The following is a 57671-nucleotide window of genomic DNA, read 5'->3' on the forward strand; positions in this document are numbered from 1 at the left end:
AAAAGTATCGTAATTCAATATGAACCGCCGTATACCGAACGGTACGTACGGTGGTGTGAGAGGTCGGGGGTTAATCGCCCCCTCCTACTCGATTTAAAAACTCGAAGGATAATTACAAAGAGAAGCAACGGCGAGCTAAGAATCGTTTTCAGGAGATAATCGTAATTATATCATTGTCATTGTGATGGGAGGTTATTGCATAGCAGTAGCCTCCCTGTTTTATAATATAGACGAAGGTCAATAATGGTCAATGAAAAAGCCTAATAAAAAAGTTGCCACCGGTTAGCAATACAGAAAAAGAAAAGTTAAAGGAGATCAAGCCATGCGATATAAAGATTACTACGCTGTGCTGGGGGTATCTCGACAAGCTACGGATAAAGAGATTCGCAAAGCCTACCGAGGCTTGGCCCAGAAATTTCACCCCGATGTCAATCCTAGCCCCGATGCGGAGAAAAAATTCAAAGAGATCAATGAAGCGTACGAAGTGCTCAGTGATGAGCAAAAAAAGGCCCAGTATGATCAACTGGGCAGCGGTTGGAAGGATGGTCAAGAATTTCGCTCGCCCTATGGATGGCCCAATGGTGCCGGTGGTGCTTACACGACCATGGGCGACGGCGATTTCAGTGACTTTTTTCGGCAGATATTCATGTCCGGTAATTTTGGCGGTGTAGGAGGACCAGGGAGCCCCTTTGGTGGTGGCCAAGGAGGCACGATCAATCTTGACGATCTGCTCGCCGGAGGAAACAGTCGCAACAGCAGGCGGCGTCCCCGGGAGCACCGCCAAGCACGCCCTGCTATCGAGCAAGAATTGCCGATCACCGTTGAGCAAGCCTATGAAGGCGCCCAGATTGCCCTGCAGATTCAAGGCAAAGAATATCGAGTGCAAGTGCCGGCCGGTGTTATCGATGGGCAGAAGCTGCGCTTGAAAGGTTCAGGCTCACAAGATGATGTCTATGTTATCTTGCGCATCCAAGCCGACAACCGTTTTCGTGTGGACGGACGCGATGTGACCATGCCCCTTCCGTTGATGCCTTGGCAAGCCGTATTGGGTGATGAAGTCAAAGCGAAAACCCCGGTCGGTACGGTTTCCTTGCGGATCGCCCCCGGTTCCCAAGCCGGTCAGAAGCTACGCTTACGTGGGAAAGGTTTGACGAATCGGCAGGGTGAGTCGGGCGATTTGTATTTAGAGATCACCATTCAAACCCCGCCGGTTCGCTCCGCCAGAGAAAAAGAACTCTGGCAAGAGCTGGCCGCTCTCGGTGCTTCCTAAGCAACAAACCCACGATGACGCATAGTCGCGCAACAGTATCGGTTAATCACGATAAATCAAGATAAATCCATACAACCGCCCATCATCATCAAAATCCAAGATTGCATAATCGACGGCCCTTTAGGGTATAATGGAGCAAAGGTCAAGATAAGTCAAAGTCAAAAGGTCGATGATCGTCAATAAACGCAATCGATGGAGGGTTGCCAAATGGACATCAACAAATTTACACAAAAACATCAGGAAGCCGTCCAAGCGGCACAAAGCTTGGCAACAAAATTTCAACATGCGGAAATCGATGTAGAACATCTGTTGTTAGCCATGCTGGAACAGGCCGACGGGCTCATGGCACGGTTGTTGATCAAAATGGACGTGGCCATCGAAGGCTTCCGTGCAAAGCTGGAGCTGGAATTGCGGCGACGCCCGAAAGTCAGCGGCTCCGGCGTCGATCCCCGCAACATCTATATGACCCAACGGATGCAGCAACTGTTCCTGCGGGCCGAAGAAGCAGCCCGTCAACTCAAAGACGAATACATCGCTGTGGAGCATGCCTTGCTTGCCAGTCTGGATGAGACATCAACAACGGCCACCGGGCGAATCTGGCGCGAATTCAAGATTGACCGGCCAAAGATGATGCAAGCGCTCAGTACGATTCGTGGTCATCAGCGCGTCACCTCGCAGCATCCCGAAGCCACCTATGAAGTATTAGAGAAGTATGGTCGGGAACTAGTGCAAGAAGCACGGCAAGGAGCACTTGATCCGGTGATCGGCCGGGACGACGAAATCCGCCGCGTCATCCGGATTCTTTCCCGTAAAACCAAAAACAACCCCGTGCTGATCGGCGCCCCCGGTGTCGGCAAAACGGCCATCGTTGAAGGGCTGGCCCAACGGATCGTCCGTGGCGACGTACCGGAAGGCCTTAAAGACAAACTGGTCTTTGCTCTCGACATGGGCTCTCTGGTAGCCGGCGCTAAATATCGCGGTGAATTTGAAGAACGCTTAAAAGCGGTACTGCATGAGATCAAGAAAAGCGACGGCAAAATCCTGTTGTTCATCGATGAGTTGCACACGATTGTCGGTGCCGGCAAAGCGGAAGGCGCCATCGATGCCGGCAACATGCTCAAACCGATGTTGGCCCGCGGTGAGCTTCACTGCATCGGTGCCACGACACTCGACGAATATCGTAAATACATCGAAAAAGACGCCGCACTGGAGCGGCGGTTTCAGCAAGTGCTGGTGGAGCCGCCCGATGTGGAAAACACCATCTCCATTTTGCGTGGCCTGAAAGAACGCTTCCAGGTTCACCACGGCGTCAAGATTTTAGATAATGCCCTTGTGGCGGCAGCAACCCTTTCTCACCGCTACATCGCCGATCGCAACCTGCCTGATAAAGCGATTGACCTTGTCGACGAAGCCTGCGCCATGATCAAAACGGAAATCAATTCGCAGCCGTCCGAACTCGATACGGTGCAACGGCGCCGCATCCAACTGGAGATCGAAGAAAAAGCACTGGCCAAAGAAACGGACAAAGCCAGCCAGGACCGGCGTGTTCACTTACAAAAAGAATTGGCCGATCTCAATGAACAATACGCGTCCATGAAAGCCCAGTGGGAGCTAGAAAAGGGCGCCATCAAAAACGTGCAGGCGCTTCGCCAGGAGTTAGAAGCGCTCAAGCAAGCCTTGGAAGAAGCAGAGCGAGTCGATGTGTACGATCTGGGACGCGGTGCCGAACTGCGCTACGGCAAGATTCCCGAAGTGCAGCGCAAACTGGCCCAGGCGGAGCAAGACTTGCAGCAACGGCAGGGCAGCAGCAAACTGCTCCGGGAAGAAGTGACGGAAGAAGAGATTGCCGATATCGTCGCCCGCTGGACCGGGATTCCGGTGCAACGTTTAGTGGAAGGTGAACGGGAAAAGCTATTGCGGTTAGAGGAAATTTTACACCAACGGGTCGTCGGTCAAGATGAAGCGGTTTCCCTGGTAGCCGATGCTGTCTTGCGCGCCCGTTCGGGGATCAAAGATCCGCGGCGCCCCATTGGCTCCTTTATCTTCCTTGGCCCGACCGGTGTCGGTAAAACGGAATTAGCCAAAACCCTGGCCCGGGCCTTATTTGACAGTGAAGAAAACATGGTGCGGATCGATATGTCCGAATACATGGAAAAACACTCCGTCTCACGACTGATCGGTGCACCGCCGGGCTATGTGGGCTACGAGGAAGGTGGGCAACTGACCGAAGCCGTACGGCGCCGTCCCTATGCAGTCATCTTATTTGATGAAATCGAAAAAGCTCATCATGACGTGTTCCATGTACTACTGCAGATCCTCGATGACGGTCGGGCCACCGACAGTCAAGGCCGGACCGTCGACTTTAAAAATACCGTGATCATTATGACGTCCAATATCGGTTCGCAATATTTAATTGAAGGCCTCAATGATGCCGGACAAATTCGTGAGGATGCCCGTGAACGCGTCATGGATGCCTTGCGGATGCATTTCCGACCAGAGTTTCTCAACCGTGTCGATGATATGATCTTGTTTAAACCACTGACGCTCATGGAAATCAAAGCAATCATTGACATCCTTACCGCGGAACTCACCGAACGGTTAGCGGAGCGACAGATGCAGTTGAGCATCAGCGACAGAGCCAAAGAATTAATCGCCCGTGCCGGGTTTGACCCGGTGTATGGCGCACGCCCACTGAAGCGTTATTTGCAGCGCTACGTGGAAACACCGGTGGCCCGCGCGTTGATTGCCGGCCAGGTCGTTGATGGCGGTACGATTTACGTTGATGTGCAGGATGATCATCTGATTGTGCGCTGATGGGTACCGCTGATGAGGTACAACCGCAAGCAGGGGAGGGATGAACCGGTTATGAGCAATTTGGCCGATCGCATTGAACGTTATATCAAAGAACTTTTGATGCAAAGTGATGAGTGCAGCGTCGAGTTACAACGTCAGCAGATCGCCAGCCTTTTCGGATGTGTTCCATCCCAGATTAATTATGTACTGGCAACACGGTTTGCCTTGGAAAATGGTTATGTAGTGGAAAGCCGCCGTGGTGGCGGCGGCTACCTCCGCATCATGAAACTGACCTTAGATGATGATGCAGCCTTATGGGATTTTCTTTCCACCCATTTGGGCGAGGTGATCACGGAGGCGCAAGCCCGTGGAATGATTCAGCATCTCATGAACGAAGGATTGCTGAGTGTACGGGAAAGCATGTTGATGGCCGCAGCCATGCAGCGCGATGTATTGCAAGGCGGAACGGTACAACGGGATGCCTTGCGGGCGCGTCTCTTAAAAGCGATGTTGTTTACACTGTTTCGCCAGGACTGCTGTCCTAAGGCGCCGGAGGGCGAGCGAGGGCACGAATAAGCGTGCGCTCTTAAAGGGGGAACGATCATGTATTGTGATGAATGCAAAAAAAAGCCGGCTGCTGTTCATATTACCCAGATTATCAATGGCGAAAAGTCCGAGCGGAACCTTTGTGAGGATTGCGCACGTTTGACGCACAAAGAACTGAGCATGGCTTTTGACGACAATTTTCCGATCAACAAATTTTTAGCGGGATTATTAGGTTACGAAACGCCGACAGCCGACGCGGCGCTGAACCTGGCCTTCGGCGAACCAGAGAAATGTGAGAATTGCGGTGTCACTTATCAACAGATCAGCCAGATCGGCCGCCTGGGGTGCGATCAATGTTATGAGCATTTTCACGACAAAGTGGAACAACTGTTACGGCGAGTGCAAGGATCGGCCCGTCATACGGGAAAAGTTCCGCAGCGCACCGGTGGGGCCATTCGGCGGCAGCGTGAGATCCAAGGCTTGCGGGCGCAATTACAGCGGCTGGTGGCCAAAGAAGAATTTGAAGCGGCGGCCAAAGTGCGCGATCAAATTCGCGAACTGGAAAAAGTCGTAGAAATGCCGAGCGGTGAATAGGAGGAAAGGCTGATGACCGAAGCACTTTTTAACCAGGCAATAACCAAATGGATGGAAGGCACGGGACAGGAGTCTACCTATGTCATCAGTTCGCGTGTTCGCTTGGCCCGCAACTTGCAAGGTATGCCTTTCCCTCATGCGCTGTCGACACCGCTGGCCAACGATCTGGTCCAGCAGGTGAAAACGGCGGTAGTCGATGACAACGACACGACGACCGAACCGCTTTATTTTATCGATTTGAAAAAAATCGCCCCTCTCGATCGGGGGATTCTCGTCGATAAGCATTTGATTAGCCCCCAGCATGCCGAAGAAGCCGACGGGCGAGGACTGCTGATCAGTGCCGATGAGTCGATTGCCATCTTAATTAATGAAGAAGATCATTTGCGGGTGCAATCGCTGCTTCCGGGGCTCCAATTAGATGCAGCTTGGCAGCGGGCGAGCAGCGTCGATGATCGCTTAGAAGCGAAGCTCGATTTTGCCTTTAATGAGCGCCTAGGTTACTTAACGGCGTGCCCGACCAATGTGGGAACGGGACTGCGCGCATCGGTGATGATGCACCTCCCGGCGCTGGTCCTGACCAATCAAGCATCGCGGCAGTTAAATTCGCTGGCCCAACTGGGCATGACCGTACGGGGGCTCCATGGTGAAGGGAGCGAAGCCACAGGTCATCTTTTTCAGATCTCCAACCAAGTGACCTTAGGTCGCTCCGAAGAAGAAATCATCTCGAACCTGGCCGTTGTGACACGGCAGTTGATCGATCAAGAGCGGCTGGCTCGTCACATGCTGCAAAAAGAAACGCAGATGCAATTGGAGGACCGCATTTTCCGTGCTTACGGATTGCTGACGTCGGCGCGGATTCTCAGTTCGCAAGAAGCGATGAGTCAACTTTCCTATGTACGTATGGGTGTTGATCTGGGATTAATTCCCGATGTGGCGCCGGCAGTGCTCAACGAAATGCTTGTATTAACGCGTCCGGCCTTTTTGCAAAAGGCAGCTGGTCGGGAAATGAATCCCTTAGAGCGGGATATCCAACGGGCCACTTTAATGCGGGCGCGGCTTTTGCAAGGGAAGCATACCAACACGCACACCGGTGGTTGCTGCCACCATCATGAGGAATGAGAGAACTCCATCATAAAGAATGAATCAATTTTATGAGCAGGGCAGTTCAAGATTACGTGAAAAAACAGGAGTAACCATCAAAAGGAGGAACGACGGATGTTAGGCCGCTTTACCGAACGAGCTCAAAAAGTATTGCATTTCGCGAAAGAAGAAGCGCGGATGCAAAAGCAAGGGGCGGTGGGAACAGAGCACCTGCTACTGGGGTTGCTGCGGGAAGGCGAAGGGATTGCTGCCAAAGCGTTGATGAATCTGAACCTGGATCTGGCTCAACTGCGCCAGGCGGTCATTGCCTTCGTCGGTCTGGGCGATCAAGAAGTGCGCGAGGTCGGCTTTACACCACGGGCCAAACGGGCGGTGGCGCTGGCTAATGAAGAAAGCCGCCAGCAAGGTGTCAATTATGTGGGTACGGAACATCTCCTCTTGGGACTGATTCGCGAAGGGGAAGGGGTAGCCGCGCAGGTGCTGGCCGAGACCGGCGTATCGATTGATGCCGTGCGCAAGCAAGTGATGCAGCTCTTGGGTATGCCCATGCCCGGCAGCGGCGGAAATCCCCAGCAAGGCGGCAAAACCGGCGGTGCCGTCGATACATCGACGCCGCATCTCAATGAGTTTGGGCGTGATTTGACCCAGATGGCGAAGGCCGGCAAGCTTGATCCGGTCGTTGGCCGCAGTTCCGAAATTGAGCGGGTCGTACAGATCTTGTCACGGCGCACCAAAAACAATCCGGTGCTCATCGGCGAACCCGGTGTCGGGAAAACAGCCATCGCTGAAGGGCTGGCCCAGCGGATCATTGACAACAAAGTGCCGGAGACGCTGAGTGGCAAACGGGTGGTGACGCTGGACCTGTCGTCCGTCGTGGCCGGCTCCAAATACCGTGGTGAATTTGAAGAGCGCTTGAAAAAAGTGATGGAGGAGATCCGTAACTCCGGCAAGATCATTTTGTTTATCGACGAATTGCATACCTTGATCGGTGCCGGTGCGGCCGAAGGGGCGATCGATGCCGCCAATATCTTAAAGCCGGCCTTGGCCCGGGGCGAACTGCAATGCATCGGGGCGACCACGCTCGACGAGTATCGCAAATATATTGAACGGGACCCGGCGCTGGAGCGGCGCTTTCAACCGATCCAAGTGGGGCAGCCGACGCCGGAAGAAGCCATCGAAATTTTAAAAGGCCTCCGCGATCGCTATGAAGCGCATCATTGCGTCAAGATCACCGATGAAGCGATCGACGCGGCTGTCCGCCTGTCAGAGCGCTATATCGCTGATCGGTTCTTACCGGACAAGGCGATTGATTTGATCGACGAAGCGGCTTCGCGGGTGCGGCTGAAAGTCTTTACAGCACCGCCTGATATCAAGCAACTGGAACTGCGCCTGGAGGAATTGCGCAAAGAAAAAGAATCCAGCGTGCTGGCCCAGGAGTTTGAAAAAGCAGCGGCGCTACGTGATGAAGAGCAAAAGATCAAAGGTGAATTGGAACGCAGCAAACAGCAATGGGAACAAGGGCGCGGTGTGGCCCGCGAACTGGTTAACGAAGAGGATATCGCTCATATTGTCGCCAGTTGGACCGGAATCCCCGTGAAAAAACTGGCCGAAGAAGAAAGTGAGCGGCTTTTGAATCTGGAACAAACGCTCCATGGCCGGGTGATTGGCCAGGAAGAAGCGGTGCAAGCGGTGGCCCGGGCCGTGCGCCGGGCGCGAGCCGGACTGAAAGATCCCAAGCGCCCCATTGGCTCCTTTATCTTCCTGGGGCCGACCGGTGTCGGGAAAACCGAACTGGCCCGGGCGCTGGCGGAAGTGCTCTTTGGCCGTGACGATGCCATGGTGCGGATTGATATGTCCGAGTATATGGAAAAGCATACGGTATCGCGCCTGGTCGGAGCGCCGCCGGGATATATCGGTCACGATGAAGGCGGCCAATTGACAGAAGCTGTGCGGCGCAAGCCCTACTCGGTGGTGCTTTTGGATGAGATCGAAAAAGCGCACCCTGATGTGTTTAACGTCTTGCTGCAAGTGCTGGAAGACGGGCGGTTGACCGATACCAAAGGGCGGACTGTTGATTTTCGCAATACGGTGATCATTATGACTTCCAACGTCGGTGCCCAGGTGATCAAACGGGCTGGCGTAATGGGCTTCCAACGCATTGATCCCAACAGCGAAAAGGCACGCAGTGATGAGTACGAAGGCATGAAAAAACGCGTCATGGAAGAGATGCGCAAAGCCTTCCGTCCGGAATTTGTCAACCGCATCGACGAGACGATCGTCTTCCATCTGCTGACGGCGGAGCACATCGGGCAGATCGTGCGCTTGATGGTGGGGGAATTGCAGCGGCGTTTGGAAGATAGTCAGATCCGCTTGACCGTCACAGAAGCGGCCGAAGCGCAACTGGCCAAAGAAGGTTTTGATGAGACTTATGGTGCCCGGCCGCTGCGGCGGACGATTCAACGGCGCATTGAAGATGCCTTGGCCGATGGGTTGCTTCGCGGTGAATTCAAAGCAGGCGATACAGTTGTGGCTGATGCGGTCGATGGCAAGGTTGTCCTGGCGGTGAAATAGTTGTAGCTGTGGCAACTGGTTGCGGCTACAGTTGTGGGTGCGACTACGGCTATGTATGGCTATGGTCGTGGTTATGGCCGTAGTTGCGACTTCGGCCATGGCGTAGCTACGACTGTGTTTGTGAGGTGAAATCGATGGAGCAAATTGTACTGAATACGCCGGCAGAAGGGTTTATTGATATTACCGGACAAGTGCGTAAGATCGTGGAAGAGAGCAAGGTTCAGCACGGCTTATGCCAGATCTTTGTGCCCCATACCACAGCAGGCGTTACGATCAATGAAAACGCCGATCCTGATGTGATTTCCGATATGCTGATGGCCTTAAAGCAGATGGTGCCCGACCTGCCGTATCGTCATGGCGAAGGGAATTCACCGGCGCATGTAAGGAGCACCCTTGTAGGGTGCTCCATTACCGTACCGGTTACTGACCGAATGTTATGTCTGGGAACGTGGCAGGGGATTTACTTTTGTGAGTTTGACGGGCCAAGGAAACGGAAGGTTTGGGTTCAAGTAGTAGGCGGGTAATTGGAGTATCCCACTAAGAATTTAGATTGGTGTACCTGATTGCGATGAAGGGGAGCAGAGCGCATCATGGAAGCGCCTAAATAGAAAAATATCAAAAGAAGCAACAGCCCTGAATGGTTGTTGCTTCTTTATTATGGTGGGCCCCCATGGCGACAAGCTGAGCTAAGTTGTGAGTGTAGGTTATGCATAAAAAGGACATTCAAAAATACATCATATGGAAATTGCGCTTGTGGTATGCTACAATCAGAGCAAGCGATACTGTAAGGAGGGATGGTTTATCGAAAGTGATGTTCGCATTCCCCAGCAGCATAAAGATATTTCGCTTCGCTCTATGTCCATGACTTTTCGCGGGGAAATCCTCCCGTTTTTCGGGTTGACCCTGCCGAAAGTGGTGGATGCCGTTAGCACACAAGCGCCACTGATTGAAGTTAAGAATCGGGACATGGATGTGGTTTTGGCACTCGAAGATAATACGCTGCTCCACATGGAATTTGAGTCCGGTGAGCCAACCATGGATGACCAAATTCGCTATGCTTATTATGACTTGAAACTATTTGCTGATCGTAAACAATCGATTCATCGCATTGTCATTTATGCCGCCGGTGTCCAAAAATCTCCGGAACCGCTGCACATCGGTAGCCTTTCCACGCATCAACATGTCATTCACTTGAGCCGTCATTTTGAAGGAGAACGTGAATTGGAGCAGATGCTCGTGAAAATCCGGCGTCATCAACGCCTTGACGCGCAGGACAAGCTGCGTATCATGCTCCTGCCCATGATGTTTGAGCGGCCGAGCGATCGTTCGCGCGCGGCTTGGACCGTCACGGAAGCGCTGGATACGGAAAAAACGGATGATGCCATGTACCTTATCGGCACAATGCTGGCCGCCAACTATAGCAATATTTTAGCCCCGGAAAAAGACAAGATTTTGGAGGTGCTCAGAATGGCTCAAATATTCGAAGAACTCTATCGCCATTTTGAAGAAAAGGGCATGGCAAAGGGTATGGAAAAAGGCATGGAAAAAGGCATTGAGAAAACCGCCATTGCCGCCTTAAAAAAAGGGGCTACCGCCAGTTTTGTTTCGGAAATCACGGGCTTACCCATTGAAAAAGTTAAAGAGCTGGAAGAGCAAACAAAACAGCCCGTGGAAACGAATTTGTAAACATTGTTCAAATCCGTCCGGTTACACAAAAAACAACTCCTGGCCGATCGCGTATCGATTGGGCAGGAGTTGTTTTTTTGTTTCTTTTCCAGCCAATATTTGATCTTGCGTTTAAAATTGATTCGCGGCTGGTTAGCGGTACTTACTGCCTAACGTCTAACTCTTGCGGGACACTGTGATTGGACGTTAGTTAAACCATCAAAAAAGCTGATTATACAATCGCCTATCAATGAGATTAGAATCGATGGGACAGGTTTTCGCATCACGGCCGTACTGCCATGCCCAGATATTTTTTTGGCATTTCGGACTGTTCGGTGAGAAAGTGGGCGCATTTTTAGGTCCCGTCGTTTTTACTTCTGGTTGGGCACTCCATAAAACAGTCTCATTACCGATTTTGGCATCTTTTTTAACGGCCTGGCAGAAAGCCTTGCTGAAGGGCCCTCGGATAGGATCGTGATACATACCGGATTGATAATCGGAGCGACGTATGGTGTCCGCCCACCCGCGAATCCATGCTTCATTAATTTGAAAATAGTGTTCGATATTCGCAAATATAAATGTTTCTTTCGGAATCCTCAGCCGTACAGCTTGGGTAATCGCTCGTAGGGCTACATTCTTACCGTTTTCGTAACCTACGGCATTACGGAAATCATTATAGATAGGCAGGATTTTGATATTCTGGCGTTGTAAAAAAGTGATTTCTCCCGCAGTCAATCCACTGGCAATACGAGGAACCGTCGACAGATAGCGCCCCCAAACCATAGGTCTTCCAAAATTAGTGATTACACATTGAAGCAACTGCTGATCTACCGATGAGGCAGAGTCGACTCCCCATACAAAGGCCATAGAAAACACCCCCGATGATCCAGCATATGATGTTCGTTGTTGAATGAAATTGGAGAATGAAATTTGGGTGGGGGATTTTTATCCCGAAGATGAGACGTTAAAAGTAGTAGCCAAATTATGTAAGAGCGAATCGTTTTCATATGAGAAAAACTGAGTGAGGGTGGCCGGGCGTGCATCCCGACCACCCTCAGTATGTTCGCCCATCATGATGATGGGCTTTTTTATTGCGTAATGAAGTTTACGGATCGATGGAAGTAAGGGCAGTAGGTGAATGGCGGAAAAAAATAATCGAAAGGATATTAGCCAATGGCAGTAAGCGTAGCCGTCGCTTATGCCTGCCCCTTCCGATGGATCGCATAGCGGTTTCGAGCATCGCCGGCCAACCGATCGCTCACTTGCTTGAATTCAAATTCGTCATTGGCCCCGATCACATAGCCGGTCAACCAGCGCCCATACAGGTTAGCCATGATCTTGCTGTCCATCCCGGCCCGTTGCCAATTGGGTTCTTGCAACCACTGATCGCTTTCCCAGATCACACGGTCCCGCTCGGACACCACGACTTGATCGCACTGATCGCAGGGCATGCCGTTGAGAAAATCGTCATTTAACGCTTGATAGATGCCGGGCGCTGCTGTCAGATCAACCTTGTTCTGTTGTTTCGCTTTCTCGCCGGTTTGTTTGCCGTGGGCAAAAAACGCCTGATCAATGCCATCCATGGCCTTGTTGCCGCAGGCATCCCGCACTTCTTTGATGAACGCCGCCTCGCGGGTTTCGACCGTTTTAATCTGGCGCTGCAGCCAACCGTGGATATTGTCATGGTCGATCAACTCGGCCAGATCGATGTCCGGCAGGGGCGCCCCAAACATCTGGATCACCTGTTCCCGCAATTCTTCCGCTGTTGCGCCGCAGGTTTCACGGGCTTTTTGAGCGATCCATTCTTCCCGCTCACCGACAAGACGGATTTTCCGATAGAGCCAATAATGAATCGGACCGATGAACGCACTCATTTCTCATCACTCCGTAAAGTAACGTTATTTAAAGCTTCGATTAGGTCGTCCACGATAATTCCATGAATGGCGGCCGCTTGTTGTAGCGCTTCACCCGTCGATGAGGGACAGCCGAGACAGCCCATGCCAAAGGAGCGCAGTACGGGAACGGTTTGGGGATAGACGCGGATGATATCGGCGATCACACTGTCGGCCGTGATCGCATCGCCAAAGACCAGCGTGCCTTCCGTCAATCCGCCGGGTTTCGGTATCAGTTGCTCATCACCGGAATATTGCTTTGGTCGTGCCGCCGTGGCCTCCCCGTGATAAAACTCCGCTAGCACATCCTTCGAAAAGGTGTCGAACCCAATGCGTTCAATGAATTGTCCGATTCGCTCAATATCGGCATTTTTCTGGTAGTACCTGATGATGATGTCGATCATGCGTAAGGCATCGTCATAACTTAACCCGGTGATGAGCTTGTTCGCGATCCGGGGATGGGATCCGGCACTGCCGCCGACGTAAATGTCCCAGCCTTCATCAGTGCCAATGACACCGATGTCTTTGACCACCGATTCCCCGCAGGAATTGGGACAACCGGAAACGCCCAGCTTCATCCGGGAAGGCATTTCTTTTTTAATATATCGTCTGTCCAGTTCCAGGCCCAGCTTAATGCTGTTTTGTTTGCCCCGTTTGCAAAAAACGATTCCCGGGCAGATCTTGACACTGCGGACGCAGTTGGCAAATCCCAGGGCCGGTTCCATGCCCAGGTCGTTCCAGATCTGCTCGATGTCTTCCGCTTGCAACCCGGTGATCATGATGCGCTGCGCCGACGTTAATTTGAGTATCCCGTTGTATTTGCGGGCCACGTACGCAAATTTATCCAGCATATCGGGCTGAATAAAACCACCGGGGATGTGCGGTGTGATGGCATAGGTTTTCTTGCCATTATGTATTTTTTGTAAGTTAGCGCCTTTAGGCAACATTGAGTTTTCCTCCTGCTCTGGGTAGTACGTGCTTGCATCTAGATTACCCGGTTTTTTAACGGTCATACTCCCATGAGCCCATGAGCGATGGAGGAAATATCAATTTTATTTGATGACTATCTATAGCAAAATTTTTTGTTGACGAAATTCTTTGTTGAAACGTTGGTAAAACAAACACTATAATTGAATGATTAGTAAAACGATGCCAAGGGGGAACAACGGTGGCCAAAGAAAAAACTCGGTTTTTTTGCAAAGAATGTGGACAAGAATCACTGAAATGGATGGGACGCTGCCCCGGTTGTGACGCATGGAACTCGCTCGTCGAAGAAAAGGTCGCCAAAGCATCGCCGGCACCGCGCTACGGCATCCAGGGCCAGGGCGCACCGGGACGTTCCGCCCCTGTCCATATTGACGCAGCCGAAGCCGGTGAAAGCTTACGCTTCTCTACAGGCATTCAAGAGTTGGATCGTGTGCTCGGTGGCGGCATTGTTGAAGGTTCGCTGACGCTGCTCGCCGGTGATCCGGGCATCGGAAAGTCCACATTGTTGTTACAGGTAGCTGAAAAAATCGCGGCCCAAGGCCGAACGGTTTTATATATTTCCGGTGAAGAGTCGATTCAACAAGTGAAAATGCGGGCGCATCGTTTAGGTGTGCGCGACGTGCCGCTGTACTTGCTGGCCGAAACGGACATCGAAGCGATGAGCGAAGCCATTGTCAAGACAGGGCCAAAGTGGGTCGTTGTCGACTCGATCCAAACGGCCTACTGGGCGACACTGGGTTCGGCACCGGGCAACGTAGCGCAAGTGCGCGAATGTGCGGCGCATCTCTTGCGGATCGCCAAGGATCTTTCGATTGCCATTACGCTGGTCGGCCATGTGACCAAAGAGGGCTCCATTGCCGGACCTCGTGTGTTGGAACATATGGTTGACGCCGTACTTTATTTGGAAGGAGAGCGTAACTACCCTTACCGGGTTTTGCGCGGCGTGAAAAATCGCTTTGGCTCCACCAATGAGTTAGGGATTTTTGAAATGCGCGGCGAAGGGATGGCCGAAGTGGCCAATCCATCAGCCTTTTTTCTGGCCGAGCGCACGCAAGGGGTGGCCGGATCGGTGGTCGTACCTTGCCTGGAAGGCACCCGCACGGTGCTGGTCGAGATCCAAGCCCTCGTCACGCCGACGGCTTTCGGACAAGCGCGGCGCATGGCGACCGGGTTGGATTACAATCGCACGGTCTTGCTGGCGGCCGTGCTGGACAAGCGGGTCGGGTTGCATTTGGGCCAGCAAGATATTTATGTCAACGTGGCCGGGGGCCTCAAGATCATGGAGCCGGCGGCTGATCTGGGCGTCGTCGTGGCCATCGCTTCCGGCTGGCGCAATCGCTCGGCCGATCCGGAGTGTGTGGTTTTCGGGGAAGTGGGCCTGACTGGGGAAGTGCGCGCCGTTGCTCACCTGGAAAAACGGGTCAAGGAAGCGGCCAAATTAGGATTTAAGCGCTGTATCTGTCCGCAGCAAAACCGCAAGTATTGGAAAGATGCCATCGATACCGTCGACATGGAAGTGATCGGCGTGAATACGGTCGATGAGGCCTTAGTGGCTGCCTTGGGCAGTTAAGGCACCAAATCGGTAAGGACTGCCCGGCCCTTCCAGACTTTCGCTTCCGCGATGACGTTGCCGGTTTGGCGGATCCGTTCCTCATATTCGCCGCCGGTTCCTTCCGGAACATAGAAACTTTCCAAGCCATAGTTCACACGGATGAAGCGATGCAGCGGCACATCGGCTTCCGGTTTTTTCTCAAACGCCCAGGTTTCCGGGTTTTCCGGCGGGCCGGGAGGGCGTCGAAAGGCGTAGACGATTTTCCCGCGCAGCAGCACTTGATCGTCAGCGAGGGCCGGCGGATTGCGATAGATGCCAATGGCTTGATGCAGCCCGTTTTGCGGCGTCAAAAGCGCATAGACCGATGTGCCGCTGAGCGCTTCTGCTTCATCTTCGCTTGCTTCTTCGGTAATCAGGTCATTCGGCATTTCTTGCAGGTCCACTTCTGAAAAGGGATAGCCCAGCGCCACATAATCGCCCATGAAAAGATTACGAGGGTCAATGGGCAGTGTTTGCAGGCGGATCGTTGTGCCTTGATCGATGATCCAGTAATGGCTTCCGGCGAGAGCGAGGAGAACGAGGACTTGGAAGCCGAGCAAGAGAGCCCAATAGCGGCGTTTCATCACGGCACCTCCCGGGTTTCATCAATCCAGTGACGTCGTTTGGATTCCAGGTAAAAGCCCAATACAAACAGCACGAGGCCGCCGCCGATGAAGAACAGCGATTTGTCGAAAAGCCCCCAAGCGAAACGTCCATAGGCATAAAGCACGGAAATGAGGAAGAAGGCAATGCCGAGGTTGATGGATAGAGCCCGGCGAAGATAACTGCCGCTTTGAATCAGGATGATGCTGGCGATGGCCAGGAGGATAACGGAGATAATATCGGCCCATGCCAAGAGGCTTGCGAGTTCCGGCGGCATCATGGTCGCTGTCGCCGGATCCGGTGATAGCGCATGAATTACGCTGATCCAGAGCGTCGATGCAGGTAAGCAAAAGAGGCTATAGGCGGCGGTTTCCGTGAAGCGACGGCGATCACCCAGCCAGGCGGCTAAAGAAAGCAGCAGCCAGCTTAACGCCAGGACGGAAGTTGTCGTGAGTGAGAGCGACGACCAGGCGGGCATTTCGGATGCTTGCACCAGTTGAATGATAAAGGTAGCCACCAGCAAAAGCGGTGTCGAAAACAAAAAGGTTTGCTTACGCCGCGCAAACCACTGTTCGCCGATCAAGCCGGCCAGGGGCAACAATCCAAGCCAGTGGAGGCTCAATTTTTGCTCGTTGAACATGGCTACCAGGACAAGCAGGCCGCAGAGGGTCGTTACGAATCGGATCCCGTACTGGTTGTGCCGGTAGGTGTACAGCACCAGAGTCGCTAGATAAACGGGGAAAAAGGCAAAACCGGTGACGAAGGAAGCCGTATGCTCACCGATATCGCTGAGATTGGCAAAGGTCAGGAGCGCGGCGGCCAGAAAGAAAAAGGCATGGTTGCCCGTAAGATGAGCGAGACCGGCGGCGCCGAGAAACCAAAGTCCCAGTCCGGTTGCATCGTAGGAACTGAGGTTGTACATCTGGCCGATGAGCCAGATACCGCCGCCGTAAGAGAGGACGCCCACAAAGAGTAACCCTTGGCCGAGCAGCGGATAGGTACGTCGCCCATTGGTCAGGCGGTGACCATAGGCTAGGTCGTAACCGACGGCGTAGAAAAGCAGCATCCAGGCGATGATCAGGCCCAAACGTACCGGACGGGTTAAGTCATCCCAGTTGGACGCGATAAACAGAATCGTGCCAAGGCCGACGAGAAGACCGGCAAACAGGAGAATCACCTTGGTGGAAGACCAAGCCGGTCGTTGATAGCGCGCTTGCAACATTTCTTTTTGTTCCTTCGAGATGATGCCTTCATCAAACCAGTGCTGGATTTCGCGCAGTAACCAGGAGCGGTCGAACATCACCAACACTCCTTTATCAATGTGGTCACAGCCAGATAACCATGGTGCTAATGATATTTTACACGATTTATGCTAAAAAGTCCGCGTCTCCTCTCGAATTGAGAAGAACGCGGACTTTTTAGTGGACACTTGGCGATGACGGCGATACGGAAGAAGGAGATAAGCGCATAAAGTGAGCGCCCGCTTGGCGAACGGCAAAGGGATCAGCCGGTGGTTGACTGTACCAGCCCCGTTGCTGCAACAAGGTGCTCATCTCGTGTTGATGCAGATACACTTCTTGCAAGCAAGTAAGCAAGTCCTCATGCAAGCGGGAACTGCCCGATTGGAGAAGCGCTTGGTGCAGTTGATCGCTGAGCGAGCGTAAGCTCAGGAAGGCGTCGAAGAAAAGATCCCGATCGAGCAGTTGATCCGATGATGTGGCGGCAGTGTTGAATAGTGCCGGTTGTGCCCCCTGCAGGGGAGGCGGGTTAAGCTGCTGCTGATGCAGTTGAGGGAACGCCGGATAGGGTTGCCCTGCCGGCGACTGTTGAAGAAAAGCCTCGGAGGGCTGTTGTACGGGCGGCAGTTCGGTCGCCATTTCATAGGCCAACTGCGGAGCCAACGTGCCATAGCCTGATGGCTGAGGAGACTGGGGATAACAAGCCGATGAAAGCATTTGCTGAGGGGGTGTGGTGTAGGCGGGGTACGGTGGTTGCAGGGACCCGTTGTAGATGGTTGGCACAGAAGGTTGCTGAGCGGACATGGTGCCGGCGAACTGAACCGGTGTAGGTGCCATGGCATACGCGAAGGGCATCGGCGGTTGTTGTGGCGGCGTCAAGGTAACAGGAACAGGTGGTTGTGGTGAAAGGGACTGTCCCGATGACGGCTGCGACTGACCCCCTTGGCCCGATTGTCCTGAATTTTGTTGAGACTGAGCAGACTGGTCCCCGCTCGCCGACGGGGACTGCCCGGGCGATGATTGCTGGGACTCCTGTTGTGGTTTGGCTTTGCGCAGTCGATAACCTTCGGACATCGATCAACCCTCTTTTCGTTACTGGGAAGGGGTGGGGCTTCCCCAGCAGTGTTGCAGCAAGCGAGCATATTGGCGTTCACACAGTTGGATGCCGCGATTTAATGTGGTTTGCAGTTGCAGATCGGTGCACCGCTGGCGATCACGCTGGTATTTTTGGGAGACATGAAGCAGCAAGATGAACAAGTCGGTCAGTTGCGTAAGGTCGGTCACAGTTAAGTGGGTTGTCGCATTTTGCGGGGGAGTGAGTGTCCAAGGAGCTTCCGATGGGGACGGATTACCAAGCGCTGGAGAAGACGTTATTCCTGATAAACCGGCCATTGAGCTCGATGAACCGACCAGCGAGTTCAATGAGCCGGCCGTTGCCAAAAAACCGGGTGATGCCTGCGCTGGAATGCTTAGCGGCGTTGGTTGCGGTGCAGGCGGAGTGATCATGTACATCGGCATTTGCGCTTGCGGAATGAGAGATGTCAGGGGAAGAACCTCCTTCGCTGGGGAACTGAATGCGTTATGATCAGGACAACTTGATCGGGAATGTGCTTAGATTTTGCCGATAGAAGAGGAACTATTCAATTGATTGTGTTCAAATGAATGAAAAAGAAAAAACGCGACAGCCCGCAGGCGATCGCGTTATCTAAGGAGTCTTTGGTTACGTCATATTAAACATACGCAAAGTCGAAATCTTGTTTTGTTCTTTTTGGAGAACGTCAGCGAGATCCAGGTCTAAACTGTGGCAGAGGGCGGTCAGATAGAAGAGTGATTTTCCCAGTTCGCGTTCAATGATATCGCGGCAGTTGGTACACAAGGTACCGTTTAGGTGGCTTTCGCGTAATTGTTTGAGGTCCGATAAGGATGCATCGGGAGGAAGAGGTGACTTTTCCGCGTTGATACTGACGCAGCCACAATCTGTTACCGCTTTTACGACAGCCCGATTGACACGAGCATTCGCTTCCTGAGACTTGGACAGGATATCCAAGATACTCTGGTGTCGAATTAGGTAATCTGCCACAGTATCCTGAAATTGTTGGCATGCCAAGTCTTTCATGCGTTAATGCACCTGCCTCTTTTCGGATGTTTGAGCCTATTATATCGACCCTAACCAGGGATTGTCAATCAAGGATGGGTGGATAAGAAAGGAAGGGCAATTGGGGTCACGATTGAGCATAAGGGGATGATAGACATTTAATGGTGAAAAATGGATTGTCCTTGCCAGTTCATATTGTTTTCCCGTATAATGATAATGAAACCATCCGAGAATATTAAAAATAAGGAGGTGAGATAATGTTTCAGAGAATTATGCAATGGGTTATTACGTTAGGAGCAGCAGCGGTAGGGTTTAAGGTGGGTTACAATCTTATCGCAGGAGGAAACCCGGTATTTGATTTATCTGGATATCCTGCGAAGCACTCATTTTTAGCTATTATAACGGTGATTCCTGGTATCTTAGTGTATCTGATTTCTCCATTTTTTCTTAAACGTTTTGTTGGGTTGACCAATTGGATGGAGCATCGCCTCCAGCGAACGCCGATGAATGAACTGGTCGGCGGTGCGATTGGTGTCATCGTGGGCTTGTTAATTGCCAATCTGCTCGATTCTTCTGTATCTAATTTACCGGTGTTAGGTGGGTATCTTTCGGTTTTTGTTTCCTTGGTCCTTGGGTATTTAGGCATGCGTGTGGGGATCAAAAAGCGCGACGAAGTCCAACTGCTGCTGGACATTTTGCCGAAACTGGCGCCCAAAGATAAGGAAGGGCAAAAAGAAAAGGAAAAGGAAACGGAAACGGCAAAAGAATTACCGACTGACGAGCGAGCCAGTTTGCCTGCACCAGCAGAAAAACTGGTGTTTAGTTGTGCCATGAAGGTCTTGGATACAAGCGTAATCATTGATGGGCGTATTGCCGATATCTGCAAGAGCGGATTTATCGACGGTACCTTGGTTATTCCGACGTTTGTCCTGGAAGAACTGCAACATATCGCTGATTCGTCGGACCTTTTAAAGCGCAATCGTGGTCGTCGTGGTTTGGATATCCTTAACAAGATCCGCAAGGAATTGGACGTGAAAGTCAAGATCGATCCAACGGACTATGAGGATCTTGCGGAAGTTGACTCGAAATTAGTTCGCCTTTGTCAGGAAACAGGCAGTCATATCGTGACCAACGACTATAACCTTAATAAAGTCGCAGAACTGCAAGGTGTTAAGGTGCTCAATATCAATGAACTGGCGAACGCGGTGAAGCCGGTGGTATTGCCTGGCGAAGAAATGGTTGTTCAAGTTGTCAAAGACGGCAAAGAACTCGGGCAAGGGGTGGCCTATTTGGATGACGGTACGATGATCGTTGTCGATGGCGGCAAACGCTTCATGGGCCAAACGATTTCTGTGATCGTCACCTCGGTGCTGCAAACAGCAGCCGGCCGGATGATTTTTGCCAAACCCAAAGCCGATGCGAAAAAATTGCCTGCACCGGCCATGAATGAGGTGAACGCGATTGTCTAACCCATCTTGTGCGGCATTGATTGTGGCCGCCGGGCGGGGCAAGCGCATGGGAGCGCCGAAGAATAAGGTTCTTTTACCGCTGCAGGGGAAACCGGTAATCTGGTGGACCCTGCAGGGATTTTTGACGCATCCTGCTGCTTTTGCACCGATCGTACTTGTTGTTGCTGAAGATGAATTGGCCTATATGGAAGGCCTGATTGCCGGCTTTGGTTGGGCCGATCAGGTGCGCTTGGTAGCCGGTGGTGCTGAACGCAGTGATTCGGTCCGAGCCGGATTGGCCTTGTTGGCGATGGACAGTTGCGAATGGGTGGCTGTGCACGACGGGGCACGGCCGCTTTTTTCGTCTGCGATGCTGACGCGCTGCCTGGAAAGTGCCCGCCAGCGTGGCTCGGCCGTAGCTGCTGTTCCCGTCAAAGACACGATCAAAAAGGCCGCGCCATCGGGTGAGGTGATCGATACGCCGACGCGGGATCAACTGTTCGGTATTCAAACACCGCAGATTTTCCGTTATGGGGAACTGGTTCGTGCCTATGACCGGCTTGGGCAAGCGCCGGTTACCGATGATGCCATGGTGATGGAGCGCGCCGGCCACCCTGTGTACTTAGCAGAAGGTGAATATGAAAATGTGAAACTGACGACGCCGGAAGACTTGGTCATCGCCGAAGCGATACTCGCTAAGCGGACCGGGGAAAGCCACGGGGTCGTTATGTCCCGTCTAGCCCCTCCGACCCGTGAAGCCGGAACGGCTCCGGATGATCCGGTGCGGATGCCGCGCGTCGGGTTAGGTTATGATGTGCATCGCTTGGTCGAAGCGCGCCCGTTGATTTTGGGTGGAGTCACGATCCCCTATCATCTGGGGCTGTTGGGCCATTCCGATGCCGATGTGTTGCTCCATGCAATCAAAGATGCCATTCTGGGCGCTGCCGGCATGGGCGATATCGGTCGCCATTTTCCCGACAGTGACCCTACCTACAAAGGTGCTTCCAGCATGATGCTCCTATCGGTCGTTGTAGATAAGCTGCGTCAAGCCAATATGAGGGTACAGCAAGTGGATGCCACCATCGTGGCGCAGCGCCCGAAATTGGCGCCTTATATTCCGGAAATGGTCGCGGGCATCGCTGCGACAATCGGTGTTGAGCCCTCCCGCATCAATGTTAAAGCGACCACGACCGAAGGTCTGGGGTTCACCGGCACCGGAGAAGGTATCGCCGCTTATGCGGTGGCGACCGTGCGATCAATGTAACCGTGAGATCAATGTAGTTGAAGATAATAAAGAATGAGTTATCATAAGGGAGTTTGAACATGACAGAACAGGTTCGCGTTCGTTTTGCACCAAGCCCCACCGGCCCTTTGCATATTGGCGGGGCACGGTCGGCATTGTTTAACTATTTGCTGGCCCGCCGCACCGGAGGGCAGTTTATTGTCCGCATTGAAGATACCGATCTGGAGCGCTCGTCTCGGGAAAGTGAGGAAAACATTCTTGACTCCCTGGCCTGGCTGGGCATCACCTGGGATGAAGGCGTTCGTGTCGGCGGGCCTCATGCACCATATCGCCAAACCGAGCGACTGAACACCTATCGAGATGCGGCGGATAAGTTGATCGCTGCCGGCAAAGCCTATCGCTGCTACTGCTCGGAAGAAGAGCTGGAAGCGGAACGGCAAGCCTTCAGTGAAAAAGGGGAACTGCCTCGCTACAGCGGTAAATGCCGTTGCTTGACACCGGACGATGAACAACGGTACCAAGCGGAAGGCCGCCGGCCGGTCCTGCGCTTTCGTGTGCCCGATGAAGGGGCTGTGGTCATCGACGATCAGGTGCGGGGACAAGTGACGTTTGAATGCGAAGGCATCGGTGACTTTATCATCGTCAAATCCGACGGGATCCCGACATATAACTTTGCTGTCGTCATCGACGACGCGTTGATGGATATTACCCACGTCGTTCGTGGTGAGGAACATCTCTCCAACACGCCGCGGCAAGTGTTGATCTATGAGGCCTTAGGTCTCAAACAGCCGCGCTTTGCCCATGTATCGTTGATTCTAGGCAAAGATCGCTCGAAGATGAGCAAACGCCATGGCTCTACGTCGGTTGTGGCGTACCAGTCCCAAGGCTACCTGCCGGAAGCGCTGATCAATTTCCTCGTTTTGCTGGGCTGGTCGCCGGCCGGAGAAGAAGAGATTTTTTCGCTGGAAGCGCTTTGCGAGCAGTTCTCCTTGGAGCGCGTTGCGAAAAGCCCGGCTGTTTTCGATGCCGATAAGCTCAACTGGCTCAACGGGATGTATATCCGCCAGGCGGCACCGGAGCGCATCCGCGATCTGGCGTTGCCCTTCTTAATCGAAGCGGGCTATGTACCGGCCGAGCCCGATGAAGTGATGGTCCAAAAAGTCGGCTTGATGGTGCAAGCCATTCAAGAGAAGCTGGTCAATCTCGGTGAAGTAACCACCATGGCACCGCTCTTTTTCGGTGAAACTGTTCAGTTTGAAAGCGAAGAAGCCAAAGCGGTACTGGCGGAAGAACAAGTGCCGGTCGTTTTGCAAGCGTTCCTACAAAAACTCACCGATGGTCGGGCTTTGGAACCGGGAACGATCAAAGCGATTTTCAAAGAGATCGGCAAGGAAACCAAGCATACTGGCCGCAAGGTCTTTATGCCGGTTCGCGTGGCCTTAACCGGCCAGATGCACGGTCCGGAATTGCATTTCCTGATCCCGGCACTGGGCAGTCACGTGGCTGAGGTGCGGGTGCGTACGACTGCCGCTGAAGCCGGTCTGGCCCTTTGATTGACGAGATCGGGTATTGCCCGTATAATGACACTAGGTGATTCTGAGAATTGCTCATCCAATAACGCAAAGACAAAGAGCGGAAGGACTGTCGAAGGTTCCTGGCCAGAGAGGGCGGACGTGGCTGAAAGCCGCCTAAGGAAAGTTCGACAGGAGTGCGTCCGGGAGTTGTCAGACTGAAACGAAAAGTAGGTCTGGCCGTGTGAGCTACGTTATCAGCTGCAAGTGCCTGTCACTTGCCTAAGATGGCATCATCAAGCGATGCCAAGCAGAGTGGAACCGCGAGAACCTTGCCTCTGTCTTCGGACGAGGCGGGGTTTTTTGTCTTTAGACGGAATCAGCGTGAAGGAGGCATGCTTGTGTTAGCACGTATACGCAAGGACTTACAAGTGATCTTTGAACGGGATCCGGCAGCGCGGTCAGTCTGGGAGATTGTGCTCTGCTATCCGGGGTTTCACGCCATTTTACTCCACCGTGTAGCCCATTGGCTCTACAAGAAGAAGTGGGTCGTGCTGGCGCGCTTTATCTCTCAGGTCAGCCGTTTTTTAACGGGGATTGAGATCCATCCCGGGGCCGTGATCGGCGAAGGCTTGTTTATTGATCATGGCTCGGGCGTCGTTATCGGGGAGACGGCGGAAGTCGGTGATAATGTGACCATTTATCAAGGCGTGACCTTAGGCGGCACCGGCAAAGAACAAGGCAAACGGCATCCGACGATTGGCAATAATGTCGTCGTTTCTTCCGGTGCCCGCGTGCTTGGTTCCATCACGATCGGCGACAATGTAAAAATCGGTTCTGGTTCGGTCGTCTTGCGGCCGGTACCACCCAACTGTACTGTCGTCGGGGTACCCGGCAAAATTGTCGTGCGGGAAGGCGTGAAGGTTCGCGGTGTGCACGATCCGATCGACCTGAATCAAGATCTTGCCGATCCGATGGCCGAAATGATTTTTTGTTTACAGCGTAAAATCAATCAACTTGAAGATCGCATCGCTCAATTGGAGGGAACAGAACATGAGTCTCCGGATCTACAACACGCTCGGTCGCAAGAAAGAAACATTTGTTCCGCGTAATCCTGGCAAAGTAGGCATGTATGTCTGCGGACCGACGACCTATGATCTTATTCATCTAGGCAATGCCCGCCCGCTCGTTGTCTTTGATACGATGCGTCGCTATTTGGAGTCGATCGGATATCAAGTGACCTATGTGCAGAACTTTACCGACATTGATGACAAAATCATCAATCGAGCCCAGGAGCGTGGCGAAGATCCGCTGGCACTGGCGGAGCGATATATTGGCGAGTATTTTACCGATGCGGCAGCGCTGCGTGTGCGGCCGGCCACGATTCAGCCCAAAGTCAGCGGGCACCTGCAAGAAATCATCACCATGATTGAGCAGCTTGTCGAAAAAAATCATGCCTACGTCGTCGATGGTGATGTTTATTTTTCGATTCCCAGTTTCCCATCGTACGGCAAACTGTCGGGGCGGGCGATGGATGATATGATCGCCGGCGCCCGAGTCGATGTGGATGCCCGCAAAGGCCATCCCATGGATTTTGCCTTATGGAAGGCAGCCAAACCCGGTGAACCGGCCTGGCCCAGCCCCTGGGGGCCGGGGCGCCCCGGCTGGCATATTGAATGCTCGGCCATGTCGGAAAAATACCTCGGGCAACAGTTCGACATTCACGGCGGCGGTCAAGATTTGATTTTTCCCCACCATGAAAATGAGATCGCCCAGTCCGAAGCCTGTTCCGGTGCGGAAAATATGGCAAAGTACTGGCTGCATAACGGTTTTATTACGATCAATCAAGAAAAGATGTCCAAATCGCTGGGGAATTTCTTTACGCTTCGTCAGATCCTGGCCAAGTTTCCCGGCGATGTGGTGCGCTATTACTTGTTGGCGACCCATTATCGCAGTCCCCTGGACTTTGATGATACCAAGCTCGCCACGGCGCAACGGAGTTTGCAACGGTTGCGCACGAGCCGCCGCTTGTTGACGGAAGCGCTGGCGTCCGGTCAAGGTGCACCGGCCAAAGAGGAAGCCATTCAAGCATTACAGCAAAGCGTCGATCAAGCACAAGCCGGGTTCCAGGCGGCCATGGATGATGACTTTAATACGGCCCTGGCGATCTCGCATTTGTTTGATTTAGCCAAAGAGATCAATGTATTTACGCAGCAAAACCAGGGCGGTGGCGAGACCGTCCTTACCGCTGCCGCCGAAACCTTTGATCGCTTGATGCAGGTGCTGGGATTGGAGGAGGTTACTGTGGATAACGTAAAAGATGAGCAAGAGACGAAGCTGCTGGAGGGTGTGATGGCCTTGGTGCTGCGTTTACGGGCGGAAGCGCGGCAAAAGAAAGACTGGGCGACGGCCGATGCGATCCGTGACGGCTTAAAAGAAGTGGGCATCGTCATGGAAGATACACCGCAAGGCACCCGTTGGCTCAAAGCGTAGTCATGGAAAAAGCGGAAACGGTGAACCGGACGGCCCACAAGGCACCGGCGGATTTTCCTTCCCCGCTGGCTATGGCTTATTTGGGTGATGCCTATTACGAGGTATTTGTGCGCCGGTTTTTGATTGATGCGGGGCTAGTCAAGGTCAATGAACTGCATCGCCAGGCGGTTCGGTTGGTCTGTGCCAATGCCCAAGATCAACTGCTCCGCTGGCTGGAACCGCAACTCGATGAAACGGAAAAAGACTGGGTCCGTCGCGGGCGCAACGCCAATTCCGGCCGTTGCCCCGCCTCGACCGATATTGCTACGTACCGGCGCGCCACCGGTTTTGAATGCCTTGTGGGCTACTGGTCCTTGACATTGCCGGAGCGACTGGAATGCATTCGCCCCTATTTGGAGGAAATGGCGGGGGCGGCGGACCGAAAAGGAGAAATCCATGGACGTTAAACTGATTGCTCATACCACCATGCCGGAAAGCGTCGTTGCCGCAGCGGCCCGCCTTTGCTACTCCGCCGATGATCCACAAGATCTGCTGGCGGGGATGGACAGTGCCAAGACAGGCGCCCTTGTCGATAAGCTCGCTTCGATGGGGCACTTGTCGCCCTTTGAACATGCCAATTTTACTTTCGCCATCAGTGGCATCTCCCGGGCCACAAGCCACCAACTGGTACGCCATCGCATCGCCAGTTACAGCCAGCGATCGCAGCGTTATGTGCGCGAGACGGACTTTGACTATGTGGTGCCGCCGCGCATTGCCCAATCGCCTGAGGGGCAGGCGAAGTTTGTTCGCTTGATGGACGAGATTGCCCGGGCCTATGCAGAATTGGCCACCGTCGTGCCACCGGAAGACGCTCGCTATGTCCTGCCCAATGCCTGTACGACGGCCATTGTATGTTCCATGAATACACGCAGTTTACACAACTTTTTTGCCCACCGCCTCTGTCGGCGAGCGCAGTGGGAAATCCGGGAATTGGCCGAGAAGATGCTGGCCCAAGTGAAGGAAGTAGCCCCTGCCCTGTTTACCGGGGCCGGTGCACCCTGTGAGACCAGCGGGACGTGCCCGGAAGGGGCCATGACCTGCGGATATCTTGAGGCTAAGCGCATGAAAGAAAGGGCGCCAAAGTAAGATGAAAAGAGAACACAACAAAGCATTCGGTCAGGGCAAAAAATCCAGTTTTTCGAAGCCCGCAGGATCATTTCGGAGTGAAAAGCCTTACGGCGGGCGTAGTGAAAAACCGTACGGTGCCGGCAATGAAAAGCCCTATGGCAACCGGAGTGAAAAGCCTTACGGCGGGCGCAGCGAAAAGCCCTACGGTGCCAGCAATGAAAAGCCCTATGGCAACCGAAGTGAAAAGCCTTACGGCGGGCGTAGCGAAAAGCCCTACGGTGCGGGCAGCGAAAAACCCTACGGTAGTCGTGGCGAGAAGCCTTTTAACGCTCGCGGTGAAAAGCCCTTTGGTACCCGCGGTGATAAACCCTATGGCTCACGCAGCGAGGGCCCTGCTGAACGCTCCTGGGGCGAGCGGGACGAGCGGCGCGGACCGCGGTTCAAACCAACGGGAGCGCCGGAAGAACGGCGTCAAAGCAGTGGCCGTACTGACTTTGGCCGCGGCGAAAAACGCCCCTATAAAGGCACAGAAGAGCGTCGTGAGGGCGCGCCTTCACGGCGGATCATGCCCCGCGACGAGTTCGCTCGGGAAGAATCACGGGAAACCTTTGCGCCTCGGCGCACTACCCGGCCGGTCATCGATGGCTCGGGTGTTCCTGTGCGCCCTGCGGTGGAAACCAACGAAGAAGAACAACGGGAAGATCTGCTGGAAGGTCGTCATCCTGTTCTGGCTGCGCTCAAAGCAGGACGGCCGGTCAACCGGCTTTTTGTTGCCAAAGGCGTACAGGAAGGTTCAATGCGGGAAATTCTGGCCGTCGCCCGTGACAAAGGGATACCGATCACGGAAGTGGACCGCCGAGCACTAGATGCCCAAGCACCGTCACGGGGACACCAAGGCGTGATGGCGCAAGTTGCGCCTGTTCCTTATGTGGAAGTGGAAACCATCCTGGAGCGTGCCCAAAGCCGTGGCGAAGCACCCTTTGTCCTCATCCTGGACGGCATGGAAGATCCCCACAATGTAGGCGCCCTTTTACGCACCGCTGAATGCGCCGGTGTGCACGGTGTGATCTTACCGAAGCGTCGCGGCGTCGCCCTGACCAGCACCGTAGCCAAAGCAGCGGCCGGTGCGATTGAGCATATTCCGATTGCCCGAGTGACCAACTTAGTGCAAACCGTGGCCTATCTAAAAGAACAAGGTCTTTGGGTGATCGGCAGCGACAGTGAAGCGCCAGCGCCCTATCATGCCCAGGATTTCACCGGGCCCGTGGCCATCGTCGTTGGCGGCGAAGGCAAAGGCGTATCGCGGCTCCTGCAGGAGAAGTGTGATTTTCTCGTGGCCATACCCATGGCCGGGCAAGTCTCCTCGCTCAATGCGTCCGTCGCCGGTGCCCTGTTGATGTATGAACGGGCACGCCAGCAAAATCAAAAAGCGACCTCACCTGCATCAACGACCTGATGCGCCATGAAAGAATTGATACTGGTGGATGGCTACAATGCATTAAATGCGTGGCCATCCCTCCATTCCTTGCGCAAAACCAATTTTGAGCATGCCCGGGATAAGTTCCTTGAGATTCTGGAGGAATATGCAGCGCTCCGTTCGATCCAGATGATCGTGGTGTTTGATGCCCATTTGGTACGCGGGGGGCAAGAGCGCGTGGAGAAAAAAGCCCATCTCACCGTCGTCTTCACGCGCGAACACGAAACGGCCGATCGTTTTATTGAACGATGGTTAGGCCGTCGCCCCTTGCGAACCCATGTGTGGGTGGCGACCGGTGACGGCGTTGAACAAGCGATGGCCCTGGGCAAAGGCGCCTGCCGGATGCCGATTCGTGAGTTATATACACAAGTTCAATCCAGCATGGTGGAAAAAAAGCAACGACTACCACGGGATTTGCGTGACATCCGCTTAGACGGACGAATTGAAGACTCGGTTCGTCAAAAACTGGAAAAAATGCGACGTGGTGGCTAAACAACCGCTGAAAAGGGAATCAATGGACCACAGGAGTCCTTGACGCTCAAAAAGCCCTTCAGGTATAATAATATCGTTGCATGGGGACAAACCTGCCTGGACCCATCCAGGCGCTTAGATGAATATCGTGGGGACTGGCGTTTTGATGGGCTATTCAGATGGTGGGGGCGATTGGCGTGAGTATGTTGGCGCGAAAAGAAGTGGTGGAAGATCTGGAACAGCTCGTCGATGAGCGTATCGTAGAAATGGCCAAAGACGGTCGTGAAGAAGCGATAGAGTTCTTGATCAACAAGTATAAGAATTTTGTCCGTGCCAAAGCGCGGTCCTATTTTCTTATTGGTGCCGATCGGGAAGACATCATTCAAGAAGGCATGATCGGTCTATACAAAGCGATTCGCGATTTTCGATGCGACAAGCTTTCCTCGTTTCGCGCATTTGCAGAGCTATGCATTACGCGCCAAATTATCACAGCGATTAAGACTGCTACAAGACAAAAGCACATTCCGTTGAATTCCTACGTTTCATTGAACAAACCAATCTATGATGAAGATTCCGATCGCACACTGCTCGATGTGATCTCCGGTACGAAAATTACCGATCCGGAAGAACTGATCATCAGCCGAGAGGAATTCGACGACATCGAAGAAAAAATGGGTGAGATCCTTAGCTCCCTCGAGTGGAAAGTACTTATGTCCTATCTGGAGGGTAAATCCTATCAGGAGATCGCCATTGATCTGAAACGCCATGTGAAGTCGATCGACAATGCGTTGCAGCGGGTCAAACGAAAATTAGAAAAATACTTAGAAAATCGTGATGAAGAACGAGGACCCGGTGAAATCGGGGCCAGCAAAGAACGATGTGTCGAACGGGAAATGCGGCTTTTTTCCAAAGAAGCAATTGACCAATAAGCGAGCGATTCATCCACCCGGCGCCGGGTGGTTTTTGTTTTCTCACAAACCGCCCGGGTACGTTGTTGACAAGTGCATATAGCTATGATAGAATCGGCAAGGTAATGGGTAAAAATAGACCACTGTAACGGGTGGCTTTCCGAAAGCAACAGGGGAGGTGTCGAATATGCGCGTAGGGGTTACCCTGGCTTGCACCGAGTGCAAACGCCGAAACTATATGACCAACAAAAACAAGAAAAACGATCCAGATCGTCTGGAAGTGAAAAAGTACTGTAAGTGGTGCAAGACCCACACGGCTCACAAAGAGACGAAGTAGGGTCTTTTTTCGCACGGTTTTGCAGCGCTTCAATCAAAGGAAGGGATTCCTTGTGGGCGAACTCAAAAAACTAGATAGGCCGGAGCGGACCGAAAAAGGAGATTTGCAGGCGAAAGCTGTCTCCACCAAAGAAACGGTCAAGAAAGCAGAACCGGCGAAAGATGTCGCAAAAAAAACGGAATCGGCGAAAAAACCGGTGCCGGCTAGTAGCGACAAAGCAAAAAGCAAGAATTTCGCCAAAGGTGTAGTCAGCGAAGTAAAAAAAGTGCACTGGCCGACGAAGGACGAAGTCGTCACCTATACCGGTGTCGTACTGGCGTCTGTCGTGGTTGTGGCTGCCCTGATTTTTGTCATTGATTCAGCACTCGGTCTTGCTTTAAAGCAGGTAATTAAATAGATGGAAAAGCAATGGTACGTCATTCATACCTATTCTGGGTATGAAAACAAAGTCAAAGCGAACCTTGAGCGCCGTGTTGAATCCATGAACATGGAGGACAAGATCTTTCGGATCATGGTTCCCATGGAAGATGAAGTGGAACTCAAAAACGGTAAGCGTAAAGTTACGAAGCGCAAGGTGTTTCCAGGCTATGTGCTCGTCGAGATGATCATGACCGACGATTCCTGGTATGTGGTTCGCAACACACCAGGGGTGACCGGCTTTGTCGGCACCGGCACCAAACCAATCCCGTTGCAAGCGGGAGAGGTATCCTATATCCTCAAGACCATGGGTCTCGAGGAAGCGCGTACGAAGATAGAATTTGAATTAGGGCAAAACGTGCGTGTCAACAACGGCCCTTTTCAAAATTTTGTGGGTACCATTGAAGGTATTCAACCTGAAAAAGGCAAGCTGAAAGTACTTGTATCTATGTTCGGACGGGAAACACCGGTAGAGCTCGACTTTGCCCAAGTGGAGAAACTGTCCTAATCACGATAGATGCAGCTTTTTGCTCATAAAACCCTAACGAAGAAATGACCATACCAATCAAAGGAGGTGGCATTCCACCATGGCAAAAAAAGTAGTTGCAGTTGTGAAGTTACAGTGTCCAGCCGGTAAGGCGAACCCGGCACCTCCCGTAGGTCCGGCGCTCGGTCAACACGGCGTGAACATTATGGCTTTTTGTAAGCAATACAACGAGCAAACGGCAGCCCAAGCAGGACTGATCATCCCGGTTGAAATCACCGTCTATGAGGATCGCTCCTTTACCTTTATCACCAAAACGCCGCCCGCTGCTGTGTTGCTCAAAAAAGCAGCCGGTATCGAAACGGCTTCCGGCACCCCCAACAAGAAAAAAGTTGGCAAAGTCGGCCGTGCGAAAGTCAAAGAAATCGCGGAACTGAAAATGAAAGACCTCAATGCAGCCAGCATTGAAGCCGCGATGAGCATGATCGAAGGCACCGCTCGCAGCATGGGTATCGAAATCGAAGGCTAACCGCCAAACCAGATAAGCCGCCTTGGCGGCGATAAGTACGTGGGAGAAAGCAGCGCTTTCGCCAAAACCACAAGGAGGAAGACCCATGGCCAAACACGGCAAAAAGTACACTGACAGCCTGAAGCTGTATCAAATCGATGAAGTATATGAAGCGCCTGAGGCTGTTGGCCTTGTCAAACAAATGGCCAAAGCCAAATTTGACGAGACCGTCGAAGCCGCTTTCCGGCTTGGTGTCGATCCGCGCCATGCTGATCAAATGATCCGCGGCGCCGTTGTTCTCCCCCATGGCACCGGCAAGACCCAAAAAGTCGTTGTCTTTGCCAAAGGGGACAAAGCAAAAGAAGCAGAGGCAGCCGGTGCTGATGTTGTTGGCGCCGAAGACCTCATTGAAAAAATCCAGGGCGGCTGGTTCGACTTTGATGTCGCCGTTGCTACTCCGGATGTCATGGGCATGGTCGGTAAACTCGGTCGTCTTTTGGGACCCAAAGGCTTGATGCCGAACCCGAAAACCGGAACGGTCACTTTTGATGTCACTCGGGCATTGCAAGAGATCAAAGCCGGTAAGATCGAGTACCGTGTTGATAAAACCGGTATCATTCATGCACCGATCGGCAAAATCTCCTTTGATACGCAAAAGCTTCTGGAAAACTACCAGACGCTGCTGGACGTGCTGCTCAAAGCCAAACCGGCAGCAGCCAAAGGGCAATACGTGAAGAGCATCACTGTTTCTTCAACCATGAGCCCTGGCGTGCGTATCAATCCGCTCAAACCACATGCGGTGCAGGTACAACAGTAAGCCTTGACAAGATCGGGTGTTATGTACTATACTAGCATCCGTTACCAACGATATAGCAAGCCCCGCTGTAGACAGCAGGTGTCGTAGCAATACGACCGAAGGCCGAAGCGCCTGCCGAGGTGGATGATTGGGTAAATGAAAAGAAAAGTATTTTGCTTTTCTCTTGATATCCTTTTGTCTTCAAACCTCTGCTGTTTACAGCAGAGGTTTTTTGCTTACCCAACAAAGGGGGTGAAACTACCCACATGACGTATAAACCTGAAAAAGTTGCTGCCATAGCTGAGTTACAAGAGAAACTGCAAAAAGCACAATCTTGTGTCTTGGTCAACCTGAAAGGCATGACCGTTGCGGAAGCGACCCAACTGCGCTCCAAACTGCGTGCAGCCGGTGTTGAACTGAGCGTTTGCAAAAACACGTTGTTAGGGATTGCTGCCAAACAAGTCGGAATTGAGGGCCTGGATACCTATCTGGCCGGTCCGACGGCAATTGCGTTCAGCATGAACGATCCCGTGTCCGCAGCGAAAATCATCTCCGAGTTCTTGAAAAACATCAAGGGCAAAGAGTATGAGATCAAAGCCGGTATCATCGACGGTAAAGTGATTACGGCTGACGAGGTCAAAGTATTGGCCGACCTGCCGCCGCGCGAAGTCCTCTTGGCCCAAGTGCTGGCCGGTATCCAAGGTCCCTTGGTCGGTCTGGTCAACGTCCTGCAAGGTCCGATCCGCAAGTTTGCATACGCGCTGGAAGACCTCCGCAAACAACGCGAAAGCGCCTAAGCGCCGCTGCGTTACTGTACCTAAGTGCCTAACAATGTAGGCTAACTAATGAAAGAATAAAAATATGGAGGAATCGCTTACCATGAGTAAAATCGCTGAAATTATCGAAGCGGTGAAAGGCCTCACCGTTGTTGAACTGGCCGAACTGGTTAAAGCTTTCGAAGAAGAATTTGGCGTATCCGCCGCTGCTCCTGTCGCTGTCGCTGCTGCTGCTCCTGCTGCCGCTGCTGCAGTTGTTGAAGAGCAAACTGAATTCGACGTTATCCTCACCGCTGCTGGCGACAAAAAAGTCAACGTCATCAAAGTCGTTCGCGAAATCACCGGTCTCGGCCTGAAAGAAGCCAAAGACCTCGTCGATGGCGCACCGAAAGCCGTCAAAGAAAAAGTCAGCAAAGAAGACGCCGAAGCCGTCAAAGCCAAACTGGTCGAAGCTGGCGCTACTGTCGAAGTGAAGTAATTCACCCTGTCGACATGAAAAACAGGGCGGGCCTATCCCGTCCTGTTTTTTTATCATTAGACTCGCTTGCATCTATTGACAAAGTATAACTTCAGTGGTAACGTTATAAATTGCGATCGTGTCTCTTCAGGTATGAACCATCACCATCGAAGAAAACAAAAAATGGGATAGTTCGCCAAAAAGAGGTTAAACTGTTCGATATGAGGGTGAACCTGAGGGTATGATTGACAGGACTCGCCGGGGAGGGAGCTGTTTGCCACAGGTGAAGTAAAGAAACCCAGTGTATCGAGGGGGACCAAGAATAGCCCCCCGGCTGGCGTTTTTTTTGTTTTTCCCATCACGAATCAAGAGGTGAAGACGGATGGTATATCCTGTGCAATGCGGGCCCCGCGAACGCTGGTCATTTGCTCGCATCCAGGAAGTCATGGACATGCCCAACCTGATCGAGATCCAGCAAAACTCGTACCGCTGGTTTTTAGAAGAAGGCCTGCGTGAAATGTTTCGCGATATTTCACCGATCCAGGACTTCACTGGCAACCTGATCCTCGAGTTTATTGACTATACCCTAGGGGATCCGAAGTACGAAGTTGAGGAATGTAAAGAGCGGGACGTAACCTTTTCAGCACCGTTGCGGGTTAAAGTGCGCCTGATCAACAAAGAAACAGGCGAAGTCAAAGAGCAAGAAGTCTTCATGGGCGATTTCCCCTTGATGACCGACAAAGGTACTTTTATCATCAACGGCGCGGAGCGCGTTATCGTTTCCCAGCTTGTTCGTTCACCGGGCGTTTATTTCCACGAAAACATTGATCCGCCGAGTGGTAAGAAAATGTACGGTTCTACGGTGATTCCGAACCGTGGAGCTTGGTTGGAATTTGAAACTGACATCAATGATAACATTTTTGTTCGCATAGACCGAACTCGGAAATTACCGGGTACGGTGCTTTTTCGCGCACTAGGCTATTCAACCAATGCCCAGATCAATGAACTGTTCCAAGACTATGATCGTTTGAACAGCATCCCGGTCACCTTAGAACGTGACAATACGGAAAACACCGAAGAAGCTTTGGTAGAAATCTACAAGCGACTGCGTCCCGGCGAACCGCCGACGGTAGACAGCGCGCGGAGCTTGCTCGAAACCTTGTTTTTCGATCCCAAGCGGTATGATTTGGCCAAAGTCGGTCGTTATAAATTAAATAAACGCCTGCAAGTCGATGCAGACCCGAATTTGCGTCACCTGACCAAAGAAGACATGATCGCCACAGTACGTCAGATGCTGGTCCTGATGGACGGCAACGGTCATGCAGACGATATTGACCATTTGGGCAACCGCCGCCTGCGCTCTGTCGGGGAACTGTTACAGAACCAGTTCCGCATCGGCTTATCGCGGATGGAGCGGGTGGTACGGGAGCGGATGACGATTCAGGATGTGGAAGTGATCACACCGCAAGTGCTGATCAATATCCGTCCTGTTGTCGCCGCCATCAAAGAGTTTTTTGGCTCCTCTCAGTTGTCCCAGTTTATGGATCAGACCAACCCGCTGGCGGAACTGACCCATAAACGGCGCTTATCAGCCCTAGGACCGGGCGGTCTTTCCCGGGAACGTGCCGGCTTTGAAGTTCGCGACGTTCACCACTCTCACTATGGCCGCATGTGCCCGATTGAAACGCCGGAAGGTCCGAACATCGGTCTCATCGGTTCGCTTTCTACGTATGCGCGGATCAATGAATTTGGGTTCATCGAAACGCCGTACCGTAAAGTCGATAAAGAAAACGGCCAGGTAACCGCCCAAATCGATTACCTGACGGCGGACGAAGAAGATAAATACACCGTTGCCCAAGCGAACGCACCCTTAGACGGTGAAGGGCGATTCCTGGAATCGAAGGTTAATGCCCGCCATGGTCATGACATCCTCGTCGTCGATACGAAACATGTCGATTACATGGACGTATCACCGAAACAGGTCGTTTCCATCGCCACCGCCTTGATTCCCTTCCTTGAGCACGATGACGCCAACCGCGCCCTCATGGGTGCCAACATGCAGCGGCAAGCCGTGCCTCTGTTGCGTACCGATGCTCCCTATGTCGGAACCGGTATGGAGTATAAAGCAGCCACCGATTCCGGTGTTGTGGCGCTCAGCGGTAAAGACGGTTATATTGACCGCGTAACCGCCGATGAAATCATCGTCAAAGGCCACGACGGGACCACCGAAAAACACAAGCTGCTCAAGTTTACCCGTTCCAACCAAGGAACCTGCATCAACCAAAAACCGATCTGCTATAAAGGCCAACCGGTCACGGTAGGCCAAACCATTGCCGACGGTCCTTCGACGGACCAAGGCGAACTGGCCTTGGGGCGCAACGTTCTCGTTGCCTTTATGACCTGGGAAGGTTATAACTACGAAGACGCGATCCTGGTCAATGAGAAGCTGGTCAAGGAAGATTACTTCACTTCGATTCACATTGAAGAGTATGAATGTGACTCCCGCGACACCAAGCTCGGTCCCGAAGAGATCACCCGCGACATTCCGAATGTCAGCGAAGATGTGCTTAAAGACCTGGACGACCGCGGCATTATCCGCGTCGGTGCGCAAGTGCGTCCCGGCGACATTCTCGTCGGTAAAGTAACCCCCAAAGGGGAAACGGAACTGACGGCCGAAGAGCGACTGCTGCGAGCCATCTTTGGTGAAAAAGCACGGGAAGTACGGGACACATCGCTCCGCGTACCTCACGGCGAAGCCGGTAAAATTGTCGACGTCAAAGTGTTTACACGGGAAAACGGCGACGAACTGGCGCCCGGCGTCAACCAACTCGTCCGTGTTTATATTGCCCAAAAGCGCAAAATCTCGCAGGGCGATAAAATGGCCGGACGCCACGGGAACAAAGGGGTTATTTCCCGCATCATGCCGGAAGAAGATATGCCCTTCCTTCCCGATGGCACACCCGTTGAGATCGTCCTGAATCCGCTGGGTGTTCCCTCACGGATGAACATCGGGCAGGTCCTGGAGTGTCACCTCGGTTGGGCGGCCAGCCACATGGATCGCGGCGTGCTTGCCGACGGCGCCCCCAGCGGTGATAAAGGTGTGCGCATTGCCACACCGGTCTTTGACGGTGCCACCGAAGAAGACATTTATGATTTTCTGCGTAGAGCCAAGCTGCCCGAGTTTACCGGTGTGGCGTTGGAAGACAGCCGCACCAAGTCGATGCGGGAAGTGCTTCCTAACGGCGTACTGCCTTTGGGCAAAACGGTGCTTTACGACGGACGTACCGGGGAACCTTTCGACAACCCGATCACCGTGGGCTATATGTACGTACTTAAACTGGCCCACCTGGTTGATGATAAAATTCACGCTCGTTCTACCGGACCCTACTCCTTGGTTACCCAGCAGCCCCTTGGCGGGAAAGCCCAGTTTGGCGGGCAGCGTTTTGGTGAGATGGAAGTATGGGCGCTGGAAGCGTACGGTGCTGCCTATACGCTCCAAGAAATTCTCACCGTTAAATCGGACGACGTCGTGGGCCGCGTAAAGACCTATGAAGCCATCGTCAAAGGTGAAAATATCCCTGAGCCGGGTGTGCCGGAGTCGTTCAAAGTCTTAATTAAAGAGTTGCAAAGCCTCTGTCTTGATGTGAAGATCCTTTCGGAAGATGAAAGAGAAATCGAAATCAAAGAAGTTGAGGAAGACGTAGCCGAAACCGCCAAAGAACTGGGTATTGACATCCAGGGCACTGAAAAAGTAGAAGCTGAACCGGCGGCACCACCGATGCCGGGTGAGCCCGTTGAAGAAGTGGAAGATGACTACGATGCCAGTTATCTCGACGATGCATTAGAAGAGCTGGAAGACCTATAAGTCGCTGGCAACCCAAGGACGACCCGGAAGGGAGAGAAGCAGTTGCTCGACGTCAATAATTTTGACCGTATGCGCATTGGTCTGGCTTCGCCAGATCTGATTATGAAATGGTCAAGCGGAGAAGTTAAAAAACCGGAAACGATCAATTATCGAACCTTAAAACCGGAACGGGATGGACTTTTTTGTGAACGAATCTTTGGACCGACACGCGACTGGGAGTGCCATTGCGGCAAGTACAAGCGGATTCGTTATAAAGGTATCGTCTGTGACCGTTGCGGCGTCGAAGTGACTCGTTCCAAGGTGCGCCGTGAGCGGCTGGGACATATTAAACTAGCCGCGCCGGTTTCCCATATCTGGTATTTCAAAGGGATTCCCAGCCGAATGGGCTTGCTCTTGGACATGTCACCTCGTTCACTGGAGAAAGTGCTTTATTTTGTCTCCTACATCGTCATCGAGCCCGGTGAAACGTCGTTGATGAAAAAACAACTGCTGACCGAGGCGGAATACCGGGAGTATCGCGAAAAATTCGGTGCTGAGTTCCGCGCTGGCATGGGAGCCGAAGCGATCAAAGAACTCCTGGTGGAGATGGATCTGGAGCAACTCTGTAATGAGCTGCGCAAAGAATTGCGTGAAGTGACGGGGCAGCGTAAAGTGCGCGCCATCCGCCGCTTAGAAGTTGTCGAAGCCTTTAAACACTCGGGCAACCGCCCCGACTGGATGATCATGGACGTTGTCCCAGTCATCCCGCCGGAACTGCGCCCGATGGTGCAATTGGACGGCGGACGCTTTGCCACATCGGACCTGAACGATCTCTATCGCCGGGTCATCAACCGGAACAACCGCTTGAAACGCCTCCTTGATCTGGGTGCACCGGACATCATCGTGCGTAATGAAAAGCGCATGCTCCAAGAAGCGGTGGATGCGCTCATCGACAACGGGCGCCGCGGTCGTCCCGTGACCGGCCCCGGCAACCGCCCCTTAAAATCGCTTTCCGATATGCTCAAAGGAAAACAAGGCCGTTTCCGTCAGAACTTATTAGGAAAACGGGTTGACTACTCCGGCCGTTCCGTTATCGTTGTCGGCCCGGAAATGCAACTTCACCAGTGTGGCCTGCCGAAAGAAATGGCGCTGGAACTGTTCAAACCGTTTGTCATGAAAAAGCTCGTCGAAGACGGTCATGCCCATAACATCAAAAGCGCCAAGCGCATGGTGGAACGGGTGAAAAACGAAGTCTGGGACGTGCTGGAAGGCGTCATCGCTGAACATCCCGTCCTCCTTAACCGTGCACCGACGCTGCACCGCCTGGGCATTCAAGCCTTTGAGCCGATCCTTGTCGAAGGCAGGGCGCTGCAGATTCACCCCTTGGTGTGTACGGCCTACAACGCGGACTTTGACGGTGACCAGATGGCTGTTCACGTGCCGCTGTCGGCGGAAGCCCAAGCAGAAGCACGGAACCTGATGCTTTCGGCCCACAACATTCTTAACCCCAAAGACGGACGCCCGGTGGCCGTGCCTACCCAGGACATGGTTATTGGCTCCTTCTACTTGACTTGTGACCGGAAAAACGCCAAAGGCGAAGGCATGATCTTCGCCAATATCGATGAAGTGCTCATGGCCTACGAATGCGGCGTCATCCACTTGCAAGCCGAAATTGAAGTGCTCATGGATGATGCGCTGCGCGAAGCCGTTTCCTATGCCCATCCCAGCTCGCAGATCTTTGATGCCAGCGGCAAACGGTTGATCACGACCTGTGGCCGGTTGATCTTCAACCAGGAGATTCCTGCCAAGGTCGGTTATGTCAACGAAGTGGTGGGCAAAAAGCAATTGGGCAACATCGTGGCCCGATGCTATGAAAAGCTCGGTATCGGCGTAGCCGCCAAAATGCTCGACGGCATCAAACGGCAAGGGTTTAAATACTCGACTCGGGCCGGTGTCACTGTCGGGATTACCGATATTGACGTTCCCGAGGAAAAAGTGACCTTGCTGGCTGAAGCCGACAGAGAAGTTGAAATGATCGAGCGGAACTACCGTAAAGGTTTGATCACTGCTGATGAACGCTATGATCAAGTGATCAAAGTGTGGAGCCGCACGACCGAAGACGTCAAAGATGCACTGCTGAAAACACTGGATAAATTCAACCCGGTGTACATGATGGCCACCTCCGGTGCCCGCGGTAACATCCAGCAGATCCGGCAGTTGGCCGGGATGCGCGGTTTGATGGCTGATCCGTCGGGCCGCATCATCGACTTGCCGATCAAAGCCAACTTCCGTGAAGGCCTGACGGTGTTGGAGTACTTTATCTCCACCCACGGTGCCCGGAAAGGGTTGGCCGATACAGCACTGCGTACCGCCGACTCCGGGTACTTGACACGGCGCCTTGTCGACGTATCGCAAGACGTGATCGTTCGCGAAATCGATTGCTATTCCAACTCTGGAATGAGCGTACAATCGATTTACAGTGATAAACAACTGGTAGAGCGGATCAAAGACCGCTTGGCCGGACGATATCCCCTGGAAGAACTGGTCGATTGGCACGCTCTTGATCAAGCATTAACCAACGGTAGCGCCGTTGACACCACCAATCCCGAGTGGCAGCAAGACTTCCGGTTAACCACGCTCGATGAAGAGATCAGCAATGATCTGGCCGAGCGCGTTGATAACCTGATCTATCATAACTATGTGAACCGCAATCAACCGTCAGAGTTGTTCATCCGCCGGGCGACGCAGCAGGTTGTCGATCCCGAGACCGGCGAAGTACTTGTTTCCATCGGCGACGTGCTTACGCTGGATCAGTTCCTGCAAGCGCGCGCCTTCGCAGGCGATACCCCGTGGTATCAAGATGAAGAGCGCAACCATGTGCATATCCGCACCACCCTGACCTGCCGCACTCGCCACGGTGTGTGCCGCAAATGTTATGGCCGCAACTTGGCGACGGGACAATCGGTGGAAATCGGTGAAGCCGTCGGGATCATTGCCGCTCAATCGATCGGTGAACCGGGAACGCAGCTCACCATGCGTACGTTCCACACCGGTGGCGTTGCCGGCGATGACATTACTCAAGGTTTGCCGCGGGTTGAAGAGCTTTTTGAGGCCTGTAAGCCCAAAGGCTTGGCGATCATCGCCGAACATGACGGCATCATTCACTTTATCGAGACCAAAGGCCGCCGCGAAATCGAAATCATCGATGACGAAGGCGAACGCCATCATTATCCCATTCCCTATAACTATCGCTTTAAAAAGGAGATCGTTGAAGGCAAGCGGGTGCAAGCAGGCGATGAAATGACTGAAGGCTCCGTTAACCCCCACGATTTGCTGCGTGTCAAAGGCATGATTGGCGTCCAGAACTACCTTTTGGCGCAAGTGCAAGGCGTGTACCGCCTGCAAGGTGTGGATATCAATGATAAACACATCGAAGTCATGGTCCGCCAGATGATGCGTAAAGTAAAAGTCGAAGAGTCCGGTGACACCGCCCTGTTACCCGGCGGTCTGATCGATATTGCCGATTTTGAAGCGGAGAACCTGCGGGCCATCGAAGAAGGCGGCGAGCCGGCGACGGCACGACCGATCCTGCTGGGGATTACCAAAGCATCCTTGGCGACGGATTCCTTCTTATCGGCAGCGTCCTTCCAAGAAACGACGCGCGTGTTGACCGAAGCCGCCATCAAAGGCAAGGTCGATCCGCTGTTAGGCTTGAAGGAAAACGTCATTATCGGTAAGCTGATTCCGGCCGGTACCGGCATGACCCGTTATCGCAACATCCGCTTAGTGCAAACAGATCAACTGGCGCAAGAACAAGAAGAAGCTGGTATTGACATCGAAGCCTAAGCAAAAGCCAACAAAATCGAAGGAAATGGGGACGAATTTCGTCCCCATCGCCGATTTTGCGTTGACACTGAGTTGGAAAAGTGCTAAGATGCTATAGTGTGTGATTCGTTAAAGGAGGATAACAATGCCTTTAGAACGCTTGCAAGCAGCCCGACAGAAAACGGTAGGCACCAAGCAAACCCTGAAGGCGGTGGAAAAGGGGCAAGCGAAACTCGTTTTTATCGCGCAAGATGCCGATCCCCAAGTCGTTGATCCTTTAATGAAAATGTGTGAGCAAAAGGCGGTACCCGTGATCACCGTCGAATCAATGCAAATGCTCGGCTTGGCCTGCAATATTAAAGTAGGGTCAGCATCCGCTGGCATTGTCAATGAGACGTAAGGACGCCTAAATCACGATACGCATGGGTGAGTTGTAAGAAAAGAATCATCCCATGATTATGGGAAGGAGGTGGATGTTCATGCCAACGATCAGTCAGTTAGTCCGTAAGGGAAGAGAAGTCCTCGCCGAGAAATCGACGGCTCCCGCTCTCCGGTCGTGCCCGCAAAAACGCGGCGTATGCACTCGTGTGTACACCACGACACCGAAAAAACCGAACTCCGCTCTGCGGAAGGTTGCGCGGGTACGTTTGACCAATGGCGTTGAGGTTACCGCATACATTCCTGGTATCGGGCACAACCTCCAAGAGCACTCCGTGGTGCTGGTACGTGGTGGCCGGGTGAAAGACCTGCCGGGCGTGCGTTATCACATTGTTCGAGGTGCCCTGGATACAGCCGGTACCCAAAACCGTAACCAAGCTCGTTCGAAATATGGCACCAAACGGCCGAAAAAAGGCGCCGCTACGGCAGCCAAAGGTAAGAAGTAAGGAGGGAAGTTAAATGCCGCGTCGAGGTTCTGTACCCAAGCGCGATGTCCTTCCCGATCCGATCTACAAATCAAAAGTAGTGACCAAGATAATCAACCAGATTATGTTGGACGGAAAAAGAAGCATCGCTGAAAACGTTTTCTATGCCGCTTGCGATTCGATTGAAGCAAAAGCCGGCAAAAACCCGCTCGAAGTGCTGGAAGCAGCCATGAAGAACATCATGCCCGTACTTGAAGTCAAAGCCCGTCGCGTTGGTGGTGCTAACTATCAAGTGCCCATCGAAGTTCGTCCCGAACGTCGTCAAACGCTCGGCATTCGCTGGCTCATCAAGTACGCACGGGAACGCGCAGGCAAGACCATGGTGGATAAACTCGCCGCTGAAATTATGGATGCAGCGAACAACACCGGTGGCGCTTGCAAAAAGCGTGAAGATACTCATAAAATGGCCGAAGCCAACAAAGCCTTTGCTCATTACCGCTGGTAATTATCCATGATCGGAAGCGTGGCTATCTTGGCTACTAAAAATCTGCAAAGAAAGGGGGAACGAACGTGCCAAGGCAAATTCCGTTAGACAAAACGAGAAACATCGGCATCATGGCCCACATTGATGCCGGTAAAACAACTACGACCGAGCGTATCCTTTTTTATACGGGTCGAGTTCATAAGATCGGCGAAGTCCATGACGGTGCAGCCACCATGGACTGGATGGTCCAAGAACAAGAGCGCGGCATCACGATTACGTCTGCAGCGACAACGTGTCAATGGCGTGGACACCGGATCAACATTATCGATACGCCCGGCCACGTGGACTTTACTGTAGAAGTCGAACGTTCCCTGCGCGTATTAGACGGAGCTGTAGCTGTCTTTTGTTCGGTCGGTGGTGTTGAGCCGCAATCCGAAACCGTTTGGCGTCAAGCTGACAAATACGGGGTTCCTCGTATCGCGTACATCAACAAGATGGACCGCGTCGGCGCTGATTTCTTCCGAGGCGTTTCGATGATTAAAGACCGGCTCGGTGCGAATCCAGTGCCGCTTCAAATTCCGATCGGTTCGGAAGACCAATTCAAAGGCATCATTGACCTGATCACCATGAAAGCCATGGTCTACGTTGATGATCTGGGTAAAACCAGTGAAGCCACGGAAATCCCGGAAGACGTGCTGGGAGTCGCCCAGGAATACCGGGAAAAATTGCTCGAAGCTGTCGCCGAAACCGATGAAGAATTGATGATGCGTTACCTGGAAGGTGACGAGATCACCGAGGAAGAGATTCGGGCAGGCGTACGTGCAGGAACATTGGCCGTGAAGATGATCCCTGTGCTCTGCGGATCGTCCTTCAAAAACAAAGGCGTACAGCCGCTCCTGGATGCTGTCGTCGATTACATGCCGGCACCGACGGATATTCCCGCCATCAACGGGATTAACCCGGATACGGAAGAAGAAGATAAGCGTGAGGTCTCCGATGACGAGCCCTTCTCCGCATTGGCCTTTAAGATTATGGCCGACCCCTTTGTTGGCAAACTGGCCTTCTTCCGCGTGTACTCCGGCAGCCTGAGCTCGGGTTCCTATGTGTTCAACTCGACCAAAGGCAAAAAAGAGCGGATTGGCCGTATCCTCCAGATGCACGCCAACCACCGCGAAGAAATCAGCCAAGTCTACACCGGGGATATCGCTGCTGCCGTTGGTCTGAAAGACACGACGACGGGCGACACGCTTTGTGATGAAAAAGCACCGATCATTCTGGAATCGATGCAATTCCCCGAACCGGTTATTGACGTAGCCATCGAGCCGAAGACCAAAGCTGACCAGGACAAAATGGGCATTGCGCTGCAACGTCTGTCCGAAGAAGATCCGACTTTCCGGATGTTCACCGACACAGAAACCGGCCAAACGATCATCCAAGGGATGGGCGAGCTCCACCTGGAGATCATCGTTGACCGGATGATGCGCGAGTTCAAAGTTCAAGCTAACGTCGGACGCCCGCAAGTTGCGTATAAGGAAACGATTCGCAGCAAAGCTAAAGTGGAAGGCAAGTTCGTTCGCCAGTCCGGTGGCCGTGGTCAATACGGTCATTGCGTCATCGAAATCGAACCGCTGGAAGCCGGTGCTGGCTACGAATTCGTCAACAAGATCGTCGGCGGTGTTGTTCCCCGTGAATACATTGCGCCAATTGATAATGGTATCAAAGAAGCCATGCAAACCGGTGTTCTCGCCGGTTATCAAACGATTGACCTGCGCGTGACCTTGGTTGACGGTTCGTACCACGACGTGGACTCCTCGGAAATGGCCTTTAAGATTGCCGGCTCGATGGCGTTCAAAGAAGGTGCGAAAAAAGCATCGCCTGTTCTCCTCGAACCGGTGATGCGCGTCGAAGTCGTTGTTCCCGAAGACTACATGGGTGACGTCATCGGTGACATCAACTCGCGCCGTGGACGCATTGAAGGCATGGAATCCCGGGCCGGTGCACAAGTGATTCGCTCGTTCGTACCGCTTGCTGAAATGTTCGGCTACGCCACCGACCTGCGTTCGCGCACCCAAGGTCGTGGCCAGTACGTCATGCAGTTTGATCATTATGAAGAAGTGCCCCGGAACATTGCTGAAGGCATCATGGCAAAACGGCAAGGATAAGCTGAATAGCGAAACCGAAGCTGTTGCGATGTTCGCCGCATAGATGTAAGCCAAGCTACTAAAATTAAAAGAAAAGAAGGGATGATTGACAAATGGCAAAAGCCAAATTTGAGCGTACCAAGCCTCACGTTAACATTGGTACCATCGGACACGTTGACCACGGTAAAACCACGACGACGGCAGCCATTACCCTGGTTCTTTCTAAGCACGGCGGTGCTTCCTTCAAAAAATATGACGAAATCGACGCTGCTCCGGAAGAGCGTGAACGCGGTATTACCATCAACACCGCCCACGTAGAATACGAAACAGCTACTCGTCACTATGCACACGTGGACTGCCCTGGCCACGCTGACTACATCAAAAACATGATCACCGGTGCTGCTCAGATGGACGGTGCGATCCTCGTCGTTTCCGCTGCTGACGGCCCCATGCCCCAAACCCGTGAACACATCCTCCTGGCTCGTCAGGTTGGCGTTCCTTACATCGTTGTTTGGCTCAACAAAGCCGACATGGTCGATGACGCTGAACTGATGGAACTGGTCGAAATGGAAGTTCGCGAACTGCTTTCTTCCTATGAATTCCCTGGCGACGATATTCCCATCGTTTCCGGTTCCGGCCTGAAAGCCCTGGAATGTGGTTGCGGCACCCGTGAATGCGAATGGTGCGGTCAAGTTTGGAAACTGATGGACGCTGTTGATGCATACGTTCCCACGCCGGAGCGCGCTGTTGACAAGCCCTTCCTGATGCCTGTTGAAGACGTTTTCACGATCACCGGTCGTGGTACTGTTGCAACCGGTCGGGTTGAGCGTGGTCAAATCAAAGTTGGCGAAGAAGTTGAACTGGTTGGTCTGGCTGAAGCTACCCGGAAAACGGTTGTTACCGGCGTAGAAATGTTCCGCAAACTGCTCGACTTCGCACAAGCTGGTGATAACATCGGCGCACTGCTCCGCGGTGTTGACCGTAAAGACATCGAGCGTGGCCAAGTTCTGGCGAAACCCGGCTCGATCAAACCCCACACCAAATTCAGCGCCGAAGTTTACGTTCTGTCCAAAGAAGAAGGCGGACGTCACACCCCGTTCTTTAACGGCTATCGTCCCCAATTTTACTTCCGCACGACCGACGTTACCGGTGTGATCGAACTCCCCGAAGGCGTTGAAATGTGCATGCCTGGCGACAACATCAAGATGGAGATCGAACTGCACAAGACGATCGCTATCGAAGAAGGTCTCCGTTTCGCTATCCGCGAAGGCGGCCGTACCGTTGGCGCTGGTGTTGTAACTGCCATCACCGAATAATTCTTACCGGCGACTGCTGGATAAGATTCAAAAGACCGGATTACGTAGAGATACGTGATCCGGTCTTTTCGATGATTTTTTCTGCCATTGATCGCTACCGAAAAAAAATTTGTACCAAATCAATAATAATCTTGCCAACTGCTATTTACGGTGATATAATTCTGTATTGTGGGTTGGCTTGCGATGAAGCGAAAGGTTGCCCAACCACTGAGGGTCCGGTTGGCTATTTTTTTCAAGCTAACTGCGACACACCCGAGGGCGTTGTTGGGGGAATTTTCGCGGAGAAGGTCCGTAATCAATCGGGCGACCAAAGGAGGGACTTACCTAGTTATGGGTAAACAAAAAATTCGTATCCGCTTGAAAGCATACGATCATCGGATTCTCGACCAGTCTTCCGAGAAGATCGTAGAAACTGCCAAGCGTACTGGGGCGGGCGTATCGGGCCCGATTCCTTTGCCGACGGAGAAGAGCATTTACACCATTTTACGCTCTCCCCACGTTAACAAAGACTCGCGCGAACAGTTCGAGATGCGCACCCACAAGCGCCTCATCGACATCCTCGACCCCAACCCGAAGACTGTCGATGCGCTGATGCGCTTGGATCTGCCGGCGGGTGTGGACATCGAGATTAAACTGTAAGTGCACTTTGAAGATGGGAGGTGTCATTGGTGCCTAAAAAAGGACTTCTTGGTCGTAAAATTGGTATGACTCAAATCTTTGCCGACAACGGGCACGCCGTTCCGGTTACTGTTGTAGAAGCCGGTCCTTGCGTTGTTGTCCAGAAGAAAACCGTAGCTAACGATGGCTATGAAGCTGTGCAACTCGGTTTTGGCGCAGTACGCGAAAAGCTGCTGAACCAACCGAAAAAAGGCCACCTGAAGAAAGCCGGGGTTAAACTGGTTCGTCATCTGCGCGAATTCAAAGTTGACAACCTCGACGAGTACACAGTAGGTCAAGAGATCAAAGCCGACCTTTTCACCGTTGGTGAATATGTCGATGTCGTAGGTACATCCAAAGGTAAAGGCTTCGCTGGCGGCATCAAACGCCATAACTTTGGTCGCGGACCGATGAAGCATGGTTCCAAATACCATCGCCGTCCTGGTTCTGCCGGAGCCAAAGGACCGGCACGGATTTTCAAAGGACGCAAAATGCCCGGTCAACTCGGCAATGCCCGCGTCACTGTGCAAAACCTGCAAGTGGTTCGCGTGGATACCGAACGGAATGTGCTCCTGATCAAAGGTGCAATTCCTGGCCCGAACAAAGGCTTAGTGCTGATTAAAAGTACTGTCAAAGCCAAGTAACCACCCCTGGAGAAAGGAGGAAGTCCCATGCCTAAAGTAGCGGTATACAACGTGGAAGGCAGCCAAGTCGGCGAACTCGAACTGAATGAAGAAATCTTCGGCATCGAGCCCAATGAAGCTGTTGTACACCAAACAGTCGTGGCCCTGCAAGCTGCCAAGCGCCGGGGTACGCATAAAGTCAAATCGCGCGGGGAAGTCTCCGGGGGCGGTAAGAAACCGTGGAGACAAAAAGGTACCGGTCGCGCTCGTGCCGGCACCAGCCGTTCGCCCATCTGGCGCGGTGGTGCAATCACTTTCGGACCGCAGCCCCGCGATTACAGCATCAAAGTGCCGAAGAAAGTTCGCCGTCTCGCACTGAAAAGCGTTCTTTCGGCCAAAGTTGCTGCCGGTGAGCTGATTGTCCTTGACACCCTGTCGATGGATGCACCCAAGACCAAGGCCATGGCCGGCGTCCTGGAAAAGCTCAATGTCGATCGTAAAGCCCTCGTGGTCACCGCCGGTGTCGATGAAAACGTCTTCCTGTCGGCGCGTAACATTCCCGGGATTACTCCCGTCGAAGCTGTCGGAATCAACGTCTACGACATCCTGCATCACGACAAAATGGTCATCACCAAAGATGCGGTGGCCAAAGTCGAGGAGGTGTTCGCGTAATGCGCAGCCCCTACGATGTGGTCAAGAAACCCTTGATCAGTGAAAAAGCAATGGATCTGGTGGCCGAGAACAAATACACCTTTGTTGTTGACCCCAAGGCCAACAAGATCGAAATCAAATATGCCATTGAGCAACTGTTCAATGTCAAAGTCCTCGATGTGCGCACCCTGAACGTCAAAGGCAAGTTCAAGCGCATGGGCAAAACATCCGGGTACCGTTCGGACCGGAAAAAAGCGATTATCACCCTGGCAGAAGGCGACAAAATCGAAGTCTTCGAAGGTGTCTAAACCTGGCCGGACCTGAAGGAGGGAAAACCAGTGGGTGTGAAAAAGTTTAAGCCCACCTCGCCTGGCGTCCGCCAGATGACCGTGGCCGACTTCGCCGAGATCACCAAAACGACACCGGAAAAGTCGCTGCTTCGGCCGCTCAAAAAACAGGCTGGACGCAATAACCAAGGCAAGCTGACTGTTCGCCACAAAGGCGGCGGTCATAAGCGGATGTACCGTATCATCGACTTCAAGCGGATCAAAGACAACGTACCGGCAAAAGTGGCTTCGATCGAATACGATCCGAACCGCAGCGCCTACATTGCGCTTCTCCACTATCTCGATGGCGAAAAACGTTACATCCTTGCTCCCAACGGGCTGAAAGTGGGCGACCAAGTCGTCTCCGGTCCCGAAGCCGACATCAAAGTCGGTAATGCCTTACCGCTGAAAAACATCCCCGTTGGTACCCTGGTACACAACATCGAGATGCGCCCCGGCAAAGGCGGACAACTGTGCCGTTCGGCCGGAGCTTCGGCCCAATTGATGGCCAAAGAAGGCGAATACGCCACACTGCGTCTGCCTTCCGGTGAAATGCGCATGGTGCTGGCCACCTGCCGCGCCACCGTCGGTCAAATCGGCCGTCTCGACTATGAAAACATCACCATCGGTAAAGCCGGCCGTAAGCGCTGGATGGGCATTCGCCCGACCGTTCGCGGTGTCGTTATGAACCCGAACGATCACCCCCATGGTGGTGGCGAAGGCCGCTCACCGATTGGACGCAAAGCGCCCGTTACTCCTTGGGGTAAAGTGGCGATTGGCGGCAAAACCCGTAAAAACAAAAAAGCTTCAGATAAGCTGATTGTCAAGCGCCGCACGAAGTAAGGCGCAGGCAGGACGATAGAAGGGAGGATCGTGCATGGGCCGTTCACTCAAAAAAGGACCTTTTTGCGAACCTAGCCTCCTGGCCAAGGTCGAACAGATGAACGAAAAGAACGAGAAGCGCGTCATCAAAACCTGGTCGCGCCGCTCGACTATCTTTCCCCAGTTCGTCGGGCACACATTTGCAGTGCATGACGGGCGTAAGCACATTCCTGTATACGTATCCGAAGACATGGTCGGACACAAACTCGGCGAGTTTGCTTTGACCCGCACCTTCAAAGGTCATGCTGGATCAGAGAAATCCAGCCGGTTGCGCTAGCCGGAACGCGCAAGAGGAGGAAGACGATGGAAGCCAAGACCGTAAAAGCGGTGGCCAAATATGTTCGCACCTCTCCCCGTAAGGCCCGGCACGTAGTCGACCTGATCCGGGGCAAGAAGGTAGCCGACGCATTTGCCATCTTAAAATTCACACCTGTGAAAACTGCTGACGACGTGGCGAAAGTGCTGAAATCAGCCGTTGCCAACGCCGAGCACAATAATGAAATGAACGTTGCCGACCTCTATGTGCACGCATGCTATGTCGATCAAGGACCAAGCATGAAGCGGATTCGCGCACGGGCACAAGGCCGCGCCGACGTCATCAAAAAGCGCATGAGCCACATCACCGTCATTGTCGCTGAAAAGCCTGCCAAGCCTGTTCAAGGCAAGAAGGCCAACGCCGAGACGAAGGAGGGATAACCTGTGGGTCAGAAGGTTAACCCAAAAGGGTTACGGATCGGCGTAATTCGTGACTGGGATGCCAAATGGTATGCCGGCAAAAACTATGCCGACCTGCTGCATGAAGACATCAAGATTCGTAAATACATCAAGAAAAAACTTTTCGCAGCCGGTATCTCCCGCGTTGAAATCGAGCGGGCCGCCAACCGCGTAAAAGTGACCATCTACACTGCAAAACCCGGTATCGTCATCGGTCGAGGCGGCGCAGAAGTAGAAAACCTGCGTAAAGAGATTGAAAAAATGTCCGGACGCAGTGCCAACATCAACATCGCTGAAATCAAAAAGCCCGAACTGGATGCGCAACTGGTTGCTGAAAACGTAGCCGCGCAACTGGAAAAACGGACTTCGTTCCGCCGGGCCATGAAACAAGCTGTTGGCCGGACCATGCGCCTCGGTGCCGAAGGCATCAAGATCATGGTATCGGGACGCTTGGGCGGTGCTGAAATCGCACGGACCGAATGGTACAACGAAGGCAAAGTGCCTCTCCATACCCTGCGGGCCGACATCGATTATGCATTGGCTGAAGCACACACCACCTACGGCATCATCGGCGTCAAAGTCTGGATCTATCACGGTGAAGTGATCGGTAAAGGCCTGCGCGTCGAGCCGAAAGAAACGAACGAACGCAGCGAACGCCCTGAGCGTCGTGAGCGCCGTGACCGTGGCGACCGCGGTGGCCGTGGCGAGCGTCGTGCACCGGCTGCAGCGGAAGGAGGAAAATAACCATGCTCTTACCCAAACGAGTGAAATGGCGCCGCGTTAGCCGGGGCCGTCTCAAAGGGAAGTCCAAAGGCGGCACACAAATCGCCTTCGGCGAGTATGGTTTACAAGCCCTCGAGTCTGCTTGGATTACCTCTCGCCAAATCGAAGCCGCTCGTATCGCGATGACCCGTTATATCAAACGGGGCGGTAAAGTTTGGATTAAAATTTTCCCTGATAAGCCCATCACCGCCAAGCCCGCCGAAACCCGCATGGGTTCCGGTAAAGGTTCGCCGGAATACTGGGTAGCAGTCGTCAAACCGGGCCGCATTCTCTTTGAACTGGCTGGCGTACCGGAAGAAATCGCACGGGAAGCTATGCGCTTGGCCATGCACAAACTGCCGATCAAGTGCAAATTCCTAAAACGCGAAGAAGCGGGTGGTGAAGCCAATGAAAGCTAGCGAGCTCCAAGACCTCACAAAGGAAGAGTTACAACAACAGCTCCATGATTACAAAGACGAACTCTTCCGCCTCCGCTTTCAACTGGCTACGCAACAGTTAGAGAACCCGATGCGTATCCGGGAAGTGCGCAAAAACATTGCCCGGACCCAGACGGTGATTCGTCAACGGGAACTCGAAGCCGCGAAAGCGTAGTCGGCACGATAAGGAGGGAGAAACGTGGTCTCCGAACAAAAAGAACGCAAGACGCTGATCGGCAAAGTCGTCAGTGACAAAATGCAAAAAACCATCGTTGTCGCTGTAGAAGAGCGGATTCAGCACCCTTTATATGGCCGAACGGTGAAAAAGACGAAACGCTTCAAGGCTCATGATGAAGAAAACGTCTGCAAAATCGGCGATACAGTAAAAATCGTCGAAACCCGGCCGCTTTCCAAGGAAAAACGCTGGCAGCTTGTTGAAGTTATCGAAAAAGCAGTTATCATCTAATTGCGGATAACCTGAAAACAACCGCTTAGCATGCGTAAGAAAGGCAGGTAAGCCTCGTGATCCAGCAAGAAACACGGCTTCGCGTCGGTGACAACACCGGGGCCAAGGAACTGCTGTGCATCCGGGTGTTGGGTGGGTCTTACCGGAGATACGCGACTGTCGGCGACATCATCGTCGCGTCCGTTAAAGAAGCCACGCCCGGGGGCGTTGTAAAGAAAGGCGACGTTGTCAAAGCCGTTGTCGTTCGTACCCGCAAAGCCATCAAACGCCCCGACGGATCGTACATCCGTTTCAGCGAAAACGCTGCTGTTATTATTAACGAACAAAAGAACCCCAAAGGCACCCGGATCTTCGGACCCGTTGCCCGGGAACTCCGCGAACGCGATTTCATGAAAATCGTATCGCTGGCACCGGAAGTGCTTTAGGCTGGAGGTGAATTTCCCATGGCGAATGCCAAAGTTAAAGTTCACGTCAAAAAAGGCGACCTGGTGCAAGTGATTACCGGTAAGGACGCTGGCAAAAAAGGCAAAGTCATCGAAGTCATCCCGGCTAAAAACCGTGTTGTCGTCGAGAAAGTCAACATTGTCAAAAAGCACTCCAAGCCGTCCCAAGCACTGCCGCAAGGGGGGATTCAGGAGAAAGAAGCTCCCATCGATGCTTCGAACGTCCTGATCTTCTGTGCCACATGCGACCGTCCGGTGCGCATCGGTCACAAATTCCTTGAAGACGGAAAGAAAGTCCGCGTTTGCAAAAAATGCGGTCAAATCCTTGACTAAGAGAACAAACCCTCGAAGAGAGGAGGTTAACCAATGAGTCGGCTCAAAGAACGTTATCAGCAAGAAGTTACCGCAGCCATGATGCAAAAGTTCGGCTATACGAACATCATGCAGGTACCGAAGCTTGAAAAAGTCGTGATCAACATGGGTATGGGCGAAGCGATTCAAAACCCCAAAGCCCTTGACGCGGCAGTTAGTGACCTTGTGAAAATCATTGGTCAAAAACCAGTGATCACCACGGCGAAAAAGTCCATCGCAGGTTTCAAACTGCGGGAGGGCATGAAAATCGGCTGCAAAGCCACGCTGCGTGGTGAGCGCATGTATGATTTTGTTGACAAACTCGTCTCGGTGGCTCTGCCCCGGGTACGCGATTTCCGCGGGATTTCGCCCAAATCCTTTGACGGTCGTGGCAACTACACCCTCGGCCTCAAAGAACAACTGATTTTCCCCGAAATCGAATATGACAAAATCGACCGCCTGCGCGGTATGGATGTAACCTTCGTGACGACGGCCAAAACTGACGAGGAAGCCCGTGAATTGCTGCGCCAACTCGGAATGCCGTTCCGCTCCGATAACGCCTAACAGGAGGGAAACCAAGTGGCCAAAACGTCCATGATCGTTCGACGCACACCGAAATTCAGCGTTCGGACGCACAATCGCTGCAAAATCTGCGGACGCCCACACGCCTACATGCGCAAATTCGGCATGTGCCGGATTTGCTTTCGCAACCTGGCCTATAAAGGGGAAATACCCGGCGTGACCAAGGCCAGCTGGTAAGATACAGGGAAGGGGGTATTACCCAATGGTCATGACCGATCCAATCGCGGATTTTCTCACGCGAATCCGTAATGCAAATATGGTCCACCATGAGAAACTGGAAGTTCCGGCTTCCAAAACGAAACGGGCCATCGCTGAGATCTTCAAAGCCGAAGGCTTTATCAAAGACGTCGAGTTTATTGCCGACGACAAACAAGGTCTCCTCCGTCTGTATCTCAAATACGGACCCCAGCGAGACAAAGTCATCACCGGCATCAAGCGCATCTCCAAACCGGGCCTGCGCGTCTATGCCAAAAAAGAAGAGATTCCGAAAGTGCTTGGCGGCTTAGGTGTTGCCATCATTTCGACGCCGCAAGGCATTATGACCGACAAGGCTGCGCGTAAAGCCGGTCTTGGCGGAGAAGTCATCTGCTACATTTGGTAGCATCCACCTTGAAGTCGCAGTACAGCCTGCACGCCGCAGGCGTACGAACGACATCGAAGTAAAGGCAGGTGTAAATCGTGTCGCGTATCGGCAAAAAACCGATCCCCGTACCGGCGGGCGTACAAGTTGCCATCGAAGGCAATTTGGTTACCGTCCAAGGGCCGAAAGGCAAACTCAGCCGGGAATTGCATAAAGACATCACCGTCACTGTCGAAGACAACACGGTGCTTGTGACTCGCCCCAGTGACGAGAAAAACCACCGGGCGCTGCACGGCCTCACCCGTACCCTCGTAGCCAACATGGTTGAGGGTGTTACGCAAGGTTTCAGCAAAAAGCTTGAACTGGTCGGCGTCGGTTACCGGGCCGCCAAACAAGGCAAGAAACTGGTCCTGACCGTCGGGTACAGCCATCCCGTAGAATTTGAACTTGAAGAAGGCCTGGACTTTGAAGTTCCGGCGCCGACCAAGATCACCATCCTCGGCATCGACAAAGAAAAAGTCGGCGCCCTGGCTGCGAACATTCGCAAAGTCCGCGAGCCCGAGCCCTATAAAGGCAAAGGCATTAAGTATGAAAACGAAGTCATCCGCCGTAAGGTGGGTAAAACGGGCGGCAAAAAAGGCGGCAAGAAGTAGCGCCTAACTCTCGCTCGAAGGGAGTGAACCCAACGTGATCAAAAAACAAGATCGCAACCAATTGCGTTCGAAAAAACACCTGCGCGTCCGTAAGCGGGTGAACGGGACCAATGAGCGTCCCCGTCTTTGTGTGTATCGCAGCCTCAATCACATCTATGCACAAGTGATCAACGACATCACCGGCCAAACGCTTGTTGCAGCATCCAGCTTGGAAGCAGCATTCAAAGAAGCCGAGCTCTCCGGTGGCAACCTGGAAGGCGCGAAAAAAGTCGGTGAACTGGTCGCGAAAAAAGCCTTGGAAAAAGGCATCGACAAAGTTGTTTTTGACCGCGGCGGTTACGTCTACCACGGTCGGATCGAAGCTGTCGCTACCGGCGCCCGTGAAGCGGGTCTGCAGTTTTAAGACCTTCATTGTTCTAGTAGAATCCTTTCTTAAGGAGGGAAAAGAATGGCAAGAATCGACGCGAGTGGCATGGAACTGACCGAGAAGGTTGTATATATCAACCGGGTCGCCAAAGTAGTAAAAGGCGGTCGCCGTTTTTCCTTCAGTGCTCTGGTTGTCGTCGGTGACGGCAAGGGTCACGTCGGATTCGGTCTCGGCAAAGCGGCTGAAGTTCCCGAAGCCATCCGCAAAGGCGTGGAGGACGCGAAAAAGAACCTGATCAAGGTTCCTATGTCCGGCACGACCATCACCCACCCCATCACCGGAACCTTTGGCGCAGGCAAAGTTCTCCTGAAACCAGCATCGAAAGGTACCGGCGTTATCGCCGGTGGCCCTGTCCGTGCGGTTTTGGAACTGGCCGGCATTCATGATATCCTCACCAAGTCCCTGGGATCCAACAACGCCAACAACATGGTCCGCGCGACCATGGCAGGCCTTAGCAGCCTGAAGCGTGTGGAAGACGTAGCTCGTCTGCGCGGCAAAACGGTCGAAGAGATCATCGGTTAGGAGGGAATACCATGGCCAAGAAATTGAAAATCACCTGGGTGAAAAGCGCCATCGGTTTTCCCAAAAACCAAAAACTGACCGTGGCCACCCTGGGTCTCCGTAAGCTCCATCAAACGGTCATCCATGATGACAATCCCGCCATCCGTGGCATGGCGCGCACAGTGTGCCACCTTGTCACCATGGAAGAAATTGAAGCGTAACCGCTAAGGAGGTGTACCCTATGCGACTCCACGATCTGCAACCCGCACCCGGATCGCGCAAAAAACCTACCCGTAAGGGTCAAGGTATTGGCTCGGGTCTGGGCAAGACCGCCGGAAAAGGGCATAAGGGTCAAAAGGCTCGCTCGGGCGGCGGCGTACGCCCTGGCTTTGAAGGTGGCCAACAACCCCTCCAACGCCGGATGCCCAAACGCGGCTTTTCCAATTATCCCTTCAAAAAAGAATATGCAGTTGTGAACATCTGCGATTTGAACCGCTTTGAAGCCGGTACCGTTGTTACCCCCGAACTCTTGCTTGAAGCCAATGTGATCAAGAAAGTACTGGACGGGGTTAAACTTCTGGCCAACGGCGAAATCGATAAAGCGCTTACTGTTAAACTTCATGGGGTGAGTGAGGCAGCCGCTGCGAAGATTCAAGCAGCCGGCGGCCAAATTGAGGTGATGTAACGATGTCCGCATTGGTGGGCACCTTGCAGAACGCATGGAAAATGTCGGACTTGCGAACGAAGATCATCTATACACTGATGATGTTTCTCGTATTCCGCATCGGCGCACACATTCCTGTACCTGGCATCAACCGTGATGCCATTGCCCAACTGATCAACTCCGGGGCGCTTTTTGGTTTCTTTGATGTGATCTCTGGCGGTTCTTTCCGGAATTTCTCCGTCTTCGCTATGAGTATCACACCCTACATCAACGCCTCGATTATTCTTCAGTTGCTGACCGTCGTGGTCCCGCGGCTGGAGCAGTTGGCCAAAGAAGGAAACGAAGGTCGCAAAAAGATCACGGAGTACACTCGCTACTTTACGATCATCCTCGCGTTTATCCAAGCCATCGGACTGTCGTACGGGTTGTCTGCTTCCGGAGTGATTCAAAACCCCTCCTGGGGCAATTACCTGCTCATCGCCACAACGCTTACCGCTGGAACCGCATTTCTGATGTGGATTGGTGAGCGTATTACCGAAAATGGTATCGGCAACGGCATCTCTTTGATCATCTTTGCCGGTATCGTTTCCCGGTTACCCCAAGGAATCAACACGCTTTACCAGTATATGATCAACGGAACTGTCAACGTCCTTGGAGCATTGGCCTTCATCATCATCGCAGGTATTTCGATTGCCGGCATCATTTACATCAATGAAGGACAACGACGCATCCCTGTTCAGTATGCCAAACGTGTGGTTGGACGACGCGTTTACGGCGGACAGAATACCCATATCCCCTTACGGGTCAATATGGCAGGCGTCATTCCGGTCATCTTTGCATCATCGCTGCTGGCCTTTCCCTCGACGATTGCCCAGTTCTTCCCCAATTCCGGTATCGCTTCGTTCTTCAACCAGTACTTCCAGTTTGGTTCCTTTTTACACAGCACCTTCTATGCAGTACTGATCCTCTTTTTCACCTACTTCTACACGGCCATCACCTTTAACCCCGTAGAAGTAGCCGACAACATGAAAAAGTACGGTGGCTTTATTCCCGGGATGCGTCCCGGTCGCCCCACATCGGAATATCTGACGAAAGTCATGTCACGACTTACCCTGGTCGGGGGGATCTTCCTGACTGTCATCTCTTTGCTACCGACCTTCATCATCATGATTACCGGTATCACCAATATCTACTTTGGTGGAACGGCGCTGCTTATCGTCGTCGGTGTGGCATTGGATACGATGAAACAATTGGAAGCGAACATGCTCAATCGTCACTACCAGGGCTTTATGAAGTAATCATTTGCTTGCCGCAACTATGTAACAACGCCGATTCTAACCTGGTTGTGGGATAGAAAGGCAGGGAACCTAAGATGAAAATACTGCTTATGGGACCGCCTGGTGCCGGTAAAGGCACTCAGGCGGAAAAACTTGTGGAGCGCTTTGGCATTCCTCACATCTCCACCGGCGACATGTTCCGGGCGGCCATCAAAAACGGCACCGAACTGGGCGTCAAGGCCAAGTCCTTTATGGACGCCGGTCAACTTGTTCCTGACGAAGTGACCATCGGTATTGTTCGTGAACGGTTGTCGCAAGACGATTGCCGCGCAGGATTTCTCCTGGACGGCTTTCCACGGACAGTGCCCCAAGCCAATGCCCTGAATGAAACCTTAGACGCGTTAAACATGCGCTTAGACGGCGTTATTGACATTCAAGTGGCCCGGGAGAAATTGATCGAGCGCTTGACCGGACGGCGCATTTGCCGGCAATGTGGAGCCACCTTGCACGTCGTTTTCAACCCTCCGCAACAAGAGGGTGTCTGCGACAAGTGCAGCGGTGAACTCTACCAGCGCAGCGATGACTCACGGGAAACAGCGGAAAATCGTCTTGACGTTTATGCAGCGCAGACCCAGCCGCTCATTGATTATTATCAACAACAAGGCCTCTATCAACGCATCAATGGTGAACAACCGATGAGCGTAGTTCTGGAAGACATCTGCAAAGCGCTAGGGAGAACCGTCTAAATGATCACCCTAAAAACCTCCCGTGAGCTCGACTGCATGCGAGATGCCGGGCGGATCGTAGCGGAAACGCTGCAAGA

At 52.9% G+C, this 57671-nt stretch carries 64 protein-coding genes, 1 pseudogene and 1 other annotated feature (1 of these 66 running past the window's edge); of the genes and pseudogenes, 57 read left to right on the top strand and 8 right to left on the bottom strand.

Annotation, left to right across the window (positions count from 1 at the left end):
• The first annotated feature begins 322 nt into the window (after window positions 1–322).
• The 8 genes from EDD73_RS15440 (at window position 323) to EDD73_RS05610 (ending at window position 10561) form a co-directional block, all read left to right on the top strand.
• Entirely contained in the window at window positions 323–1270 is a 948-nt protein-coding gene (locus EDD73_RS15440) for a J domain-containing protein (protein ID WP_165876346.1), read from the top strand.
• Window positions 1271–1477: 207 nt separating this feature from the next.
• The gene (clpB, locus tag EDD73_RS05580) at window positions 1478–4084 is read left to right on the top strand and encodes an ATP-dependent chaperone ClpB (protein ID WP_131918796.1); all 2607 of its coding nucleotides are present in this window, start codon (window positions 1478–1480) and stop codon (window positions 4082–4084) included.
• Between the two features lie 51 nt (window positions 4085–4135).
• Window positions 4136–4639: a CtsR family transcriptional regulator gene (locus EDD73_RS05585; protein ID WP_131918797.1), complete on the top strand. Its 504-nt coding sequence runs from the start codon at window positions 4136–4138 to the stop codon at window positions 4637–4639.
• A 27-nt stretch (window positions 4640–4666) separates the two neighbouring features.
• A complete protein-coding gene (locus tag EDD73_RS05590; protein ID WP_131918798.1) occupies window positions 4667–5203 on the top strand; it encodes a UvrB/UvrC motif-containing protein in 537 nt (178 codons plus the stop codon).
• Window positions 5204–5215: 12 nt separating this feature from the next.
• Window positions 5216–6322, top strand: a complete 1107-nt coding sequence (locus tag EDD73_RS05595) for a protein arginine kinase (protein ID WP_131918799.1) — start codon at window positions 5216–5218, stop codon at window positions 6320–6322.
• A 96-nt stretch (window positions 6323–6418) separates the two neighbouring features.
• Complete coding sequence (locus EDD73_RS05600) at window positions 6419–8875, top strand: ATP-dependent Clp protease ATP-binding subunit (RefSeq protein ID WP_131918800.1); 2457 nt, start codon at window positions 6419–6421, stop codon at window positions 8873–8875.
• Window positions 8876–9009: 134 nt separating this feature from the next.
• Window positions 9010–9399 carry a secondary thiamine-phosphate synthase enzyme YjbQ gene (locus EDD73_RS05605; protein ID WP_131918801.1) on the top strand — a complete coding sequence of 130 codons (390 nt, stop codon included), beginning with the start codon at window positions 9010–9012 and terminating at the stop codon, window positions 9397–9399.
• Between the two features lie 229 nt (window positions 9400–9628).
• Window positions 9629–10561 carry an RpnC/YadD family protein gene (locus EDD73_RS05610; RefSeq protein ID WP_131918802.1) on the top strand — a complete coding sequence of 311 codons (933 nt, stop codon included), beginning with the start codon at window positions 9629–9631 and terminating at the stop codon, window positions 10559–10561.
• Between the two features lie 198 nt (window positions 10562–10759).
• On the opposite strand, the gene EDD73_RS05615 is transcribed toward EDD73_RS05610, so the two are convergent.
• From EDD73_RS05615 to EDD73_RS05625, 3 genes are all read right to left on the bottom strand, one after another.
• Window positions 10760–11407 (bottom strand): glycoside hydrolase domain-containing protein, encoded by a 648-nt coding sequence (locus tag EDD73_RS05615; RefSeq protein WP_131918803.1) that lies wholly within the window; start codon window positions 11405–11407, stop codon window positions 10760–10762.
• Window positions 11408–11736: 329 nt separating this feature from the next.
• Window positions 11737–12414 carry a hypothetical protein gene (locus EDD73_RS05620; RefSeq protein ID WP_131918804.1) on the bottom strand — a complete coding sequence of 226 codons (678 nt, stop codon included), beginning with the start codon at window positions 12412–12414 and terminating at the stop codon, window positions 11737–11739.
• On the bottom strand, window positions 12411–13379 hold the full coding sequence (locus tag EDD73_RS05625; RefSeq protein WP_131918805.1) for a DUF1858 domain-containing protein: 969 nt from the start codon (window positions 13377–13379) through the stop codon (window positions 12411–12413). Before EDD73_RS05625 ends, EDD73_RS05620 begins: the two co-directional genes overlap by 4 nt.
• Before the next feature lie 221 nt (window positions 13380–13600).
• On the opposite strand from EDD73_RS05625, the gene radA reads away from it, so the two are divergent.
• On the top strand, window positions 13601–14989 hold the full coding sequence (gene radA / locus EDD73_RS05630) for a DNA repair protein RadA (RefSeq protein WP_131918806.1): 1389 nt from the start codon (window positions 13601–13603) through the stop codon (window positions 14987–14989).
• Here the strand turns inward: radA and EDD73_RS05635 are convergent.
• The 5 genes from EDD73_RS05635 to EDD73_RS05655 all read right to left on the bottom strand — a co-directional run bounded on the left by EDD73_RS05635 (window position 14986) and on the right by EDD73_RS05655 (window position 18967).
• Entirely contained in the window at window positions 14986–15594 is a 609-nt protein-coding gene (locus EDD73_RS05635) for a GDYXXLXY domain-containing protein (protein ID WP_131918807.1), read from the bottom strand. The two genes, radA and EDD73_RS05635, sit on opposite strands and share 4 nt — an antisense overlap.
• Window positions 15594–16913 carry a DUF2157 domain-containing protein gene (locus EDD73_RS05640; protein WP_131918808.1) on the bottom strand — a complete coding sequence of 440 codons (1320 nt, stop codon included), beginning with the start codon at window positions 16911–16913 and terminating at the stop codon, window positions 15594–15596. Before EDD73_RS05640 ends, EDD73_RS05635 begins: the two co-directional genes overlap by 1 nt.
• 118 nt (window positions 16914–17031) lie before the next feature.
• Window positions 17032–17925, bottom strand: coding sequence for a spore coat protein (locus tag EDD73_RS05645; protein WP_131918809.1), 894 nt, complete (start codon window positions 17923–17925; stop codon window positions 17032–17034).
• Between the two features lie 18 nt (window positions 17926–17943).
• Window positions 17944–18363, bottom strand: a complete 420-nt coding sequence (locus EDD73_RS05650) for a hypothetical protein (RefSeq protein WP_131918810.1) — start codon at window positions 18361–18363, stop codon at window positions 17944–17946.
• A gap of 208 nt (window positions 18364–18571) precedes the next feature.
• Window positions 18572–18967 (bottom strand): nucleoside triphosphate pyrophosphohydrolase family protein, encoded by a 396-nt coding sequence (locus EDD73_RS05655; RefSeq protein ID WP_131918811.1) that lies wholly within the window; start codon window positions 18965–18967, stop codon window positions 18572–18574.
• Window positions 18968–19203: 236 nt separating this feature from the next.
• Here EDD73_RS05655 and EDD73_RS05660 point away from each other — a divergent pair, with 236 nt between their 5' ends.
• The 48 genes and pseudogenes from EDD73_RS05660 to map all read left to right on the top strand — a co-directional run.
• A complete protein-coding gene (locus EDD73_RS05660) occupies window positions 19204–20415 on the top strand; it encodes a PIN/TRAM domain-containing protein (RefSeq protein ID WP_131918812.1) in 1212 nt (403 codons plus the stop codon).
• Window positions 20408–21658, top strand: coding sequence for a 2-C-methyl-D-erythritol 4-phosphate cytidylyltransferase (gene ispD, locus EDD73_RS05665; protein WP_243116809.1), 1251 nt, complete (start codon window positions 20408–20410; stop codon window positions 21656–21658). Before EDD73_RS05660 ends, ispD begins: the two co-directional genes overlap by 8 nt.
• Before the next feature lie 59 nt (window positions 21659–21717).
• Entirely contained in the window at window positions 21718–23190 is a 1473-nt protein-coding gene (gltX, locus tag EDD73_RS05670; RefSeq protein ID WP_131918813.1) for a glutamate--tRNA ligase, read from the top strand.
• Window positions 23191–23549: 359 nt separating this feature from the next.
• A complete protein-coding gene (gene cysE, locus EDD73_RS05675; protein ID WP_131918814.1) occupies window positions 23550–24260 on the top strand; it encodes a serine O-acetyltransferase in 711 nt (236 codons plus the stop codon).
• Window positions 24202–25641, top strand: a complete 1440-nt coding sequence (cysS, locus tag EDD73_RS05680) for a cysteine--tRNA ligase (RefSeq protein ID WP_131918815.1) — start codon at window positions 24202–24204, stop codon at window positions 25639–25641. Before cysE ends, cysS begins: the two co-directional genes overlap by 59 nt.
• Complete coding sequence (locus EDD73_RS05685) at window positions 25626–26087, top strand: Mini-ribonuclease 3 (RefSeq protein ID WP_243116810.1); 462 nt, start codon at window positions 25626–25628, stop codon at window positions 26085–26087. Before cysS ends, EDD73_RS05685 begins: the two co-directional genes overlap by 16 nt.
• Window positions 26077–26766: an FAD-dependent thymidylate synthase gene (gene thyX / locus EDD73_RS05690; RefSeq protein WP_131918816.1), complete on the top strand. Its 690-nt coding sequence runs from the start codon at window positions 26077–26079 to the stop codon at window positions 26764–26766. Before EDD73_RS05685 ends, thyX begins: the two co-directional genes overlap by 11 nt.
• Before the next feature lies 1 nt (window position 26767).
• A complete protein-coding gene (rlmB, locus tag EDD73_RS15210; protein ID WP_243116811.1) occupies window positions 26768–28204 on the top strand; it encodes a 23S rRNA (guanosine(2251)-2'-O)-methyltransferase RlmB in 1437 nt (478 codons plus the stop codon).
• A 6-nt stretch (window positions 28205–28210) separates the two neighbouring features.
• Window positions 28211–28717, top strand: a complete 507-nt coding sequence (locus tag EDD73_RS05700; protein WP_131918817.1) for an NYN domain-containing protein — start codon at window positions 28211–28213, stop codon at window positions 28715–28717.
• A gap of 182 nt (window positions 28718–28899) precedes the next feature.
• Window positions 28900–29532, top strand: a pseudogene (sigH, locus tag EDD73_RS05705) (RNA polymerase sporulation sigma factor SigH); the annotation flags it as partial.
• A 259-nt stretch (window positions 29533–29791) separates the two neighbouring features.
• The gene (gene rpmG / locus EDD73_RS05710) at window positions 29792–29941 is read left to right on the top strand and encodes a 50S ribosomal protein L33 (protein WP_131918819.1); all 150 of its coding nucleotides are present in this window, start codon (window positions 29792–29794) and stop codon (window positions 29939–29941) included.
• Between the two features lie 52 nt (window positions 29942–29993).
• Window positions 29994–30338, top strand: a complete 345-nt coding sequence (gene secE, locus EDD73_RS05715; RefSeq protein WP_165876347.1) for a preprotein translocase subunit SecE — start codon at window positions 29994–29996, stop codon at window positions 30336–30338.
• Window positions 30339–30866 (top strand): transcription termination/antitermination protein NusG, encoded by a 528-nt coding sequence (nusG, locus tag EDD73_RS05720; RefSeq protein ID WP_131918821.1) that lies wholly within the window; start codon window positions 30339–30341, stop codon window positions 30864–30866.
• Window positions 30867–30945: 79 nt separating this feature from the next.
• Entirely contained in the window at window positions 30946–31371 is a 426-nt protein-coding gene (gene rplK, locus EDD73_RS05725) for a 50S ribosomal protein L11 (RefSeq protein ID WP_131918822.1), read from the top strand.
• Between the two features lie 85 nt (window positions 31372–31456).
• Window positions 31457–32167, top strand: a complete 711-nt coding sequence (gene rplA, locus EDD73_RS05730; protein WP_131918823.1) for a 50S ribosomal protein L1 — start codon at window positions 31457–31459, stop codon at window positions 32165–32167.
• Window positions 32168–32214: 47 nt separating this feature from the next.
• Window positions 32215–32389, top strand: a sequence feature (ribosomal protein L10 leader region).
• A gap of 23 nt (window positions 32390–32412) precedes the next feature.
• Window positions 32413–32943, top strand: a complete 531-nt coding sequence (rplJ, locus tag EDD73_RS05735) for a 50S ribosomal protein L10 (protein WP_131918824.1) — start codon at window positions 32413–32415, stop codon at window positions 32941–32943.
• A gap of 82 nt (window positions 32944–33025) precedes the next feature.
• Window positions 33026–33400: a 50S ribosomal protein L7/L12 gene (rplL, locus tag EDD73_RS05740; RefSeq protein WP_131918825.1), complete on the top strand. Its 375-nt coding sequence runs from the start codon at window positions 33026–33028 to the stop codon at window positions 33398–33400.
• A 361-nt stretch (window positions 33401–33761) separates the two neighbouring features.
• Entirely contained in the window at window positions 33762–37244 is a 3483-nt protein-coding gene (gene rpoB, locus EDD73_RS05745; protein WP_131918826.1) for a DNA-directed RNA polymerase subunit beta, read from the top strand.
• A 42-nt stretch (window positions 37245–37286) separates the two neighbouring features.
• Window positions 37287–41069, top strand: coding sequence for a DNA-directed RNA polymerase subunit beta' (rpoC, locus tag EDD73_RS05750; RefSeq protein ID WP_131918827.1), 3783 nt, complete (start codon window positions 37287–37289; stop codon window positions 41067–41069).
• Between the two features lie 124 nt (window positions 41070–41193).
• Window positions 41194–41448 (top strand): L7Ae/L30e/S12e/Gadd45 family ribosomal protein, encoded by a 255-nt coding sequence (locus EDD73_RS05755; protein ID WP_131918828.1) that lies wholly within the window; start codon window positions 41194–41196, stop codon window positions 41446–41448.
• 79 nt (window positions 41449–41527) lie between these two features.
• Window positions 41528–41932 carry a 30S ribosomal protein S12 gene (rpsL, locus tag EDD73_RS05760; RefSeq protein WP_131918829.1) on the top strand — a complete coding sequence of 135 codons (405 nt, stop codon included), beginning with the start codon at window positions 41528–41530 and terminating at the stop codon, window positions 41930–41932.
• Between the two features lie 13 nt (window positions 41933–41945).
• Entirely contained in the window at window positions 41946–42416 is a 471-nt protein-coding gene (gene rpsG / locus EDD73_RS05765; protein WP_131918830.1) for a 30S ribosomal protein S7, read from the top strand.
• 65 nt (window positions 42417–42481) lie between these two features.
• Complete coding sequence (fusA, locus tag EDD73_RS05770; RefSeq protein ID WP_131918831.1) at window positions 42482–44557, top strand: elongation factor G; 2076 nt, start codon at window positions 42482–42484, stop codon at window positions 44555–44557.
• A 92-nt stretch (window positions 44558–44649) separates the two neighbouring features.
• Complete coding sequence (gene tuf, locus EDD73_RS05775; RefSeq protein ID WP_131918832.1) at window positions 44650–45852, top strand: elongation factor Tu; 1203 nt, start codon at window positions 44650–44652, stop codon at window positions 45850–45852.
• 330 nt (window positions 45853–46182) lie between these two features.
• Window positions 46183–46491 carry a 30S ribosomal protein S10 gene (gene rpsJ / locus EDD73_RS05780; RefSeq protein ID WP_131918833.1) on the top strand — a complete coding sequence of 103 codons (309 nt, stop codon included), beginning with the start codon at window positions 46183–46185 and terminating at the stop codon, window positions 46489–46491.
• 29 nt (window positions 46492–46520) lie between these two features.
• Window positions 46521–47153 carry a 50S ribosomal protein L3 gene (gene rplC, locus EDD73_RS05785; RefSeq protein WP_131918834.1) on the top strand — a complete coding sequence of 211 codons (633 nt, stop codon included), beginning with the start codon at window positions 46521–46523 and terminating at the stop codon, window positions 47151–47153.
• A 27-nt stretch (window positions 47154–47180) separates the two neighbouring features.
• Window positions 47181–47804, top strand: coding sequence for a 50S ribosomal protein L4 (gene rplD, locus EDD73_RS05790; protein ID WP_131918835.1), 624 nt, complete (start codon window positions 47181–47183; stop codon window positions 47802–47804).
• Entirely contained in the window at window positions 47804–48091 is a 288-nt protein-coding gene (gene rplW / locus EDD73_RS05795) for a 50S ribosomal protein L23 (protein WP_131918836.1), read from the top strand. The genes rplD and rplW overlap by 1 nt, the downstream gene beginning before the upstream one ends.
• A 30-nt stretch (window positions 48092–48121) precedes the next feature.
• Entirely contained in the window at window positions 48122–48952 is an 831-nt protein-coding gene (gene rplB, locus EDD73_RS05800; protein ID WP_131918837.1) for a 50S ribosomal protein L2, read from the top strand.
• A 34-nt stretch (window positions 48953–48986) separates the two neighbouring features.
• On the top strand, window positions 48987–49268 hold the full coding sequence (gene rpsS, locus EDD73_RS05805; RefSeq protein ID WP_131918838.1) for a 30S ribosomal protein S19: 282 nt from the start codon (window positions 48987–48989) through the stop codon (window positions 49266–49268).
• A gap of 26 nt (window positions 49269–49294) precedes the next feature.
• Window positions 49295–49687 carry a 50S ribosomal protein L22 gene (rplV, locus tag EDD73_RS05810; protein WP_131918839.1) on the top strand — a complete coding sequence of 131 codons (393 nt, stop codon included), beginning with the start codon at window positions 49295–49297 and terminating at the stop codon, window positions 49685–49687.
• 3 nt (window positions 49688–49690) lie between these two features.
• The gene (gene rpsC, locus EDD73_RS05815; protein ID WP_131918840.1) at window positions 49691–50449 is read left to right on the top strand and encodes a 30S ribosomal protein S3; all 759 of its coding nucleotides are present in this window, start codon (window positions 49691–49693) and stop codon (window positions 50447–50449) included.
• Between the two features lie 2 nt (window positions 50450–50451).
• The gene (gene rplP / locus EDD73_RS05820; protein ID WP_131918841.1) at window positions 50452–50886 is read left to right on the top strand and encodes a 50S ribosomal protein L16; all 435 of its coding nucleotides are present in this window, start codon (window positions 50452–50454) and stop codon (window positions 50884–50886) included.
• Window positions 50876–51079, top strand: coding sequence for a 50S ribosomal protein L29 (gene rpmC / locus EDD73_RS05825; RefSeq protein WP_131918842.1), 204 nt, complete (start codon window positions 50876–50878; stop codon window positions 51077–51079). The genes rplP and rpmC overlap by 11 nt, the downstream gene beginning before the upstream one ends.
• Window positions 51080–51103: 24 nt before the next feature.
• On the top strand, window positions 51104–51370 hold the full coding sequence (gene rpsQ, locus EDD73_RS05830) for a 30S ribosomal protein S17 (protein ID WP_131918843.1): 267 nt from the start codon (window positions 51104–51106) through the stop codon (window positions 51368–51370).
• 56 nt (window positions 51371–51426) lie between these two features.
• Window positions 51427–51795, top strand: a complete 369-nt coding sequence (rplN, locus tag EDD73_RS05835; protein ID WP_131918844.1) for a 50S ribosomal protein L14 — start codon at window positions 51427–51429, stop codon at window positions 51793–51795.
• A gap of 18 nt (window positions 51796–51813) precedes the next feature.
• Window positions 51814–52146, top strand: a complete 333-nt coding sequence (rplX, locus tag EDD73_RS05840; RefSeq protein ID WP_131918845.1) for a 50S ribosomal protein L24 — start codon at window positions 51814–51816, stop codon at window positions 52144–52146.
• Window positions 52147–52179: 33 nt separating this feature from the next.
• The gene (gene rplE, locus EDD73_RS05845) at window positions 52180–52728 is read left to right on the top strand and encodes a 50S ribosomal protein L5 (RefSeq protein ID WP_131918846.1); all 549 of its coding nucleotides are present in this window, start codon (window positions 52180–52182) and stop codon (window positions 52726–52728) included.
• 15 nt (window positions 52729–52743) lie between these two features.
• Window positions 52744–52923, top strand: a complete 180-nt coding sequence (locus tag EDD73_RS05850) for a type Z 30S ribosomal protein S14 (RefSeq protein WP_131918847.1) — start codon at window positions 52744–52746, stop codon at window positions 52921–52923.
• 25 nt (window positions 52924–52948) lie between these two features.
• On the top strand, window positions 52949–53347 hold the full coding sequence (rpsH, locus tag EDD73_RS05855) for a 30S ribosomal protein S8 (RefSeq protein ID WP_131918848.1): 399 nt from the start codon (window positions 52949–52951) through the stop codon (window positions 53345–53347).
• A 77-nt stretch (window positions 53348–53424) separates the two neighbouring features.
• Entirely contained in the window at window positions 53425–53979 is a 555-nt protein-coding gene (rplF, locus tag EDD73_RS05860) for a 50S ribosomal protein L6 (RefSeq protein ID WP_131918849.1), read from the top strand.
• A 34-nt stretch (window positions 53980–54013) separates the two neighbouring features.
• Complete coding sequence (gene rplR / locus EDD73_RS05865) at window positions 54014–54382, top strand: 50S ribosomal protein L18 (protein ID WP_131918850.1); 369 nt, start codon at window positions 54014–54016, stop codon at window positions 54380–54382.
• A gap of 45 nt (window positions 54383–54427) precedes the next feature.
• Window positions 54428–54928, top strand: a complete 501-nt coding sequence (rpsE, locus tag EDD73_RS05870; RefSeq protein ID WP_131918851.1) for a 30S ribosomal protein S5 — start codon at window positions 54428–54430, stop codon at window positions 54926–54928.
• Between the two features lie 11 nt (window positions 54929–54939).
• Window positions 54940–55128 carry a 50S ribosomal protein L30 gene (gene rpmD, locus EDD73_RS05875; protein WP_131918852.1) on the top strand — a complete coding sequence of 63 codons (189 nt, stop codon included), beginning with the start codon at window positions 54940–54942 and terminating at the stop codon, window positions 55126–55128.
• A gap of 20 nt (window positions 55129–55148) precedes the next feature.
• Window positions 55149–55592 (top strand): 50S ribosomal protein L15, encoded by a 444-nt coding sequence (gene rplO / locus EDD73_RS05880; RefSeq protein WP_131918853.1) that lies wholly within the window; start codon window positions 55149–55151, stop codon window positions 55590–55592.
• Window positions 55593–55594: 2 nt separating this feature from the next.
• The gene (gene secY / locus EDD73_RS05885) at window positions 55595–56869 is read left to right on the top strand and encodes a preprotein translocase subunit SecY (protein WP_131918854.1); all 1275 of its coding nucleotides are present in this window, start codon (window positions 55595–55597) and stop codon (window positions 56867–56869) included.
• Between the two features lie 74 nt (window positions 56870–56943).
• A complete protein-coding gene (locus EDD73_RS05890; RefSeq protein WP_131918855.1) occupies window positions 56944–57594 on the top strand; it encodes an adenylate kinase in 651 nt (216 codons plus the stop codon).
• A protein-coding gene (gene map / locus EDD73_RS05895; RefSeq protein WP_131918856.1) for a type I methionyl aminopeptidase crosses the window boundary here: on the top strand, window positions 57595–57671 show its 5' portion. Its footprint extends 673 nt past the window's final position; only the first 77 of its 750 coding nucleotides appear in the window; its start codon is at window positions 57595–57597; its stop codon lies beyond the right edge, outside the window. It abuts the gene before it with no gap.

The sequence above is a fragment of the Heliophilum fasciatum genome, assembly GCF_004341395.1.
In the GTDB taxonomy this organism is placed as follows: Bacteria; Bacillota; Desulfitobacteriia; order Heliobacteriales; family Heliobacteriaceae; genus Heliophilum; species Heliophilum fasciatum.

Coding starts and splice junctions, on each gene's coding strand:
- EDD73_RS15440 (WP_165876346.1), top strand. CDS start 323: ATGCGATATAAAGATTACTACGCTGTGCTGGGGGTATCTCGACAAGCT.
- clpB (WP_131918796.1), top strand. CDS start 1,478: ATGGACATCAACAAATTTACACAAAAACATCAGGAAGCCGTCCAAGCG.
- EDD73_RS05585 (WP_131918797.1), top strand. CDS start 4,136: ATGAGCAATTTGGCCGATCGCATTGAACGTTATATCAAAGAACTTTTG.
- EDD73_RS05590 (WP_131918798.1), top strand. CDS start 4,667: ATGTATTGTGATGAATGCAAAAAAAAGCCGGCTGCTGTTCATATTACC.
- EDD73_RS05595 (WP_131918799.1), top strand. CDS start 5,216: ATGACCGAAGCACTTTTTAACCAGGCAATAACCAAATGGATGGAAGGC.
- EDD73_RS05600 (WP_131918800.1), top strand. CDS start 6,419: ATGTTAGGCCGCTTTACCGAACGAGCTCAAAAAGTATTGCATTTCGCG.
- EDD73_RS05605 (WP_131918801.1), top strand. CDS start 9,010: ATGGAGCAAATTGTACTGAATACGCCGGCAGAAGGGTTTATTGATATT.
- EDD73_RS05615 (WP_131918803.1), bottom strand. CDS start 11,407: ATGGCCTTTGTATGGGGAGTCGACTCTGCCTCATCGGTAGATCAGCAG.
- EDD73_RS05620 (WP_131918804.1), bottom strand. CDS start 12,414: ATGAGTGCGTTCATCGGTCCGATTCATTATTGGCTCTATCGGAAAATC.
- EDD73_RS05625 (WP_131918805.1), bottom strand. CDS start 13,379: ATGTTGCCTAAAGGCGCTAACTTACAAAAAATACATAATGGCAAGAAA.
- EDD73_RS05635 (WP_131918807.1), bottom strand. CDS start 15,594: ATGAAACGCCGCTATTGGGCTCTCTTGCTCGGCTTCCAAGTCCTCGTT.
- EDD73_RS05640 (WP_131918808.1), bottom strand. CDS start 16,913: ATGTTCGACCGCTCCTGGTTACTGCGCGAAATCCAGCACTGGTTTGAT.
- EDD73_RS05645 (WP_131918809.1), bottom strand. CDS start 17,925: ATGTCCGAAGGTTATCGACTGCGCAAAGCCAAACCACAACAGGAGTCC.
- EDD73_RS05650 (WP_131918810.1), bottom strand. CDS start 18,363: ATGTACATGATCACTCCGCCTGCACCGCAACCAACGCCGCTAAGCATT.
- EDD73_RS05655 (WP_131918811.1), bottom strand. CDS start 18,967: ATGAAAGACTTGGCATGCCAACAATTTCAGGATACTGTGGCAGATTAC.
- EDD73_RS05660 (WP_131918812.1), top strand. CDS start 19,204: ATGTTTCAGAGAATTATGCAATGGGTTATTACGTTAGGAGCAGCAGCG.
- gltX (WP_131918813.1), top strand. CDS start 21,718: ATGACAGAACAGGTTCGCGTTCGTTTTGCACCAAGCCCCACCGGCCCT.
- cysS (WP_131918815.1), top strand. CDS start 24,202: ATGAGTCTCCGGATCTACAACACGCTCGGTCGCAAGAAAGAAACATTT.
- thyX (WP_131918816.1), top strand. CDS start 26,077: ATGGACGTTAAACTGATTGCTCATACCACCATGCCGGAAAGCGTCGTT.
- rlmB (WP_243116811.1), top strand. CDS start 26,768: ATGAAAAGAGAACACAACAAAGCATTCGGTCAGGGCAAAAAATCCAGT.
- EDD73_RS05700 (WP_131918817.1), top strand. CDS start 28,211: ATGAAAGAATTGATACTGGTGGATGGCTACAATGCATTAAATGCGTGG.
- rpmG (WP_131918819.1), top strand. CDS start 29,792: ATGCGCGTAGGGGTTACCCTGGCTTGCACCGAGTGCAAACGCCGAAAC.
- nusG (WP_131918821.1), top strand. CDS start 30,339: ATGGAAAAGCAATGGTACGTCATTCATACCTATTCTGGGTATGAAAAC.
- rplK (WP_131918822.1), top strand. CDS start 30,946: ATGGCAAAAAAAGTAGTTGCAGTTGTGAAGTTACAGTGTCCAGCCGGT.
- rplA (WP_131918823.1), top strand. CDS start 31,457: ATGGCCAAACACGGCAAAAAGTACACTGACAGCCTGAAGCTGTATCAA.
- rplJ (WP_131918824.1), top strand. CDS start 32,413: ATGACGTATAAACCTGAAAAAGTTGCTGCCATAGCTGAGTTACAAGAG.
- rplL (WP_131918825.1), top strand. CDS start 33,026: ATGAGTAAAATCGCTGAAATTATCGAAGCGGTGAAAGGCCTCACCGTT.
- rpoB (WP_131918826.1), top strand. CDS start 33,762: ATGGTATATCCTGTGCAATGCGGGCCCCGCGAACGCTGGTCATTTGCT.
- EDD73_RS05755 (WP_131918828.1), top strand. CDS start 41,194: ATGCCTTTAGAACGCTTGCAAGCAGCCCGACAGAAAACGGTAGGCACC.
- rpsL (WP_131918829.1), top strand. CDS start 41,528: ATGCCAACGATCAGTCAGTTAGTCCGTAAGGGAAGAGAAGTCCTCGCC.
- rpsG (WP_131918830.1), top strand. CDS start 41,946: ATGCCGCGTCGAGGTTCTGTACCCAAGCGCGATGTCCTTCCCGATCCG.
- tuf (WP_131918832.1), top strand. CDS start 44,650: ATGGCAAAAGCCAAATTTGAGCGTACCAAGCCTCACGTTAACATTGGT.
- rpsJ (WP_131918833.1), top strand. CDS start 46,183: ATGGGTAAACAAAAAATTCGTATCCGCTTGAAAGCATACGATCATCGG.
- rplD (WP_131918835.1), top strand. CDS start 47,181: ATGCCTAAAGTAGCGGTATACAACGTGGAAGGCAGCCAAGTCGGCGAA.
- rplW (WP_131918836.1), top strand. CDS start 47,804: ATGCGCAGCCCCTACGATGTGGTCAAGAAACCCTTGATCAGTGAAAAA.
- rpsS (WP_131918838.1), top strand. CDS start 48,987: ATGGGCCGTTCACTCAAAAAAGGACCTTTTTGCGAACCTAGCCTCCTG.
- rplV (WP_131918839.1), top strand. CDS start 49,295: ATGGAAGCCAAGACCGTAAAAGCGGTGGCCAAATATGTTCGCACCTCT.
- rplP (WP_131918841.1), top strand. CDS start 50,452: ATGCTCTTACCCAAACGAGTGAAATGGCGCCGCGTTAGCCGGGGCCGT.
- rpmC (WP_131918842.1), top strand. CDS start 50,876: ATGAAAGCTAGCGAGCTCCAAGACCTCACAAAGGAAGAGTTACAACAA.
- rplX (WP_131918845.1), top strand. CDS start 51,814: ATGGCGAATGCCAAAGTTAAAGTTCACGTCAAAAAAGGCGACCTGGTG.
- rplE (WP_131918846.1), top strand. CDS start 52,180: ATGAGTCGGCTCAAAGAACGTTATCAGCAAGAAGTTACCGCAGCCATG.
- rpsH (WP_131918848.1), top strand. CDS start 52,949: ATGGTCATGACCGATCCAATCGCGGATTTTCTCACGCGAATCCGTAAT.
- rpsE (WP_131918851.1), top strand. CDS start 54,428: ATGGCAAGAATCGACGCGAGTGGCATGGAACTGACCGAGAAGGTTGTA.
- rpmD (WP_131918852.1), top strand. CDS start 54,940: ATGGCCAAGAAATTGAAAATCACCTGGGTGAAAAGCGCCATCGGTTTT.
- rplO (WP_131918853.1), top strand. CDS start 55,149: ATGCGACTCCACGATCTGCAACCCGCACCCGGATCGCGCAAAAAACCT.
- secY (WP_131918854.1), top strand. CDS start 55,595: ATGTCCGCATTGGTGGGCACCTTGCAGAACGCATGGAAAATGTCGGAC.
- EDD73_RS05890 (WP_131918855.1), top strand. CDS start 56,944: ATGAAAATACTGCTTATGGGACCGCCTGGTGCCGGTAAAGGCACTCAG.